Consider the following 52,615-nt stretch of genomic DNA (forward strand, 5'->3'; position numbering starts at 1 on the left):
GCCGCGGCCTCGTCGACCACGGCCTGCGCGACGCTCGCACCGGTGGCGGTGACCGCCTGCTGCAGCGCCGCGCCCTCGGGATTCGACGTGCGTGCGAGCACGAACAGGCCGCAACCGTGCTCAGTCGCCTGCTCGACGAACGGCGTCAGCGCACCCACCCCGAGGTAGGGCGAGACCGTCACGGCGTCCGAGGCGAGTGGTGAGGACGGGTCCAGCCACGCCCGGGCGTACGCCTCCGACGTGGACCCGATGTCCCCACGCTTCGCGTCCGCGACGACGAGCACGCCCGCCGCACGCAGATCGGCGATGGTCCGCTCGAGCACGGCGAGTCCACCGGACCCGAAGCGCTCGAAGAACGCCACCTGCGGCTTGACCACCCCGATGTCCGACGCGAACGCCTCGACGCAGAGCCGCGCGAAGCGGTCGAGGCCCGCCACGGTGTCGTCGAGGCCCCACGACGCGAGGATCGCGGAGTGCGGATCGATGCCGACACACAGGCGTCCCCGCGACCGGACGGCCGCGGTCAGCTTCCTGCGCCACACCCCGGCCTCCGGACTACCGGTCACCGAGGGGTGACCGGGTCGGTCGTGGCCGTCGGCCCGGTGCCCGCTCGCAGGTACGTCGTCAGCGAGCTGTGCAGATCCTGGAGCGACTGCACCCCGATGTCGCCGCGGATGCTCGCCTCGATCCCCTGCACCGCGGCCGCGGCACCCTGCACGGTGGTGATGCACGGGATGTTGCGCGCCACCGCGGCGCTGCGGATCTCGTACCCGTCGACCCGCGGGCCGGAGTTTCCGAACGGTGTGTTGAACACCATGTCGACCTCCCCTTCGCGGATCAGGTCCACGATGGTCCGCTCACCGTCCTCGAGCACGTCGGAGTGCTTGCGCACCACGTCGCTGCTGATGCCGTTGCGGCGCAGCATCTCCGCCGTTCCCTCGGTCGCGAGGATGCGGAAGCCCAGATCGGCGAGCCGCTTGACCGGGAACACCATCGACCGCTTGTCGCGGTTCGCGATGGACACGAAGATCGACCCCGTCGTCGGCAGCGAGCCGTACGCGGCGGTCTGGCTCTTCGCGAACGCGGTACCGAAGTCCGCGTCGATTCCCATGACCTCGCCGGTCGACTTCATCTCGGGGCTCAGGAGGGTGTCGACGCCACTGCCGTCCGCCTTGCGGAACCGGTTGAAGGGCAGCACGGCCTCCTTGACCGCGACCGGTGCATCGAAGGCAGCGTGCCCGCCGTCACCGGTGGGCGGCAACACGCCGTCCGCCCGCAACTCCGCGATGGTCGCGCCCAGAGCGATCCGGGCCGCGGCCTTCGCGAGCGGCACCGCCGTGGCCTTGGAGACGAAGGGCACCGTGCGGCTCGCACGAGGGTTGGCCTCGAGCACGTAGAGCACGTCGTCCTTGAGGGCGTACTGCACGTTGAGCAGCCCGCGGACCCCGATCCCGAACGCGAGCGCCTCCGTCGATCGGCGGACCGCGTCGATGTCGGTGCGGCCGAGCGTGATCGGGGGCAGCGCGCACGCGGAGTCGCCGGAGTGGATGCCCGCCTCCTCGATGTGCTCCATGACGCCGCCGAGGTAGACCTCGGTGCCGTCGCACAGGGCGTCGACGTCGATCTCGATCGCGTCCTCGAGGAACCGGTCCACCAGCACGGGGTGCTCCGGCGTGAGCTCGGTGGCGCGGGAGATGTAGTCGTCCAGCGACGCCTCGTCGTAGACGATCTCCATGCCGCGTCCGCCCAGCACGTACGACGGACGCACGAGCACGGGGTAACCGATCTCGCTCGCGATGCGCTTCGCGCCGTCGAACGTAGTGGCCGTGCCGAACTTCGGCGCGGGCAGACCGGCGGCGACGAGCACCTCACCGAACTCCTTGCGGTCCTCCGCCAGGTCGATCGCCTCGGGCGACGTGCCGACGATCGGCACACCGGCGTCCTGCAGTCGCTGCGCGAGACCGAGCGGCGTCTGCCCACCGAGCTGGCAGAGGACACCGACGACACCTGGTCCACCTTCGCCCGACTCCTTCTCCGCCAGGTACACCTCGAGCACGTCCTCGAACGTGAGCGGCTCGAAGTACAGACGATCCGCCGTGTCGTAGTCGGTGGAGACGGTCTCGGGGTTGCAGTTCACCATCACGGTCTCGTAGCCGGCGGCCGAGAGCGTCGTGGCCGCGTGCACGCACGAGTAGTCGAACTCGATGCCCTGGCCGATGCGGTTGGGACCGGAGCCCAGGATGAGCACCTTGCCGAGCGTGGTCTGCGGGGCCACCTCGGTCTCCGCGCCGGGATCGAGCTCGTACGTGGAGTAGTGGTACGGCGTCTTCGCCTCGAACTCCGCGGCGCACGTGTCGACGGTCTTGAAGACGGGCCGCACTCCCAGCCGGTGGCGCAGCGAGCGCACCCCGTCCTCGCCCGCGAGCTCGGGACGCAGTGCCGCGATCTGCCGATCGGACAGGCCCGAGTGCTTGGCCCGACGCAGCAGGTTCTCGTCGAGGACGGGAGCGTCGAGCAGCCGGGTCCGCAGTTCCACCAGACCGGCGATCTCGTCGATGAACCACGGGTCGATACCGGACGCGGCGGCGACCTCCTCGACGGTGCCGCCGAGGCGCAGTGCCAACTCGGCGTCGTAGATGCGTCCCTCGGTGGGAACCTTCAGGTCGGCCAGCACCGCCTGCAGATCGTGCGCCCGGTCCCCCGCCAGCACCTCGTCCGACGTGGTCCAGAATCCGGTGGCCTTGGTCTCGAGCGACCGCAGCACCTTGCCGAGCGCCTCGGTGAAGTTGCGGCCCAGGCTCATCGCCTCGCCGACCGACTTCATCGTCGTCGTGAGGGTGGCGTCGGCGCCCGGGAACTTCTCGAACGCGAAGCGCGGCGCCTTGACGACGACGTAGTCCAACGTCGGCTCGAAACAGGCCGGTGTCTCGCCCGTGATGTCGTTGACGATCTCGTCGAGGCTGTACCCCACCGCGAGCTTCGCCGCGATCTTGGCGATCGGGAATCCCGTCGCCTTCGAGGCGAGTGCACTCGACCGCGAGACGCGCGGGTTCATCTCGATGACGATCAGACGACCGTCCTTCGGATCGATCGCGAACTGGATGTTGCATCCGCCCGTGTCGACGCCGACCTCGCGGAGGATGGCGATGCCCAGATCGCGCATCTTCTGGTACTCGCGGTCGGTGAGCGTCATCGCCGGAGCGACCGTCATGGAGTCGCCCGTGTGCACACCCATCGGGTCGACGTTCTCGATCGAACACACGATCACCACGTTGTCGCGGTTGTCGCGCATCAGCTCGAGCTCGTACTCCTTCCATCCGTAGATGGACTCCTCGATGAGCACGTTCGCAGACGGCGACGCGGCCAGTCCGCCGCCGGCGAGACGCTCGAGATCCTCGGTCGTGTACGCCATGCCGGAGCCGAGCCCGCCCATGGTGAAGCTGGGCCGGATGACGACGGGCAGGCCGAGTTCGGCAACGGTGTCGTGCACCTCGGCCATCGTGTAACAGACACGCGACCGGGCACTCTCGCCGCCGACCTTCGCGACGATGTCCTTGAACTTCTGGCGATCCTCACCGCGCTGGATCGCCTCGAAGTCGGCTCCGATGAGCTCGACGTCGTACTTCTCGAGGATCCCCTGCTCGTGTAGCGCCACCGCGCAGTTGAGCGCCGTCTGGCCGCCGAGGGTGGCGAGCACCGCATCGATGGGATGGCCCTCGGCCTTCTCCTTCGCGATGACTTTCTCGACGAACTCCGCCGTGATGGGTTCGACGTAGGTGGAGTCCGCGAACTCGGGGTCCGTCATGATCGTCGCCGGGTTCGAGTTCACGAGGCTGACCCGCAGGCCTTCCTCGCGGAGCACACGGCAGGCCTGCGTTCCGGAGTAGTCGAACTCGCATGCCTGACCGATGACGATCGGTCCGGATCCGATGACCAGGATGTGCTGGAGGTCTGTGCGCCGTGGCATTACTGGCCGGCTTTCTTGTCGAGGAGCTGCAGGAAACGGTCGAAGAGGTACTCGGCGTCGTGCGGACCGGCAGCGGCCTCGGGGTGGTACTGCACCGAGAACGCCGAGTCGTCGAGCAGGCGGACACCTTCGACGGTGCCGTCGTTCGCGCACGTGTGGCTGACGATCGCCCGGCCGAACGGGGTGTCGAACTCCTCGCCGGCCTCGCCCTCGAGCGCGAACCCGTGGTTCTGGGCCGTGATGGAGATGCGGCCCGTGCCGTGTTCGATCACCGGGATGTTCATGCCCCGGTGACCGAAGGTCATCTTGTAGGTGGAGCGGCCGAGTGCGCGGCCGAGGATCTGGTTGCCGAAGCAGATGCCGAACAGCGGGGTGCCGTCGCCGAGCACCTGCTCGGTCAGCCGCACCACCGAGTCTGCGGTGGCCGGGTCGCCCGGTCCGTTGGACAGGAACACGCCGTCCGCGCCGAGTGCCCGCACCTGGTCGATGTCGGCGTTCGCCGGGACCACGTGGACCCGGATTCCCCGCTGCGCGAACATGCGCGGCGTGTTCGACTTGATGCCGAGGTCGACCGCGACGACCGAGTACCGGGGCTCGCCCTCGGGGTCGACCGTGTAACCCTCGGTCGTGCTCACCTCGCCCGCCAGATCCGCACCCACCATGCTCGGCTGGCTGCGCACGGTCTCGATCAGCGCGTCGACGTCGGTGAGGGCCTCCCCGGAGAAGATGCCGGCCTTCATCGACCCGCGGGTGCGCAGGTGCCGCACCAGCGCGCGGGTGTCGATCTCGGCGATGCCGACGACGTCCTGCCGCGCCATCTCCTCACCCAGGGTGCCGGTCGAGCGCCAGCTCGAGCTGCGGCGGCTGGGGTCGCGGACGGCGAACCCGGCGACCCACATACGGGAGTCGTCGGCGTCGCCGGTGCGTCCGACGGACTCGTTGTCCTCACCGTTCCAGCCGGTGTTGCCGATCTGAGGGGCCGTGGCCACCACGATCTGGCGGTGGTAGCTCGGATCGGTCAGCGTCTCCTGGTAGCCGGTCATGCCGGTGCAGAACACCGCCTCGCCCAGGGTCGAACCCCGGGCTCCGAACGCGGTGCCACGGAAGATGCGCCCGTCCTCGAGGACCAGTGCCGCGGCGTCCTGGGTGCTCACGCGGTCTCCTTCTCGTCACTGCTCGTGTCGTCCACCCACTGCGGGTAGACCGTCTTGTCGTCGGCTCGGAAGCCGGTGTCGATCTCGGTGCCGGTGGGCAGTTCCCAGCGGACGACCAACAGGCCGTCCCTGGTCATGACCTTGCCGGCGAGGCCACGCTCGGTCCGCACGGCGCGGAGCGAGTCGGCGGGCATCCAGATGTCGGACTCCCCCGTGCGCTCGAGCAGGATGCCCGTCTCGTAGCGCGTCAGCGTTCCGGTGGCGCGATGGCCCATGTCGCCCACGGCGATCCGGTTCTGCCAGCTCGGGGCCAACGTCGATCCCACGTACAGACCTGTGCAGGCCGGGGTGACGACGGCGCCGAGCTGCTCCGGCACGGCCGGGAGGGTTCCGATCGCGTCGGCCTGACGCTTCTGACGGTTCTTCCAGCCCCAGATGATCAGGCCGATCATGGCGACCCAGAACACGAGGAAGCCGACCACCAACAGCACTCTGTCCATCTAGTTCATCCCTCCCGATGGCGCGGCCGCGACTCCGTCGCGGCTGGTGATCCGTCCGCGCAGCACCGTCGCGGTGACCTTCGCGGGCAGCTCGAGCGACTCGTACGGGGTGTTGGCGGACAGCGAGGCCAGATCCCTCGGGACGACGGTCCACCGGACGTCCGGGTCGACGATCGTCAGGTTGGCGGGCTCTCCGACCGCGATGGGCCGACCCTGGTCGGTGAGCCCGACGATCTCCGCCGGTCGCTCGCTCATGACCCGTGCGACGCCGCGCCAGTCGAGCAGACCGGTCTCCACCATGGTCGTGACGATCACCGACAGGGCGGTCTCGAGACCGAGCATGCCGGGCCGGGCCTGCGAGAACTCGCAGCACTTGTCCTGCTCGGCGTGCGGCGCGTGATCGGTGGCCACGCAGTCCACGACACCCGAGGCCAACGCCGCGCGGAGTGCCTGGACGTCGGAGGCCTCCCGCAGCGGCGGGTTCACCTTGTTCACGGCGTCGTAGGTCTCGAGACGCGAGTCGTCCAGGAACAGATGGTGCGGTGTCACCTCGGCCGTGATGGCGATGCCCTGCTTCTTCGCCCAGTCGAGGAGCTCCACGGTGCCGGCGGTGGAGGCGTGGCAGATGTGGACGCGGCTGCGCGCGTCCCGCGCGAGGATCGCGTCGCGGGCGACGATGGACTCCTCCGCGGACCGCGGCCATCCGGTGAGACCCAAGCGCGCCGCGGTCGGACCCTCGTGGGCGACGGCACCTTCGGTGAGCCGCGGCTCCTCGGCGTGCTGCGCGATGAGCACTCCCAGGCCGGCCGCGTACTCGAGGGCACGGCGCATCAGCAGTGGGTCGGCGACGCAGTGACCGTCGTCCGAGAACATCCGGACCGCACCGACACCCGCGTTCATGGTGGCCATCTCCGCCAGGGCCTTGCCCTGCAGGCCCACGGTGACGGCGCCGACGGGGTGGACGTCGACCAGCCCGACCTCCTGGCCGCGACGCCACACATGGTCGGTGACCACCACGGAGTCCGCGACCGGAGAGGTGTTCGCCATCGCGAAGACGGCGGTGTATCCGCCGAGAGCTGCTGCGGCGGAACCCGTCTCGATGGTCTCGGTGTCCTCGCGGCCCGGCTCCCGGACATGGGTGTGCAGATCGACGAAGCCGGGCAACAGAACGCCACCGGCCCCGTCCACGATCTCGGCACCCTCGGGAACGGTGACGTCCGCGCCGATCGCGTCGATGACGCCGCCCGACACCACCACGTCCACGGGATCACCCTCGCCGTAGGGGCGCACCGAGCGCAGCACCACGGTCCCGCTCATCGCGCGAGTCCCGGGGTCGGCTCGGACCCGATGAGCAGGCGGAACAGCACTGCCATACGCACGTGCACTCCATTCTGGACTTGTTGCAGGACGGCGGTCTCGGGTGCGTCGGCGACCGAGAAGCCGATCTCCATGCCGCGGAGCATCGGACCGGGGTGCAGCACCACCGCGTGGTCGGGAAGCAGATCGAACCGCTTCTGCGACAACCCGTATCCGATGGAGTACTCCCGCGCCGACGGGAAGAAGCCACCGTTCATGCGTTCGGCCTGGACGCGCAGCATCATGACGGCGTCGAGCGCCGGCAGTTCGGAGTCGAGCGACGGTGCCACGGTGACGGGCCAGGTCTCGATGCCGACCGGCAGCAGAGTGCGCGGCGCGACGACCACCACCTCGGCACCGAGCGTGGCCAGCAGGAACGCGTTGGACCGGGCGACGCGGCTGTGCAGGACGTCACCGACGATGGCGATGCGGCGGCCCTCGATTCCGCCGAGACGCTGGCGCAGCGTCAGCGCGTCGAGCAGCGCCTGGGTGGGATGCTCGTGCGTGCCGTCCCCGGCGTTGATCACGGCCGGACCCGAGCCGTCGGACAGGGCCGTCCACTGGGCGATGCGGTGCGCCGCACCGGACGCGGGGTGCCGCACGATCAGGGCGTCCGCGCCGGCCGCTCGCAGCGTGAGGGCGGTGTCGCGCAGCGACTCACCCTTCGACGCGGAGGAACTGCTCGCGCTGACGTTGACGACGTCCGCGCTCATCCACTTGCCCGCGACCTCGAACGACACTCGGGTGCGCGTCGAGTTCTCGTAGAAGACGGTCATGACCGTCTTGCCGCGCAGGGTGGGGAGTTTGCGCACGTCGCGGCCGAGCAGCGCCTGCTCGAAGCGCTCCGCCTCATCCAGGATGTCGGTGGCGTCGTCGCGGCTCAGGTCCATCGTCGACAGCAGGTGCCGGGCACTCACGAGAGCTCCACCCCGTCTCGACCGTCGTGCTCGTCGAGCAGCACCGAGACGTCCTCGGTGCGCGCGGTCGGCACGTTCTTGCCCACGTAGTCCGCGCGGAGCGGGAGTTCGCGGTGGCCGCGGTCGATGAGCACCGCGAGCTGCACGGCCCGCGGACGCCCGAGATCGCGGAGAGCGTCGAGCGCGGCGCGCACCGATCGGCCGGAGAACAGCACGTCGTCGACGATCACGACGAGAGCGCCGTCCACACCGGTGTCGGGCATCGAGGTGCGCTCGAGCGCGCGATGGGGCTTGCTGCGCAGATCGTCGCGGTAGAGCGTGATGTCGAGAGAACCGACCGGCGGGCGGAGTCCGGAGTACTCCTCGATCCGGTCCGCGAGGCGCGTGGCGAGAGTGGAACCGCGAGTGGGGATACCCACGAGAACCAGCGGAGCGGCGTCGGCCGAGCCGAATGCGGTCTTCTCGATGATCTGGTGGGCCATCCGGGCGATGGTGCGGCCGACGTCCGCCGACGACAACAGCTCGCGGGACTGGCCTGCTGGACCGGGGGTACCGGGCTCGTCTGAGGACACGAGAACAGGTGACCTCCTTCTCCGCCTCACTGGACGGATCGTTAAAGGATGTCTGACGCGGTGACTATACCAACCACGCCGGGCTCGAACTCAGCTCGAGGCGGGCGGTACGGCGTCGTCGGCGGTGTTCTCCGTCACGGGCCGGCTCTGCGCCGCCGGACGCGCCGCCGCGGCGGCGCGCACCTGGGGTGCGACGAGCACGATCTGGCCCAGCACCCCGTTGACGAAGGACGGCGAGTCGTCGGTGGAGAGTTGCTTGGCCAGCTCGACCGCCTCGTCGACGGCCACCACCGGCGGGACGTCGACCGCGTTGAGCAGTTCCCAGACCGCGACGCGCAGGATCGCGCGGTCGACGGCGGGGAGACGATCGAGAGTCCACTGGTGCAGGTGATCCCCGATGACCGAGTCGACGCGGTCGAGGTTCTCGGCCACTCCGGTCACGAGAGTCGTGGTGTACGCGTTGACCGGCGCCACCGTCTCCTCGTGAGCGGACAGCTCGCCGCGCTCGGTCGCGAGCACCACGGGATCGAGATCCCGAGCCTCGGCCTCGAAGAGGAAGTCGACGGCGCGCTTACGCGCCTTGTGCCGTGCTCCGAGCTTCTTCGCCGCCGGCTTGCCCGGTGCGGCAGGGTTCTTGGAAGGCTCGCTCACTCAGGAATTCACGCGCCCGAGGTAGTTGCCGTCGCGGGAGTCCACCTTGAGCTTGTCGCCGGTGTTGATGAAGAGCGGCACGTTGATCTCGGCACCCGTCTCGAGGGTCGCCGGCTTGGTGCCACCGGTGGAGCGGTCGCCCTGCAGACCCGGATCGGTGTGCTGGACGATCAGCTCGACCGTGACCGGCAACTCGACGTACAGCGGCAGACCCTCGTGCATCGCCACCTGGACCTTCATGTTCTCGAGCAGGAAGCGCGAGACCTCGCCGATGGTCGCCTCGGCGACGGAGATCTGGTCGAAGGTGTCGCCGTCCATGAAGACGTAGTCCGAACCGTCGTGGTAGAGGTACGTCATATCGCGTCGGTCGACCGTCGCGGTCTCGACCTTGACGCCCGCGTTGAAGGTCTTGTCGACGACCTTGCCCGACGTGACGTTCTTGAGCTTGGTGCGCACGAAGGCCGGTCCCTTACCAGGCTTGACGTGCTGGAACTCGATGATGGACCACAACTGGTTCTCGATGTTGAGAACGAGTCCGTTCTTGAAATCACTGGTGGAAGCCACTTGCTTCGCGTCTCCTCGTCGACTGTCGTCTCGGTCTCTCGGTACCCGGACGCCGCGCACGGCCTCCGGGCCTGACAAGCACTGGTCGGCAGGCCCTCGCCTACAGAACGGTGAACTCTTTGCTGGTGAGCGTCAGCAGTTCCGGCTCGTTCTCTCGAACGATGAGCGTGTCCTCGATCCGTACGCCTCCGCGACCGGAGAAGTACACGCCGGGCTCGACTGTCACCGCAGCACCGCAGAGCAGTGTACCGGTGCCGGTGGCACCGATTCCCGGCGCTTCGTGGATCTCGAGTCCCACGCCGTGGCCGAGTCCGTGCAGGAACTTGTCCCCGTGCCCCGCGTCCACGATGACCGAGCGAGCCGCTCCGTCCACCGCCTGCACGTCGGCGCCGGGGAGGACGGCGGCGCGTCCGGCGGCCTGCGACTGTTCGACGAGGGCGTACAGCTCGCGCTGCCAGTCCGCGGGGGTGCCCAGCACGTAGGTACGCGTCATGTCGGAGTGGTACCCGTCCACCTCCGCGCCGAAGTCCAGCTTCACCAGGTCACCCTGCTCGAGCACCGCACCGGTGGGGCGGTGGTGCGGCACCGCCGAGTGTGCGCCCGCGGCCACGATGGTCTCGAACGAGATGGCGTGCGCTCCCAGCTCGAGCATGAGGAACTCCAGATCGATCGCGACCTGCTTCTCGGTCCGGCCCGCGCTGATGCCACCCCGCTCGATCAACGCGGCCAGCGCGGCGTCGGCGACACCGCAGGCGCGTCGCAGCGCGTCGATCTCGCTCTCGTCCTTGATCATCCGCAGCTTCTCCACCAGTCGCGGCATGCGCTGGAGCGAGAGCGAGGACGCGGCGTCGGACCATGCCTGATGCTCGTCGACGGACACGACGTGCGATTCGAATCCGACGGTCTGCCCGCCCCGCGCACCGCCGGCGTCCTGCAGCAGGCGAACAGGGCCCGCGCGGTCGATCACCGCCGCGAGGTCGGGCACCTGCTCGCCCACCTGCGTCACGTACCGACCGTCGGTGCACACCACGGTGCCGGACTCGTCGGAGGCGGAGTCGTGCGCACTCAGCAGCAGCGCGGCATTGGAACCGGTGAACCCCGTGAGGTACCGGACGTTGAGCAGATCGGTCACCAGGAGCGCGTCGGCCTCCCGGTCGCGGACGAGTTCTCGGAGGGCGTCGCGCCGTGCGGCGCGGTCGGAGGACGGCATCTCTCGAACCTACCGCCGCCGTCACCGACGGCCGGCGACACCGGTCCGCCCGACGACACCGCACCCGGATATGTGGGCAGAAGCACACGTGGCCGACCGTGGTGATTACTGTGTGCAGCATGACTGGGTGGGTGGTTCGCGGTGTGGGGATGGCGCTGGTTCATGTGGTGGCACGAGTGCTGCTCGCGCTGGCGGTCTCCGCCTGGCCCGCGCAAGGGTCCGTGTTGCGCATGATCACGCTGGCCGCCGTCGTTCTCGTGGCCGTCGTGTGGGGCGGAATCGACGGGATCAACGCGCACCGCCGCGGTGACCACGGCGAGGGCCGGACCGATTTCACGATGCTGTGGCTGAAGGCGTCGGTCGTGGCCGGTGTTCTCGCCGGGCTCGTCTGCTGGGTGTTCTCGGCGGTGGCGAACCTCGCGGTGAGCAGCAACTCCCTCTTCTTCGAGGTCACCTCCGGCGCGGCGTTCACGATTCTGCTCGTCTTCATCCCCACGGTCATCGCCGTCACGGTGGGCCGCTGGCTGGCCGGACGCGGCGACGACAAGCAGGAGGACCTGCGGCCGGGCAAGAAGGAGGACGCGACCGAGCGCGACCGCGTCACCTTCGGAGCACCCGCACGAGGCGAGTCGGACGCCGACACCGAGGTCTTCGCGCCGGTCCGGGACTCCGATCGGCGCCCGAACCTCGCGAAGGGCGACCGCTCCTCCTGACCGACCCCGTCGTCAGAGGAAGATCGACGACCCCGTCGTCGGCTCCTCACGCGCCACTGCGGAGTACGCGGCGGCCAGGAGCGCCGGATCCGGTCCCTCGAGGCGGCCCGGCTTGGCCAGTCCGTCCAGCACGACGAAGCGCAGCAGCCCGTTGCGGTTCTTCTTGTCCGTCTGCATGCCCGACAGCAGATGGGCGAACGCGTCCGCGTCGTAACTGACGGGCAGTCCCACCGCCTGCAGGATGCTGCGGTGCCGGTCGGCGACATCGTCCGACAGTCGCCCCGCGAGACGTCCGAGCTCGGCGGCGAACACCAGACCCACGGAGACCGCGGCGCCGTGGCGCCACTTGTACTTCTCGCGGCGCTCGATCGCGTGTCCCAGGGTGTGGCCGTAGTTCAGGATCTCGCGAAGATCGGACTCCCGGAGATCGGCCGCGACGACCCGAGCCTTCACCTCGATGGAGCGCCGGATCAGCTCGGGCAACACCTCGCCCGTCGGGTCCAGCGCGGCAGCGGGATCCGCCTCGATGAGGTCGAGAATCACCGGGTCGGCGATGAATCCGGTCTTGATCACCTCCGCGAGCCCGGCCACGATCTCGTTGTGCGGCACCGTCTCGAGGGTCGCCAGGTCCACCAGGACGGCCGCAGGCTCGTGGAAGGCACCGACGAGGTTCTTCCCGGCGTCGGTGTTGATGCCGGTCTTGCCTCCCACGGCCGCGTCGACCATGGCGAGCAGCGTGGTGGGCACGTGCACGATGCGGACGCCGCGCATCCAGGTGGCCGCGACGAAGCCGGCGAGATCGGTGGCCGCGCCGCCGCCCAGGCTGACCACGGCGTCGCTCCGCGTCAGACCGATGCGGCCGAGCACCTCCCAACAGAAGCCGGCGACGGCCAGTTCCTTGCCGTCCTCGGCATCGGGGATCTCGATGCGGTGTGCGTCGATCCCGTTGTCCGCCAGTGCTGCTCGGACGGCCTCGGCGGTCTCGGCGAGCGGAGGCTGATGGAAGATCGCGACGGTGCGCGTGCCCGCGAGCTGCTCCACCAGGTCGGTGAGCAGACCGCGACCGATGATCACGGGGTACGGATTCGCCGTCCGGACGTCGATACGAACAGGTTCTGTCACGAGAGCGTCTCCTGTGCTGGGGGTGGATCCTGCGGTGGTCGGGTACGGCCGGTCCGTGGTGCCGACTGCCGCGGCAACGGTCCCGGATCGGTGGGGATCGGACGTCCGCCCTTGCGCCGGATCCGGCGCCGCGGCGAGGTCCGCTGCGGTGGTGCGGCCGGCGCGGGGACGCGGTCGGCGGGGGCGACGCCGAGACGGCCGAGCACAGCGGTGACGACGCGAGCGGGGCTGCGGCCGTCCGTGCGGACACGGATGGTGGACACCTCGCGGTACAGGGGTCGCCGAGTACGCATCAGTTCGCGGTACTTCGCCCGTGGGTCCGAGCCGGCCAAGAGGGGTCGTGAAGCGTTGGCACTGGTCGCACCGGTGCGCCGGAGGCCCTCGCCGACACTGATCTCGAGGTAGACGACGGTGTGACCGCGGAGCGCCGCACGAGTGCGCGAGGACAGGATCGCCCCACCGCCCAGGGACACGATGCCCGGATACGTGCGCAGCGCATCGAGCACGATGCGCTCCTCGATGGCACGGAACTCCGCCTCACCGCTCTCGGCGAAGATCTGCGGGATGGTGCGGCCGGTGTCCTTCTCGATGGCCACGTCCGTGTCGTACACCTGCGTGCCCAGGGCCTGAGCCAGCCGTCGGCCGATGGTGGACTTCCCGGCGCCGGGTGGCCCGATCAGCACCGCGCGCGGCGGACCGGAAACCTCCCCGGCCTGCCCGGCATCCTGCGACCGGCCTCCGGCCTGCCCGGCATCCTGCGACCGGCCTCCGGCCTGCCCGGTCATCGCGGCGGACGGGCTTGCGCGTTCTCCACGTAGCGGCGCACGTTGCCGGCGGTCTCGGCGACGGAGTCGCCTCCGAACTTCTCCAGCGTGGCGCGGGCGAGCACCAGAGCCACCATGGTCTCCGCGACGACCCCCGCGGCCGGCACGGCGCAGACGTCGCTGCGCTGGTGGATGGCCACCGCACCCTCGCCGGTGGACATGTCCACCGTCGCCAGGGCACGCGGAACCGTGGAGATGGGCTTCATGGCCGCGCGCACCCGCAGCGGGGCGCCGTTGGTCATGCCGCCCTCGATGCCGCCGGCGCGGTTGGTGGTGCGGACGATCCCGTCCGGGCCGGGGAGGATCTCGTCGTGGGCGGCGCTGCCGCGGCGGCGTGCGGTCTCGAACCCGTCGCCGACCTCGACACCCTTGATGGCCTGGATGCCCATGAGTGCCGCGGCGAGCTGCGCGTCGAGCTTACTGTCGCCGGTGACGAACGAGCCGAGTCCCACGGGAAGGCCGTGGACGACCACCTCGACGATGCCGCCGAGGGTGTCCCCGTCGCGCTTGGCCGCTTCGATCTCGGTGATCATGGACTGCTCGGCCACGGCGTCGAACGCCCGCACGGGGCTGGCGTCGATCGCCTCGATGTCTCCCGCCGACGGCTCCGGGCCCTCGTACGGGTCGGACGCGCCGATCGAGATGACGTGCGACAGGACGTCGACGCCGAGGACCTGTTTCAGGAACTGTCGCGCGACGGTGCCGACCGCGACGCGGGCGGCGGTCTCCCGTGCGCTGGCGCGTTCGAGCACGGGCCGGGCGTCGTCGAAGCCGTACTTGAGCATGCCCGAGTAGTCGGCGTGGCCGGGGCGCGGACGGGTCAGGGGCGCATTGCGCGCGAGGTCGGCGAGCACGGCGGGATCGACCGGGTCGGCCGCCATGACGGTCTCCCACTTCGGCCACTCCGTGTTGCCGATCTCGATGGCGACGGGACCGCCGAGCGTCGAGCCGTGCCGGACACCGCCGATGACGGTGACCTTGTCGGCCTCGAACTTCATGCGGGCGCCGCGGCCGTAGCCCAGGCGTCGTCGGGCGAGCTGAGCTCCGATGTCCTCGGAGGTCACCTCGACTCCGGCCACCATGCCCTCGAGAATGGAAACCAGGGCAGGGCCGTGAGATTCTCCGGCAGTGATCCATCGCAACACGGATCGATCTTTTCACGTCCCGGCGTTCACCCACGCCACCAGGGTCGCCGCACACAGAGCGGGTCCGTGCGGAATCCCCGCCGCTCCCCCGGTTCGTCCCGTCATCGCCGCCAGCACCAGCGTCGTCGTCGGTGCCAGCACGGCGGCCACGGTCCACACGGACGGCCCCGAGACCGCGCCCAGTCCCCCGAGTGCGAGACACAGCTTGACGTCGCCGCCTCCGATCGATCCGGGTGACGCCACCGACCCGACGAGGTGGACACCGGCCAGAGCCAGGCCGCCGAGGAGCGCCGACTCGCCCCCACCCTGGTGGGCGGCTGCCAGGAGCACCGCACCCGCGGCGGGCAGCGTCAGATCGTCCGGCAGGCGGTGACGGACCAGGTCGACGAGCGCGACGGCACAGGACCACGCCCCGACCGCGAGGATCGCCACGTCGGTGGTGACCGCGCCGAGCGCGGCACCGACGACGGCGGCCGCGAGCAGGTCGGGCACCGTCGGCGTCACCCACCGACCGACGGTGAGAAGAGCGAGGCAACACAGCGCGGATCCGAGGAGGACGGTCATGCAGTCACGGTGGCACCGGTGACTCCCATGATCCGTGCCGCGGCGACCGCCCGGGGACGACGGCGCACCCGGGGATGGTCAGGACTCCCGGAGAGCCCGCTCCATCGCAGCACGCGGGGCAGGCATACCGGTGAACTGCTCCACCTGACCGAATGCCTGGTGCAGCAGCATCGCGAGGCCGCCGACGACGACGCCACCGGACTCCTCGACCGCGGCGGCCAGCGGCGTGGGCCACGGGTGGTAGATCGCGTCCAGCAGCACGCGCGTCCCGCGCAGTTCGTCGATCATCGCAGCGCCGCCCTCGGGCGGGACGGTGGACACCACGGCTGCCGCGTCCGCGACCGCTCGCGGCAGCGCGTCGTCGTCCGGTGCACTCCACCGGGCGGTGAGACCGGCGTCGCGCGCACAGACCAGAGCTCCCTCCGCCCGCTCCTCGTCCCGCGAGACGACGGTGACCGCACTCGCCCCGAGATCACGCAGAGCGACGAGCGCCGGGCGGGACGTTCCGCCCGCCCCGACCACGACCACCGACGCTCCCGACAGGTCACGGACACCGACCGTGCCGAGGGCGCCCGTGACACCGTCGACGTCGGTGCAGTCGGCGCGCCAGCCCGAGTCGGTGCGTACCAGGGTGTTCGCCGAGCCCACAGCGATAGCGCGCTGCGTTCGTTCGGTCGCACAGGCCAGAGCCGCGAACTTGCCCGGCATCGTCACCGACAGTCCCACCCACTCGGGTCCGAGGCCGTCCACGAACTCCGGAAGCCGTTCCGCGGTGCACTCCACCCGCTCGTAGGTCCACCCGGTGAGCCCGAGCTCCCGGTACGCCGCCGCGTGCAGGATCGGTGAACGCGAGTGCGCCACCGGCGACCCCAGAACGGCCGCGCGCCTCGTCGACGAGGCGTCGGAGACGGACGTCACCGGCCGCTGTCGAGGAACCCGCCCTCGACCTTCGTGATGTTGTCCAGGTGCACCTGGTAGTCGTCGGTGAAGAGCGTCTCACCGGCGGCGTTGATGGTGACGAAGTAGAGCCAGTTGCCGGGCTCGGGAGCCTCGGCAGCCTGCACCGCTGCCACACCGGGAGAGCAGATCGGCGTCGCCGGCAGACCCTCCTTGGCGTACGTGTTCCACGGCGTGACGTTCGCACGGTCGGCGTCGGTGGTGGCCACCTCGGTGGTGTCCAGCGAGTAGTTGACCGTCGAGTCGAATTCCAGACGCTGCCCGATGGCGAGACGGTTGAGGATGACGCGCGCCACCTTGGCGAAGTCCTGCGGCAACGCCTCGCGCTCGATGAGGGACGACGCCACGAGCACCTGGTACGGGTCGAGACCCGAGGAGGCGCCTGCCTCCAGTAGACCGGTGTCCTCGTAGATCGCAGCACTCTCGGACACGAGCTGACGCAGGATGTCCGTCGGTGCGGCGCTGGGGTCGAAGTTGAACGTGCCCGCGGCGATGAGCCCCTCGAGCTGACGATCGCGATCCGGCACCTGCCGCACCGCGTCGGTCGCCCAGTCGGCGACACCGAGTGCGGAAGCATCGTCCCCCGCACCCGCGAGGTTCAGGTCGTCGTATGTCACGCACGGAAGACCCTCTCCGACAGCACAACTGGCCTCGGAGATCAGCGTGTAGATGCCCTTGCGGACGGCGCCGGTGTTGACGTCGGTCGAGTCGTGCAGCTGACGGCCCTCGGCGATCTGGATCTGGCCCACTCGCGATGCCGGGTCCACCAGTGCGGAGACGGCGTCGGCCGCCGCCATCTGCGAGCGCATCCGATAGAAACCGGGCTGCACGGAGGTCATCGCGGTGTTCTGGACCGCGGCCTCGTAGAAGGCCGCCGAGCTGGCGGTGACGTCCTTGTCCGCCATCTCGGTCGCGATCTCCTGTGCGGTGTCGCCCGAGGCGACCTGCACCACCACGGCGTCGCCGCCGGGACCCGGGTAGTCCTCCGCGACCGCGGCCCCGCCGCCGGTGAACTTCGACACACCCCACACACCTCCGACGGCCACGAGGCCGACCAGGACCAGCACACCGAGTCCGCCGATGATGCGCGAGCGACGCTTGCGACCGGCCGCGGCGCGGTCGCGGCGGGTGTCCGCGCGGCTCGCGCGGCTCGGGCGGTCACCGGGACCCGACGCCACTCGCGCAGGACGGGCGCGGCGGTCGTCGGCGAGCGGCTGACGGCGCAGGTCGTCGACCGGGAGATGCAGCTCGTCGGTGTCCCACTCGTCGCGTCGGCCGGGCCGCTGTCCACGACCGTCGTCCGTCACGGGGTCGTCCCCGGTGTGTCCTGCTCCGGACCGTGATTCTCGGGCACCGTTGCCCCCTCCTCGTTCGCCTGGGCGACCATCTCTCGCGCCAGGACACTGCGGCGCTCGTCGAGCCACCCTTGCAGGATGGCGACCGCCGCCGCCTGGTCGATCATCGACCGTTGGTCTCTCGCGCGGACGCCGCTGTCTCGAAGACCACGCGCGGCACTCACCGTAGTCAAGCGTTCGTCGGACAGCCGCACCGGCACGCCGGGCAGCGCACGGTGCAGGACTCGGGCGAAACGGACAGCCAACGTGGCGGCGGTTCCGCGCTCGCCGCGCAGCGTGCGCGGCAGACCGACGATGATCTCGACGGCCTCGTACTCCTCGGCGAGCGCGACGATCCGCTGGACGTCGGCCGAGTCGGTGTGCGTCTTCGCTGCGCGCGGGACCGTCTCGACGGGTGTGGCGAGGGTGCCGTCGGGATCGGAGGACGCCACTCCGACGCGCACGCTCCCGACGTCGATCGCGAGCCGCCGCCCTCGCCCCGGGTCGTCGGCGCCCGGCCGGTCGGGCGCGGAGCTGCCGGCGGCCACCGTCAGGAGTTCCCGGCGATCTCGGTGACGCGACCGAGCAGAGCCTCGATCGCCGCGGGAACACCCGACGCGTCGGACCCGGCTCCCTGCGCGGTGTCGGCCTTGCCACCGCCGCGGCCGCCGATGCTCGGACCGAAGGCACCCACCAGTTCACCGGCCTTCACGCCGAGTTCCTGCGCGGCCTTGGTCGTCGACACGACGAACGGCACCTTGCCGTCGACGTCTCCGAACAGCGCCACCACCGCGGGCTGCGTGCCGAACCGGCCGCGAACGTCGCCGACGAGGGTGCGCAGATCCGCGGCACCGACGCCGGCCGGCGCGGGCTCCGCGACGACGAGCAGCGACCCGACCCGGCGCGCCGTGTCGACGTAGGACCCGGCGGACGAGAGCACGGCGGCGGCGCGAGTGGCCTCGAGCTCCTTCTCGGCGACGCGGAGCCGTTCGACGAGGTTCTCGATCCGCGCGGGCACCTCGTCGGTGGGCACCTTGAGCGACGAGGCGACACCGGCGAGCAGCGCGCGCTCCTTGGCGAGGTACTTGTACGAGTCGAGGCCGACGAAGGCCTCGACGCGTCGCACGCCCGACCCGACCGACGACTCTCCGAGGAGCGTCACCGGGCCGATCTGCGACGAGTGCTGGACGTGGGTGCCGCCGCACAGTTCCATCGAGAACGGTCCGCCGATCTCCACGACCCGGACCTCGTCGCCGTAGTTCTCACCGAACAGCGCCATCGCCCCCATGGCCTTGGCGTCGTCGAGATCGGTGACGAAGGTGTTGACCGCGAAGTCGGACGCGACGGCGTCGTTGGTGACGGACTCGATGTCCTCGCGCTGCGACTCCGACAGCGCACCCTGGTACGTGAAGTCGAACCGCAGGTAGCCGGGCTTGTTCAGCGATCCGGCCTGTACCGCGTTCGGGCCCAGGATCTGGCGGAGTGCGGCGTGCACCATGTGCGTGCCGGAGTGTCCCTGGGTGGCGCCGCGGCGCCACTGCTGGTCGACGTGCGCGGTGACGACGTCGCCCTCGGTGAGCTGCCCCTCGTCGACGGTGACCTTGTGCACCCACACGGTCTTCGCGATCTTCTGCACGTCGCCCACGGTGACACTCAGTCCCGGGCCCGTGAGGGTGCCGATGTCCGCGAGCTGTCCGCCGGACTCGGCGTACAGCGGGCTGCGGTCGAGGATGACCTCGACCTTCTCCCCCGCAGCGGCGGTGGGCACCCGCACGCCCCCGGCGATGATCGCGAGAACCGTTGCCTCGCTGTCCAGCTCGTCGAAACCGGTGAACTCGGTGGGACCACGGTCGACGAACTCCTTGTACACCGTCAGGTCGGTGTGCGCGTGCTTGCGCGACTGCGCATCGGCCTTCGCACGGTTACGCTGCTCCGCCATGAGCGTGCGGAATCCGGCCTCGTCGACCTGCAGGCCCGCCTCGGCCGCCATCTCGAGTGTGAGGTCGATGGGAAAGCCGTACGTGTCGTGCAGGACGAAGGCCTCGTCACCGCTGATGCGGGTGCCGCCGGACGCGGTCACGGCCTGAGCAGCGTTGTCGAAAAGGCGCGATCCGGACGTGAGGGTCGCGAGGAACGCCTTCTCCTCGCCGACGGCGACGGACTCGATGCGCGCGAAGTCCTCGACCAGTTCCGGGTACGACTCGGCCATCGTGTCGCGGACGACCGTGACGAACCTCGCCATCGAGGGGTCCTCGGCACCGAGCAGGCGTGCGCTGCGCACGATCCGGCGCAGCAGACGCCGCAGCACGTAGCCACGGCCGTCGTTGCCCGGCGTCACGCCGTCGGCGATGAGCATGACCGCGGTGCGGGCGTGATCGGCGATGACGCGGAACCGTACGTCCGCGTCGTGGTTCTCCCCGTACCGACGGCCGGACAGTGCCTCGGCCTCGGTGATGACGGGACGGACCAGATCGGTCTCGTAGACGTTGTCGACGTCCTGCAGCAGGAACGCCACGCGCTCGACACCCATACCGGTGTCGATGTTCTTGCGCGGCAACGGCCCCAGGATCTCGAAGTCGTCCTTCGACGTCCCCTGTCCGCGCTCGTTCTGCATGAACACGAGATTCCAGATCTCGATGTAGCGGTCCTCGTCCGCCTCCGGACCGCCCTCCTTGCCGAACTCGGGTCCGCGGTCGTAGTAGATCTCCGAGCACGGCCCGCAGGGTCCGGGAATGCCCATGGACCAGTAGTTGTCGGCCATGCCTCGACGCTGGATGCGCTCGTCGGGCAGACCGGCGACGTCCTTCCAGATCTGGATGGCCTCGTCGTCGTCGAGATACGCTGTGGCCCAGATCCTCTCGGGATCGAAGCCGTAGCCACCGTCCTCGACGGACGAGGTGAGCAGTGACCACGCGAAGCCGATGACCTCGCGCTTGAAGTAGTCGCCGAACGAGAAGTTGCCGGCCATCTGGAAGAACGTGTTGTGGCGGGTGGTCACGCCCACGTTCTCGATGTCGCCGGTGCGCACACACTTCTGGACACTCACGGCACGCGCGAACGGCGGGGTGCGCTGCCCGAGGAAGTACGGGACGAACTGCACCATGCCGGCATTGATGAACAGCAGATTCGGGTCGTCGAGGACCAGCGAGGCGCTGGGGACGGGGGTGTGTCCCAGCTTCTCGAAATGGTCGAGGAAACGACGGCGAATCTCGTGAGTCTGCACGGAAACACCCTAGCGCGCGAGAGCACGCACGATTCTGCGGAGCTTGCCGACGCGCGTCTCGAGGTCGCGCTCCGCTCCGTGGTTGGTGGGCCGGTAGTAGTCGGTGCCCACCAGCTCGTCGGGCGGGTACTGCTGGGCGAGCACACCGTCGGGGTCGTCGTGCGGAAACTTGTAGCCCACCGCGTTGCCCAGTGAGGCGGCTCCCGTGTAGTGCCCGTCGCGCAGGTGCGGCGGCACGGCGCCTGCCTTCCCCGCCGCGATGTCGGCCATCGCCGCGGACAGCGCGCTGGTGACGGCACCGGACTTCGGTGCGGTGGCGAGGTGGATGGTGGCCTGGGCGAGGGCGAGCCGCGCCTCGGGCATCCCGATCGTCTGCACCGCCTGCGACGCCGCCGTCGCGACCAGCAACGCGGTGGGGTCGGCCATGCCGATGTCCTCGCTGGCGTGCACCACGAGCCTGCGGGCGATGAAGCGTGCGTCCTCACCGGCGGTGATCATCCGGGCGAGGTAGTGCATGGCAGCGTCGACGTCGGAACCGCGGATCGACTTGATGAACGCGCTGATGACGTCGTAGTGCTGGTCACCGTCCCGGTCGTACCGCACCGCGGCTCGGTCGACACTCTTCTCCACGGTCTCGAGATCCACGGTGCCGCCCGCACCCGCAGTGTCGGCGGCCGCCTCGAGCGCTGTCAGACCCCGTCGAGCGTCACCGCCGGCCAGCCGCACGAGGTGTCCGAGCGCCTCGTCGGTCACCGTCACCGACCCGCCGAGACCGCGCTCGTCCGCCAGGGCCCGCGTGAGAACCTCGCGGATGTCGTCGTCGGTGAGCGACCGGAGCTGCAGCACCAGGGACCGTGACAGCAGCGGCGACACGACGGAGAACGACGGGTTCTCCGTCGTCGCGGCGACGAGCAGCACGATCCGGTTCTCGACGGCGGCGAGCAGGGCGTCCTGCTGGGTCTTGGAGAACCGGTGCACCTCGTCGATGAAGAGCACGGTCTGCTCGTTGTTCAGCAGCCGGCGACGCGCCAGGTCGATCACGGCCCGGACGTCCTTGACGCCCGCGGAGAGCGCGGACAGGGCCTCGAACTTGCGGCCGGTGGCACCCGAGATCAGGGACGCGAGCGTGGTCTTGCCGGTGCCGGGTGGGCCGTAGAGCATGACCGACGCTGCCCCGGACCCCTCCACCAGGCGGCGCAGCGGGGCACCCGGGGTGAGGAGGTGGCCCTGGCCCACGACCTCGTCCAACGACCGTGGACGCATCCGCACGGCCAGCGGCGCACCCGGTGTGCTCGCACGCGGGGACGGGACGAACGCGTCCCCGTCGGGAGCAGCGGTGTCGTCGTCGAAGAGGGAGTCGTCGGCGCTCATCGGACGGTCAGGACGCGGCGGCGGGCCACCGCGCCGCGAGTGCCTGCCGGACATCGCCCGCGAAGTCCGCGAGATCGTGGTGCCCGACGAAGCGCGCGTACTCCGAGAGGATGGACCACCGCGTGGTCAGCGCGGCGGCGCGGGGCACCGAGAGGTGGTGCCGACGCAGTGCGGCGTTGCGGGTGTCGTCGTCGGGGAGGAACCAGTGCGTCGTGAGCCAGGCCCACACCAACTGGGCGTCCAGCAACTTGGCGTGCAGCACGTCGTCGTCGGCGAGGTGCGGCCAGATTCCGACCACCTCGGCGCGCCACGCATCGACCATGGCCTCGGCGCGTTCCGGCGTGAGATCGAGACGGCACAGGCAGCCGGGGTAGGACAGGAGCGTGTAGGCCACGTCGAGAGTGGCGTCCCGGAAGCCTCCCCACTCGTAGTCCAGGAATCGCACGCCCTCGTCGTTGACGATGATGTTGTCCGGGCACAGGTCCGACGGACTGAAGGCGCGGTGTCCGCCGGAACCGAAGAGTTTGGCCGCGCGGGCGACGGCGGCGGCGACCGCGGGCGGCACCTCGATGCCGAGATCCGCGGCGAGCATCGCCGGGACGTCCGACTGGGCCACCGCGACCTGATCGGCCAGCCCGTCCCGAGAATCGGCGACGCCGGCGCGACCGAGGAGCGCCCCGAAATCCTCCTCGCGGCCGAACGTGGCGGCGTGCATCCGCCCGAGTGCCTGGGCCAGAGCCATGAGCGAGTTGGTGACGGACGACGGATCGGGGTTCGCGATCAGACTGGTGAACGGCGCGGCGTCCCCCAGGTCACTGAGGACGAGGAGCCGTTCCTTCAGGTCGTACGCGATGAGGGACGGACCGGGACGGGTGTGCGTCGCGAGGGCGGTGGCGAACTGGTACGAGACCGCTTCGCGCAGGAACGCCGTGTGGTCTCCGGCGCCGAGACCCGTGCGGGACACCGACTCCGTGGACGTCTCGCGGACCTGCTTGATCACGAGCGTGCGGGGCAACTGGAACGGGTTCTCGGCCACCCGGACACGGATGACCACGGTGCGCCCGCTGCCGCCGAGATCGACCGGGTCGACCAGGGTCACCGATGCTCCCGTGCGTCTGGTGAGGAGTTCTCGTGCTGCTGCCACTGCTTCGGTGACCGGATCTGCCAACATTGCCGTCATCGATTGTCCGACCCACCTCGTTCGTGAACGGGCAGGTCATTCCTCGTTTCCGTACTCGCGTCGGCCCGCGAGGGCCGCCTGTGATGCTGTGTGCGTACTGCCGGAGCAAGATCGGGTTCCCCGCTCCACAGTCGATGAAACGGGCTCGCTGTGCGGTTTCTCGACCCTATCGCACTCTCCCGACAGCTCGGGGGCGCCGCTGGGACCTCGGTGACCATGAGAGGGAACGCCCGAGGTCACACGGCTCGGACGATCGGCGCGACGTCGACCGACACGGCGATGCGACTCCCCGCCGACTCCGTGTAGATGATGCCGCGCAGCGGCGGGACGTCGTCGTAGTCACGGCCCCACGCCACCGTCACGTAGCGCTCGTCCACCCACTGGTCGTTGGTCGGGTCGAATGCCAGCCACGAGCCGTCCGGTGACCGCACCGCCGCCCAGGCGTGGGTGGCGTCCACGCCCACCATGCGTTCCTTGCCCGGCGGCGGCTGAGTCGCGAGGTAGCCGGAGACGTAGCGCGCGGCGAGGCCGTGCGAGCGCAGGCACGCGACGGCGACCCGTGCGAAGTCCTGACACACACCGGTCCGAGCGGCGAGGACGTCCGCGACGGTCGTCGAGATGGTCGTCGACCCCGACAGGTAGGCGAAGTCGGTGTGGATCCGGTGGTTGAGGTCGAACACCGCTTCCACCAACGGGCGGCCCTCGGTCAGCGAGAGCGCGGCGTACTCGTGCACCTCGTCGGTGATCTCCGGTGGCACGAGATCGAGCACGAAGTCGACGTCCAGGGCCCCGTCGACCCCGGTGGGACGAGCACTCTCCCACGCCGTCGTCGCAGCCCGGGTGGTGAGGCGAGCTGGGTCGGGAGGGTCCACGGCGACCAGGGCGCGCGCGGTCACGCACAACCGGTCGTGATCGGTGGTGACGTGGAAGTAGACGTCCTCGTTCCCGAAGAGGTCGACACCGGTGGACCGGTCGGTCGGCGTCGGCGTCACGGTGACGGAGGCGTCGAGACACCGCTGCTCCGAGGTCGAGCGCGGGAAGAGGTGGCCGCGGCCGTACGACGACGACACGGTGCCCTGATAGACGTACTCGGTGCGGTGGGTGATGGCGTACCACCGCGCACCCTCGTGATCGGTCACGACAACACCCGTCCGCCGCCGCGTCCCCACAACGGCTGCGTGCCGCCGGGCAGCGTCAGGTGCGCCGCGGTGATCGACTCGGAGAGGTCGAGCAGATCGGTGTGCACCGACCGGACGACGTCGTCGAACTCCGATCGGGTCCCGGTGGCGTCGACGTCCTCGAGATCGGACGGGTCGACTCGGCGCAGCGTCGCGACGATGCGCTCGAGCGCCCGATCGGTGCGGGAGGTCCCCGTCGACCCGGGCAGCGACGCCAGGTTCACCGCTGCTCGTTCCACCGAGTGGATGACCGAGCGCGGGTTGCCGCCGTCGAAGAGCACGAGCTCGGCCACGGCGCCCACCTCGGGAGCACCGCGATAGCGGCGCCGGTAGGTGACCGACGAGTCGGCGGCGTTCAGCACCGCCCCGAGCACGGCCTGCTCGACGGCCGGTGGGCGCGCGGTGCCCACGGTCTCGGCGAGCAGGGCGGTGATCTGCAGAGCGCGCTCGATGCGCTTGCCCGTGTCCATGAGGAACCAGCCCGGATCGTGCACCATCGACTCGGCCGACAGACCGGCGACGGCGAGCATCGACCCCACGACACGGCTCTGCGTCGACCAGAGCCCCGCCTCGTCGGACACCGGCGACGCCGCACACTCGGCGAGCGCGGTGTCGAGCCGGTTGAACACCGCCCAGGTGTCCTCGCCCAGCTGATCTCGCACCGCGCGGGCACACGTCTGCAACGCTGCCACGGCGTGCGCGAGCGAACCGGTGCGCCGCGTCCGCACCGTCAGCGACCGGAACTCCGCGAGCAGGTCCGACCGCGTGGTCGCGGCGCGAAACCCCGGCGCCGTCGCGGTCACCGCGGTCACCGCGTCGAGCACCACGGCGAGGGCGACGTCCGTGTCGGACCGCGCCTGCTCCCCGAACGGCGTCTCGCCGCGATGATCGCGGACCATCTGGTTCGCGGCCACCAGCAGGCGGGCCGTCGCCTCGGCACGCTCGCCGTAGCGACCCATCCAGTACAGGTCGTCGAGCACACGCGGCGTGCTCACCGAGTCGATGACACGGGGACGGCGTCCACCCATCGGACGCGGTGCGTCGACGGCGCTCGACACGTCCGGCTGATCCGACCGGCCGCGACGCTCGGCCAGCACCCACACGTCCTTGGCAGCGGTCGTGGCCATGGGCTCCGACGGCGGATCCGTGACCAACACCTGGGCCAGACCGCCCGTCATCGGGGTGTAGCCCCGGCGCCCGGCCACGTCGAACAGTCGGATGCCGACGGGCCTCGGCAGCACGGCGGCGTCGTGCCGGCGATGACCGACCGGCCCGACGGGCGACGTCGCCAGGTCCGGAATCGCCCGCGCCGCCCACCCCGTCGGGTCCGCCCCGATCCGCCGCACCAGCTCGTCCCGTTCGCGCATGGACAGCGCGGGACCGACGACGCTCTCGTGCGAACCGATCGCGTACACCACGAGCGAACCGATACGAGAGACGATGTGCGACAAGCCGTGTGGATCCCCCGCCCAGAAGGCGGGGACCGAGTCGAGCAGGGGCTCCTCGCCGAGCAGCGCCCGGCCCAGCTCCGGCAGCCGTCCGAACAGCGCCGCGTTCTCGAGGACGCCGCTGCCGATCGTGTTGACCACGGTGACGGCTCCGCGCCGCGCGACCTCGAGCAGTCCCACGACACCGAGGCGTGACTCGGGGCGCAGGTCGAGCGGATCCACGTAGTCGTCGTCGACACGGCGCACCACGACGTCGACGCGGCGCAGGGTGCCGAGCGAGCGCATCCACAGGGCGCCGTCGCGGACGACCAGATCAGCGGACTCGACCAAGGGGAATCCGAGCACCGAGGCGAGATGCGCCTGGTCGAACGCCGTCTCCGACCAGACACCGGGACTGAGCACCACCACGAGCGGGTTCTCGGCGGCGGCAGGCGCCACCTCGACGAGGGCCACGCGCATCGCACCGACGTAGGTGCTCGCGGGACGGGGCGCCACCCGGCCGAAGACAGCCGGTACCGCACGCGCGACGATCGACCGGTCCGCCAGGGCGTAGCCGGCGCCCGACGGTGCCTGAGTGCGGTCGGAGAGGACTCGGAACTCGCCGTCGGTGCATCGGGCGATGTCCGCCGCGTGGAAGAACAGCTGATGTGGGCCGGGGATGGTGATGCCGTGCGCGGCTCGGAGATAGCCGCGATGCCGGAAGACGATCTCCGGCGGCAGCAGACCGCGGCGAATCAGGGTGCGCTCGCCGTACAGATCGGTGAGCACCGCGTCGAGGATGCGCGAGCGTTGCAGCATGCCGGCCTCGAGCCGGTCCCAGTCCGGCGCCGACACCACCGTCGGCACCACGTCGAGCTCCCACCGCGCACCGGACTGCGTCGACGACGGCGATTCGGACGACGCGTCCGCCGTGTCGTTGTAGGTGATGCCGGAGTCGTCCACCAGACGGCCCACGCGCAACTGTGCGGCGGCGAGATCAGCCGGGGTCACGTCCTCGGCGCCGGGGAGGGCCGCCCAGCGCTCTCGTAGCCGCGGACCACCGTCGACGGCGTTCTCCACGAGGTCGTCGTGGCCGTCCGGACGGATCTCGTCGAGGTACGCCGCGAGCACGGGAGATGTGGCCTCACCCTGCTGCACGCAACTCCCCCTCCGCAGACGACCGGCACCGCGCTCGGCGCACGTCCGCGAGAAATCTACCTGTCCGCCTGTGCCCGAGCCGATCGCCGGTGCAGGGAAAGCACGAAGGTCGCCGCGACGACGATGCCGAGGAGGTTGATACCCAGCTGTCCTGCGGACAGAGCGGCGATGCGCCAGCTCCCCACCGTGGCCGCGACGACGGCGAAACCTGCTGCCGGAACGGTGGTCACGGAGATGAAGACCCCGACCAGGGCGGCCGATTTCGCCGACACCAGCGCGAGCATGCCGGCGGCGCCGGCGAGCAGAGCCACGACGAGAGAGAACGGACCCACCTGGTAGATGAAGTCGACCTGCTGCAGGTCGTCCATCGCCTCCGGTCGGATCCATCCGAGGGCCTCGGCCCCGAACGCCCCCAGCGCCGTGATGACCATCGCGGTCGGGAAACCCACGAGCAGCGCCAGCAACGATCGACGGATCAGTGATCGCTGACGACGCACCAGGCCGACCGACAGCGCTGCCAGCGGACCGAACTCGGGTCCCACCACCATCGCACCGACGATGGTGACCGGCGAGTCGGTCACGACGCCGATGGCCGCCAGCAGCAGCGCGATGGTCAGGAAGGCGACGAACGTCAGGGTGAGGGACGATTCCTCCCGCGTACGTCCGACCAGTTCGTCCCAGACGATCGAGTCGTCCGGGTCACCGGGCGCGTCCTGTTCCGCGGTGCGCGCCGCGTCCGACAGCACCGTCTCCACGGGTTGCATGGTGATGGCTCCGTCGTGGGTCAGGCGCAGCGAACGCAGACCGTCGAGAACCTGATTCGCGCACTCCCGCACGACGACGGCGTCCACGACGTCGCCCTCCGGGCGCACGGCGGCACCGCGCAGAACGACGACGTGAGCGACGCCGGGAGTCTCGTCGAGCACCCGCAGCACCTCGTCGGTCCGGTCCGCCGGACTGACCACCCTGAGGTTCTGCATGCACTCTCCGTCCGCGCGTCGTCGACGCGTGACCGGCGACGCCTCGACCCTAGGTCGTGGGGCCCTCCGACGCGGGCTTCTCGCCCGATGCGCCACCCGGCGTCTGACGAGGAACCGGCTTCGCGTCGATACCCGACTCCTTGCGCTGCGCCGGGGTGATCGGAGCCGGCGCGTCCGTCAGCGGATCGACGCCGCCGCCCGACTTCGGGAATGCGATGACCTCACGGATGGAGTCCACCCCGGCCAGCAGGGCCGTGATGCGGTCCCAACCGAAGGCGATACCACCGTGGGGCGGCGCACCGAAGGCGAAGGCGTCGAGGAGGAAGCCGAACTTCTCCTGCGCCTGCTCCGCGTCGATGCCCATGATCGCGAAGACGCGCTCCTGGATGTCCTTGCGATGGATACGGATCGAGCCGCCGCCGATCTCGTTGCCGTTGCAGACGATGTCGTACGCGTAGGCCAGGGCGTTGCCGGGGTCGGTGTCGAAGGTGTCCATCGACTCTGGCTTCGGCGAGGTGAAGGCGTGGTGCACGGCGGTCCACGAGCCGGAACCCACGGCGACGTCGCCGCCGGCGGTGGCATCGGACGTCGGCTCGAACAGCGGCGCGTCGACGATCCAGACGAAGGCCCACTCGTTCTCGTCGATGAGGCCCTGCTTGCGGGCGATCTCACCGCGGGCGGCACCGAGCAGTGCGCGCTGCGCCTTGGCGGGGCCGGCCGCGAAGAAGACGCAGTCACCGGGCTTCGCGCCGACGTGGGCGGCGAGTCCGTCGCGCTCGGCGTCCGACAGGTTCTTGGCGACGGGACCACCGAGGGTGCCGTCCTCCTGGACCAGGACGTACGCGAGGCCCTTGGCGCCGCGCTGCTTCGCCCAGTCCTGCCACGCGTCGAGCTGCCGACGCGGCTGCGACGCACCGCCGGGCATGACGACGGCGCCGACGTACGGCGCCTGGAAGACGCGGAACGGCGTCTCGGCGAAGTACTCGGTGCACTCCACGAGCTCGACTCCGAAGCGGAGATCGGGCTTGTCGGAACCGAAGCGGCGCATCGCGTCCGCGTAGGTCATGCGCGGGATGGGTGTGGTGATCTCGTGGCCGATCAGGTTCCACAGCGAGGTGAGGATCTCCTCGGCGAGGACGATGACGTCGTCCTGCGTGACGAAGCTCATCTCGACGTCGAGCTGGGTGAACTCCGGCTGCCGGTCGGCGCGGAAGTCCTCGTCCCGGTAGCAGCGGGCGATCTGGTAGTACCGCTCGATGCCGCCGACCATGAGCAACTGCTTGAACAGCTGCGGGCTCTGCGGGAGTGCGTAGAAGCTTCCCGGCTGGAGTCGCGCGGGAACCAGGAAGTCGCGGGCACCCTCGGGGGTCGAGCGTGTCAGCGTGGGCGTCTCCACCTCGACGAATTCGTGGTGGGCCAGGACGGACCGTGCCGCCGCGTTGACCTTCGAGCGCAGTCGGATCGCATGACCGGGTCCGGCGCGACGCAGGTCCAGGTAGCGATACTTGAGCCGCGCTTCCTCGCCCGGAGTCTCGTCCAGCTGGAACGGCAGCGGCGCGCTCTCGCCCAATACCTCCAGCTCGGTCACGTTCACCTCGACGGCGCCCGTCTGGATCTCGTGGTTCTGGTTGCCCTCGGGGCGGAGCTCGACGATGCCGGTGATCTTGACGCAGAACTCCGACCGCAGGCGGTGCGACTGCTCGGCCGCCGGACCGTCGCGGAACACGGCCTGGACCACTCCGGAGGCGTCACGCAGGTCGATGAAGATGACTCCGCCGTGATCGCGCCGTCGAGCGACCCAACCGGTCAGGGTGACGTGTCGGTCCGCGTGCTCGGCTCGAAGCGAACCGGCGAGGTGCGTGCGCAGCACAGGAGTCCTTCCAGAAGTAGACGAATACAGCTGGTGATCCTACGGACCATTCGAGCCCACCCCGACGCCGGGAGAAACAGCGCTGTGTCGGTGGTGGCCACGTGCGAAGCTGTGAGCCGCACACGCCGACGAAAGTGGTGACTCATGACGTTCGACCCCGACGCCAGGATCGACTCCTCCCGGGTTCGACGGTCCTCCGGTGGCCGCGGCAAGGGCATCGCCGTCGGCGGCGGTCTCGGCGGCATCGTCATCGTGGTGATCACCCTGCTGCTCGGCGGCGACCCGTCGTCGGTGATCGGGCAGCTCGGCGGCGGTGAGGCCACGTCGCAGGACTCGGGCAGCGGCGCCATCGAGAACTGCGACACCGGGGCCGACGCCAACGCGAATGTCGACTGCCGGGTCACGGCCACCGTGAACAGTCTCGATCAGGTGTGGGACGCCGAGCTGGCGGCGCAGACGGGCGTGCCGTACGAGCGCCCCGAGGTCGACATCTTCTCCGGTCAGGTCTCCACCGGGTGCGGCGCCGCGACGTCCGACGTCGGCCCGTTCTACTGCCCCGCCGACTCCACCGCGTACTTCGACACCGGATTCTTCCAGGTGCTCGTCGACCAGTTCGGTTCCAGCGGCGGCCCGCTCGCGCAGGAGTATGTTGTGGCCCACGAGTTCGGCCATCACATCCAGAACCAGCTGGGCGACATCGGCCGGGCGCAGGCCGACCCGAACGGACCCGAGTCCGGCGCCGTGCGCACCGAGCTCCAGGCCGACTGCTACGCCGGCGTGTGGGCGAACAAGGCCGACGACGTTCCCGCACCCGGCAGTTCCGAGCCGCTGCTCGATCCGCTCACCGAACAGGACGTGTCCGACGCGTTGTCGGCCGCGTCGTCCGTCGGCGACGACCGGATCCAGCAGGCCTCGACGGGCCGCGTGAACCCGGAGGGCTGGACCCACGGCTCGTCCGACCAGCGACAGGCGTGGTTCGACGCCGGCTACCGCACGGGAGCTGTCGCCGCCTGCAACACCTACGACGCGTCGGATCTGAACGACCCGTCGTCCGTCCGCTGATGTCGTCCCGCACGGAGCTGCCGGTCTGTGAGACGTGTGGCGTGCAGTTCGACCGCGTCGATCCGGACGAGTGCCCGATCTGCACCGACGAGCGCCAGTACGTCGGACGCGGCGGCCAGCGGTGGACCACCGTCGCCGAGGTGTCGGCGTCGCACCGGACCGTGGTGCGCGAGGAGTACCCGGGCCTGTGGGGCATCGGCACCGAGCCGACCTTCGCGATCGGCCAACGCGCGTTGCTGGTCCCCGGCGACGGCGGAAACCTGCTGTGGGACAGCATCACCACGATCGACGACGCCGCGATCGCCCGTGTCACCGAACTGGGCGGCGTGTCGGCCGTCGCTCTGTCCCACCCGCACTACTACAGCGCGATGGTCGAGTGGAGCGAGGCCTTCGGCGACGTGCCGATCTACGTGCACGAGTCCGACCGTGCGTGGCTGCCCCGCGCCGGCAACATCCGCACGTGGTCGGGCGACTCCCTGGAGATACTGCCGGGGCGGACGCTGATCAACACCCGGGTGCACTTCGCCGGCGGCTCGGTGCTGCACTGGCCGGGCACCGACGGCCGCGGCGCGCTGTGCACCGGGGACATCGTCCAGGTGGTGTCCGACCGCCGATGGGTCTCGTTCATGTACAGCTACCCCAACCTGATCCCCGAACATCCCGACACGATCCGCCGGACGGTCGCCCTCCTCGAGAACGTGGCCTTCGAGCGCATCGTCGGGGCGTGGTGGGACCGGGTCGTCGAGGAGGACGCTCACGGCGCGGTGGTCCGCTCGGCGCGGCGCTACCTCGAGCACATCGGCGTGACCCCCGGCTTCTGACCGACCGGCTCAGAACAGAGTCATCGCTGGTTCCGGAGCGGGTTCCGCGGGAGCTGCCCTGGCCACACGCCGCGCACCGGCCGGATCGAGCCCCGTCAGAGAGTGCTTCTCCCGCAACGGTTCCACCTTGTCGCGGAGCCACTGCTTGTATTCCGGGCTGACGTACGCCCCGCGTCCGTAGAGCACCCGGTAGCGGCGCACGAGAGCCGGATGATGCTCGGCGAGCCAGCTCATGAACCACTCCTTGGTGCTGGACCGCAGATGCATCGGCAGCGCGGTCACACCGGTCGCGCCCGCTTCTTCCAGGGCCGCCATCAGGGCGCCGAGGTGTTTGGGACTGTCGGTCAGGAACGGGATGACGGGCGCGATGAGCACGTGGCACGACAGACCCGCGTCCGTGATGGCCCGGATCATGTCGAGGCGAGCGCGCGGTGACGGCGCCCCCGGCTCGAGGGACTTCTGCAGATCCTCGTCGTGAAAGGCGAGACTGACACTCACCTGCACGTTCACCTGCTGAGCGGCGAGGGTGAGCAGCGGCAGATCCCGTCGCAGCAGCGTGCCCTTGGTCAGAATCGAGAACGAGGTGCCGGACTCGGTGAGCGCCCGGATGATGCCCGGCATGAGCTCGTAGCGACCCTCCGCGCGCTGGTACGGGTCGGTGTTGGTGCCCAGGGCGACCGGGTCACGTTTCCACGAGGCGCGGGCGAGCTCCTTGCGCAGCACCGAGACGATGTTGGTCTTGACCACGATCTGCGAGTCGAAGTCGCGGCCCGCATCGAGGTCGAGGTACTCGTGGGTCGGCCGGGCGAAGCAGTAGCGGCACGCGTGCGAGCACCCGCGCGCAGGGTTGATGGTCCAGCGGAACGGCAGCGCCGATTCCTCGGGCACCCGGTTGAGGGCGCTCTTGCAGAGCACCTCGTGGAAGGTGACGCCCTCGAACTCGGGCGTGCGGACAGTGCGGACCAGACCGGCACGCACCAGCCCGGTGCGCTCGAGGCCGGGAAGCGCCCCGTCGGGAGCGTCGAGTGTCTGACCGTCCCACCGCATGACCCCTCCTGTTCTCCGGCGACCCCGGCACACCGATGCCTCGAACACACGATCGATCGACGAATCGCAGACAGTCGAACATCCGTTCTATCGAGGTGTCAACTCTTCGGTAGTGTCGGTGGACATGGCCCTCCTCCCGACTCCCCCGTCACCTGCGGACGGCGCCCGGTCCGACGATGTCGTCGCCTGGGTCGCCGAGCACCTCGGTGACCTCACCCTCGAAGAGCCCGAGGAGATCCGGGCGGGCGGTCTGCGCGGCGGACAGTCGGCAGCCGACGCCGCTCTCGCGAGCCTGGACATCACGGGCTACGCCCGGTCCCGCAGCACGGTGGAACCGACGTCGCGGCGCGGGGCGAGTCGCATGTCGCCGTACATCCGGCACGGCCTGCTCACGCTGAGCGAGGTGTGGGACGCGGTGGCGGACGCGCCGACCCGGGACCGGTCTCGTTACCGCGACGAGTTGCTGTGGCAGGAGTACGCCCGCCACCTGTACGCACGGGTGGGCTCGCACCTGGGGGCGTCACTCACGCGCGAGCAGCCCCGTCCGGCCGTCTCGGCGCACGACACCTGGTCGGACGATCCGTGGCCGGCCCGGATGCGCTGCATGGAGTCCGTCGTCGACGAGCTGCACGAGGACGGGTGGCTGGTGAACCAGACGCGCATGTGGCTGGCGTCGCAGTGGGCCGTGCGGGCCGGCGCGACATGGCGGGACGGCGAGGACGAGATGTTCACCCATCTCCTCGACGGCTCGAGGGCGGCCAACCGACTCGGCTGGCAGTGGACCGTCGGTACCGGCAGCGGCAAGGTTTACGGCTTCAGTCGCTGGCAGGTGGAGAAACGCGCACCCAGCCTGTGCCGATCGTGCGCGCTGTCGTCAGCGTGTCCCATTCAGGACTGGCCGACGGCCGCTCTCGGCGCGTCGGTCGACGGACCGAGCCTGGCTACCGGCGACACCCCGGCCGGCCCCGCGGACACCGTGGGTGAGGACGGCGACGAGGTGTGGCTGACGGCGGAGTCGCTCGGCAGCGCGGATCCGGCCCTCGCGGCCGACGACGCCCGCCCCGCGGTGTTCGTGTTCGACGAGCCGCTGCTCCGACGGTTGCGATTGTCCGGCAAGCGACTGGTCTTCCTCGCCGAGACACTCGGCGAGCTCGCCGCCGTCCGGCCTCTGGAGGTACGACGGGGACGGGTCACCGAGGAGCTCGCCGGACGGCGCCTCGCCGCGACATACGCCCCGGTACCGGGGTGGGCACGCATCGCGGCCGCCCTCGATCCGGTGGAGGTGCACCCGTGGCCGTGGTTGGTGCGTCCGACCCGATCGTCGGTGCGGTCGTTCAGCGCGTGGCGCCGGGCGTCGGAGCGGGGAGGGCGGAGCCCGGCCGGGAAGTAGGCGGGGAGGCCGGAGGCCGGCCGGGAAGTAGGCGGGGAGGCCGGAGGCCGGCCGGGAAGTAGGCGGGGAGGGCGGAGCCCGGCCGGGAAGTCGGCAGGAGGGCACCAGGTGGATCGGATACGGTCGAGCGCGTGACCGAACCCACGGACCCGTCCGCGTCGATCGAACCGACCGCTCCCACGCTCGAGCCGCTGCTGCGCATCGTGTTGCGCACCGCGGATCCGGTGCAGCTCGGCGACACTCCCGTCGGCGCGGAGTCCGTGGCACCCGTCGTGGGTGGTGTGCTGAGTGGGCCCGGGGTCGAGGCCGTCGTCCGCGCCGTCGGTGCCGAGCACGCCCACGTCCGAGCGGACGGATCGACCACGTACTCCACCGACCTGTTGGCCGACGTCGAGTCGGACGACCCGGGCGCCGTGATGCGGTTGACGCTGAACTCCGTCCGCTTCGGATCGGCCGAGGTCGTCGAGGCCCTCGATCGCGGGGAGGACGTCGAGTCCGCGCTCTACTACTTCCGCGGCACCCTCACGGTGTCCACGTCGATCCGGACGCTCGCCTACCTGAACAGGGCCGTGATCGTCACCTCCGGCTCGCGTCAGGGCACCCAGTCCGTGGTCGACGCGTTCCTGGTCACGTAGTCGATGACCACCACCGGTGCCGGGCGTCCCAGGCTCACCACCCGTAAGCGACCGGGAGCCACGGCGCGGGAGGAGATCCTCGACGCGGCTGCGGAGCTGTTCACGACGCGGGGTGTCACCAGCACCTCCACCCGCATGATCGCCGACGCGGTCGGGGTCCGGCAGGCGTCGCTGTACCACCACTTCGCCACCAAGGACGACATGCTCGCGGCGCTGCTGGTGGGGACCGTCGACGCACCCCTGGCCTGTGCGCAGGCGCTGCGTGACGCCGCGGCCGACGCTCCGAGCGCGCTGTATGCCCTGGCGTGGTTCGACGCGGACCAGCTCATGACCTCGCGATGGAACCTCGGCGCCCTGTACCTCGTCCCCGAACTGCGCAGCGCACGGTTCGAACAGTTCCGCACTCGTCGCTCCGACCTCATGGCGCTCTACGCCTCGCTGTCGCGAGACGCTCTCGTCGACATCGGCACGCTGGTGGTCTCCGAGGAACTCACACACCTCCCGTTCCGCATCGTCGAATCGGTGATCAGCGCCCGGTCCGATGCGGAATCGACGCGGCACTCCCTCGCGACGCCCGACACGATCGCCGACGCCGCGGTGCGCGTGCTGGGGTGGACGGGCTCGACGGCGTCGTTGCGTGACACGGCCACGACACTGCTCGACGCCGCTCGGCCGATCAGTCGGTGAGAGCCGCGACCTCGGCGTCGGTGAGCACGGTCGCCGGGGCTCGCCCGGACGTGCGGACCACGTCGATCGCCCGATAGAGCGGGCGCTCCGACAGCCCGGCCTCGCGGGCCTCGGCGCGAAGCTGGGTCACCAGTACCGACGACAGCGCCAGAGCCGACGCGAGCGGGGACGAGGCCAGTCCGTCCGCCACCGCGCGCAGCGCGATCGGCTGCAGTTCGCGACCGCCGTCGGTCGTGTACATCGCCACGCCGACCGTGACGTCGCCGGACGAGTCGCCGACACGGATCAGCACCTGGCTGACGCGCGCGACCCGCACGAGGACCTCGACCTTCGTCGCGTCCGACAGGTTGACCCGTCGCACGCGGAACGACCCGCGCCGGCTCACCACACCGTGATCGATCCACACGCGTCTGCGGCCGCCCGACACGACGGCGAACCCTGCCATGGCGACGAGCGCAGCTCCCAGAGCGACACCGACGTACGGCGAGATCAACAGTCCGGCGACGACACCGAGCACGGCACCGACCACGGCGAACACCGCACCGGCGACGCGGAGCCGCGGAACGATGAGCTCCGGCGGCACCAGATCGAGCGCCACCAGCCCTCTGTCGGCCATGGTCAGCTCACTGGCGACAGCGTGGCACGCACGCGAGCGGTGGCCTCGGACAACGGGATCGACGACTGCTCGCCGGTCGCCAGGTCCTTCAGGCCGATCTCTCCGGCCTCGAGATCGCGATCACCGAGCACCAGCGCGAGGCGGGCACCGGAACGGTCGGCACCCTTCATGGCGCCCTTCATTCCGCGGTCGCCGTAGGAGAGGTCCACGCGGACGCCGGCGGCCCGAAGTTCCCGGGCGATCACCGCGAGACGCAGCTTGGCCTCCGGACCCATGGGCACGCCGTACACCTCGCACCGGGCCGTCGACGCGGGCGCGACGCCCTCGGCCGCGAGAGCGAGCACCGTGCGGTCCACGCCGAGACCGAAACCGATGCCCGACAGGGGCTGCCCGCCGAGCTGCGCCATGAGGCCGTCGTACCGTCCACCGCCGCCGATGCCGGACTGCGCACCGAGACCGTCGTGGACGAACTCGAAGGTGGTCTTCGTGTAGTAGTCGAGACCGCGCACCATGCGCGGATTGACCACGTACGGCACGCCCATCGCGTCGAGATGGGCACGCACGGTGTCGAAGTGGACGCGAGCCGACTCCGACAGGTGGTCCATCATCAACGGTGCGTCGGCCGTCATCTCACGGACGTGCGGTCGCTTGTCGTCCAGGACGCGGAGCGGATTGATCTCGGCGCGGCGACGCGTGTCCTCGTCCAGCTCGAGACCGAACAGGAAGTCTTGCAACAGCTCCCGGTACTGCGGGCGGCAGGTCTCGTCACCGAGCGAGGTGAGCTCGAGCCGGAAACCGGTGAGACCGACGCTCCGGAACCCACTGTCGGCCACGGCGATGACCTCGGCGTCGAGCGCAGGATCGTCGACCCCGATGGCCTCGACGCCGACCTGCTGCAGCTGCCGGTACCGACCGGCCTGGGGGCGCTCGTAGCGGAAGAACGGGCCGGAGTAACTGACCTTCACCGGGAGCGCTCCGCGGTCGAGGCTGTGCTCGATGACCGCGCGCATCACGCCGGCGGTGCCCTCGGGACGCAGCGTGACACTGCGGTCACCCTTGTCGGCGAAGGTGTACATCTCCTTGCTCACCACGTCGGTGGACTCACCCACGCCGCGTGCGAACAGCGCCGTGTCCTCGAAGATGGGGAGCTCGATGTGGCCGTAGCCCGCGGCCCGGGCAGCGGCGGTGAGACCGTCGCGCACGGCCACGAAGGTCGCGGAGTCGGGTGGCAGGTAGTCCGGGACGCCCTTGGGGGCGGCGAACGGCTGGATCCGCTGTGTGTCGCCGGTCATCGCACACCACCGAGTCCCACGAGGAACGGGTTGCTGCCGCGTTCCGCGCCGATGGTGGTGGACTCGCCGTGTCCGGGCAACACGGCGGTCTCGTCGTCGAGGCACAGCAGGTGCTCGGCGATCGAGGCGAGCAACTGCTCGTGATCGCCGCCGGGCAGATCGGAGCGGCCGATCGATCCCGCGAAGAGCGTGTCCCCCGAGAAGATCACCTGCTGCTCGCCCCCGTCGAGACGGAAGACGACGGAGCCACGGGTGTGACCGGGCGTGTGCGCGACGGTGACACCGAGTCCGGCCACGTCGAGAACGTCGCCGTGCGCCAGTTCCACCACCGTCGCGGGCTCCTCGAAGGTGGAGTGCGCGATCAGCGGCGCCAGGACCGGGCCGATACCGGACGCCGGATCGGTGAGCATGTGGCGGTCGTCGGGATGCACGTACAGGGGAATGTCGAAGCGCGCGCACACCGGCGTCGCGTCCCACATGTGATCGAGGTGGCCGTGCGTGAGGAGCACTGCGATGGGCGTCAGGCCCGCGTCGTCGAGGAACGAGTAGAGCGGCGCCGCGGCGTCCTGGCCGGGATCGACGACGATGCAGTCCGTCCCCTCGTCCCGACTGACGACGTAGCAGTTCGTCTGGAACATGCCGGCGGGGAATCCGGTGACACGCACAGTGAAGGACTCCTCATGCTTTGCGGTGCAGCGATCCGCGATCGGACGAATGCCACCAGCGTAGGCGGTGCGACCGGGCGCCCCGGAACGTGGGGCAGGCACCTCGGCCGTCCACCGGGTCAGGTGCCTCTCAGGGAAGCCTGGCACACTTCTGCTGCTCACCCGCTCCAGCGAGAAGAGGAACGCCAACCGTGCCGACGAACGAACAACGACGTGACGCTGCCAAGCGCAAGCTCGAACGCCAGCTCGAGAACCGTGCCGCTCGGGCGCGACGACGCAAGCAGGCGACCATCGCCGCCGCCGTCATCGGACTGGTCGTCGTCATCGGCGGCGTCGCTGTCGCCATCGGTGTGACACGCGGCGACGACGACACCGCCGTCGAGGCCTCCGACTCCCCCACCAGCGAGAACGCGACCCAGGAGGGCATGCTGCCCGCCGGCCGCTCGGAACCGCTGCCCGAGACCGTGAGCTGCTCCTACCCTGCGGGCGGCACTGCCGCGAAGCCTGCGAACGCTCCGCAGACCGAGAACGTGCCCACCACGGACGACAACGTCAGCGTCAGCATGGACACCTCGCAGGGCCCGATCGGCCTGTCGCTCGACGCCACGAAGGCGCCCTGCACCGTGAACAGCTTCGCCTCGCTGGCCGGGCAGAACTATTACGACGCCACTCCCTGCCACCGTCTGACCACGGCCGACAGCCTGAAGGTCCTGCAGTGCGGTGACCCGACCGGCGCCGGAACGGGCGGCCCGGGCTACCAGTACGCCAACGAGTTCCCCACGGACCAGTACGCCGACGATCCGGCCGCGTTGCAGTCGCCCGTCCTGTACCCCCGCGGAACCATCGCGATGGCGAACGCCGGCGCCGACACCAACGGCAGCCAGTTCTTCCTCGTGTTCGGCGATTCGCAGCTGCCCCCGAACTACACGGTGTTCGGCACGATCGACGAGACCGGCCTCGCGACGCTCGACAAGATCGCCGCAGCGGGCGTCGAGGGTGGCGCGCAGGACGGTGCGCCGGCTCTCGCGACCACCCTGAACACGGTGCGGCTCGACCTGGCCTGACGGCTCACCTCGCACCCTCCCCGCGAGTACGCCGACAGTGTCGTGATTCCGGACGGGATCACGACACTGTGGACGTACTCGCGGGAAGGGTGTCGAGTTCTAGGCAGCCGAGGTCAGGCGATACACGTCGTAGACACCCTCGACGTTGCGGACCACGTTGAGCACGTGCCCCAGGTGCTTGGGATCACCCATCTCGAAGGTGAACTTGGAGATGGCCACGCGATCACCGGACGTGGTGACCGACGCCGACAGGATGTTGACCTTCTCGTCGGCCAGCGCCTTCGTGACGTCGGAGAGCAGACGGTGGCGATCGAGTGCCTCGATCTGGATCGCGACGAGGAACACCGACGACGGCGACGGGGCCCACTCGACCTCGATCAGCCGCTCCGACTGCGTCTGCAGCGACCCGGCGTTGGTGCAATCGGTGCGGTGCACGCTCACCGAGCCACCGCGGGTGACGAAGCCCATGATGTCGTCTCCCGGCACCGGGGTGCAGCACTTCGCCAGCTTGGCGACGACGCCGTCCGCACCCGACACCATGACCCCTGCGTCGCCGACGCGGCGCGGACGGGTGGGAATGGTGGACGGGGTGGACCGCTCGGCCAGTTCCTCCTCGACATCGCCGACACCGCCGAGGTGAGCGACGAGACGCTGCACGACGTGCTGCGCCGAGACGTGGTTCTCCCCCACCGCGGTGTAGAGAGCCGAGACATCGACATACCGCAGCTCGTGCGCGATGGCCGACATGGACTCGCCGTTCATCAAGCGCTGCAACGGAAGTCCCCCGCGCCGCACCTCCTTGGCGATGGCGTCCTTGCCGGCCTCGAGCGCTTCCTCGCGACGTTCCTTGGCGAACCACTGGCGGATTTTGGTCTTCGCGCGCGGCGACGCGACGAAGGTGGCCCAGTCGCGGCTCGGTCCGGCTGTCGGGGCCTTCGAGGTGAAGACCTCGACCACCTCGCCGTTGTCGAGCTGACGCTCCAGTGCGACGAGGCGCCCGTTGACGCGGGCACCGATGCACCGATGCCCCACCTCGGTGTGCACGGCGTAGGCGAAGTCCACGGGACACGATCCGGCGGGCAGGGTCACCACGTCGCCCTTGGGGGTGAAGACGAAGATCTCCTTGACCGCGAGGTCGTACCGCAGCGACTCGAGGAACTCCCCCGGATCCGCGGCCTCCCGCTGCCAGTCGAGCAGCTGGCGCATCCACGCCATGTCGTCGAGCTCGGTCGCGTCACCGGAGTGACGGCCCTTCGTCTCCTTGTATCGCCAGTGCGCGGCGATGCCGAACTCGGCGGTGCGATGCATGTCGCGGGTGCGGATCTGCACCTCGAGAGGCTTGCCCTCGGGACCGACGACCGTGGTGTGCAGCGACTGGTAGACCCCGTAGCGCGGCTGCGCGATGTAGTCCTTGAACCGTCCGGCCATCGGCTGCCACAGCGAGTGGACCACGCCGACGGCGGCGTAGCAGTCCCGGATCTCGTCGCACAGGATGCGCACGCCGACCAGATCGTGGATGTCGTCGAAGTCGCGGCCCTTGACGATCATCTTCTGGTAGATCGACCAGTAGTGCTTGGGCCGACCCTCGACCACGGCACTGATGCGGGAGGCCGACAGGGTCGCGTTGATCTCGGCGCGCACCTTGGCGAGATAGGTGTCGCGTGACGGGGCCCGGTCGGCGACGAGGCGCACGATCTCGTCGTACTTCTTGGGGTGCAGGATCGCGAACGCGAGGTCCTCGAGCTCCCACTTGACCGTCGCCATGCCGAGGCGGTGCGCGAGCGGTGCGATGACCTCGAGGGTCTCCTTCGCCTTGCGCGCCTGCTTCTCCGGCGGCAGGAAGCGCATCGTACGCATGTTGTGCAGCCGGTCGGCCACCTTGATGACCAGCACCCGCGGATCCCGCGCCATCGCGATGATCATCTTGCGGATGGTCTCGCCTTCGGCGGCGGTGCCGAGCGCGACCTTGTCGAGCTTCGTCACGCCGTCGACGAGATGGGCGACCTCGTCGCCGAACTCGGTGCGCAGCTGGTCCAGCGAGTAGCCGGTGTCCTCGACGGTGTCGTGCAGCAGCGCCGCGACGAGCGTCGTGGTGTCCATTCCCAGCTCGGCCAGGATGTTGGCGACCGCGAGCGGGTGCGTGATGTACGGGTCACCCGACTTGCGCATCTGCGTTGCGTGCCGCTCGTCGGCCACGTCGTACGCGCGCTGCAGCAGCCCGAGGTCCGCCTTCGGGTACATCGACCGGTGGGTGCCGGCCAACGGCTCGAGCACCGGCTTGACCGCGGTGTTGCGCTGCGCGGTGATGCGGCGGGCCAGCCGCGCACGAACGCGCCGGGACGCGGACGACGGCGCAGTGGGGGTGGCGGAGGAGGGTGCCGGATCGGGCACTGGCTCCGCGGCGGGTGCGACCGGCTCCGGTGTCAGGGCATCGGTGCGCGCTGTCGGATCGGCAGGCTCCGCCCCGAAGGGCACGGGCTCCGTCGCGGCCTCGTCAGCCGCAGCGTCGGCAGGCAGGACGGCGTCGGACGGCAGCAACTCCCCCGCGGCAGGCGGCACTGCTGCGGACTCCTCGGCGGTACGACCGATGTATCGCGTCATGATCGACACCTCCTCAGCTGCTCGAGAGACCCGACTCTATCCGCCGTCACCGGAGCGCACAGCGCACGCCCTCACATCTTCTCGAGGTCGGATGCTCAGACGACGCCCAATGTCGTGAGCGGTCCATGCTTCCAACGCTCGCGGCCGCCCAGAACTTCCACCTCGAGAACGACGGCGGCACCCACCACGATCGCTCCGCACCGCGTCAACAGTTCGGCGGCGGCCTCGAGTGTGCCGCCGGTCGCGAGCACGTCGTCGACGACGAGTACGCGGCGCCCCTCGAGCGCGATGCCCTCGGCGGAGATCTCGAGCTCCGCCGTGCCGTACTCGAGTTCGTACGACTGCCGGTGCACCGGCGGGGGCAACTTCCCCGCCTTGCGGACGGCGATCACGCCGGTGTTCAACGCCAGCGCGACGCCGGCACCGAGAAGGAAGCCGCGCGCGTCGATACCGGCCACGACGTCGGCGTCACGGCCCGCCTCGGCGAGCGAGTCCACCACGGTGCGCAGCCCCTCCGCGTCGGCGAACACGGGCGTGAGGTCGGCGAAGCGCACTCCCGGCGTGGGGAAGTCGTCGGCCCAGCGCGTCATCCGGGCGACGACGTCCGATCCACCGGGTGCGCTCGTGGTGGGGCTGCTCGATCCGGGTGTACTCATCCGACGAGTATCCACTTGTCCATGTTCCAGCCCGCACCCGCGACCGTCGGGTTCGACTCCACACCACGCATTCCGGACGCCACCGCGGTGACGCGCGGCGCGTTGTAGAGCGGGAGGGTGGGCATGTCGGTCCACAGGATGTTCTCCGCCTCGACCGCCGCGGCGAGCACGGTGGCGTCGGACTGGTCGACGGCCAGGCGATCGATCAGCTCGTCGAGACGCCCGTTGGCGTAGCCGCCGACGTTGACGCCCTGTCCGCCGCGCAGGGCGAAGCGCCCGGGATCGGCGGAGGACGTGCCCGACGCTCCCGCCTGTCCGGCGGTGGAGGCCAGGACGGCGTCCACTTCCCCGTCGCGCAGAGCGAGCGGCGAGAAGGTCGGCGACGACGCGTCCACGATCTCGATGCCGAGAGGTGCGCAGGACGATGCGATGGCGGCGACGACGGCCGCGCGGCGCTCGTCGGGCCCCAGGTAGCCCACGCGGACGACGGGGTCGGTCAGTCCCGCTTCGGCGAGACCCGCGGTGACCCCGGCGACGTCCGCGGTGCGGTACCGCTCCGCCGCGGTGGCCGCCACCGAGCGGTAGGGCAGCGTCGCGGGAAGGGTGGTCCGGCTGTCGACGATGCCGGACCCGCGGCCGGTCTCCGCCTCGTATCCGGGGTGGCCGTGCTGCGCGTACAGCTCGCCGCGAGGAACGCATGCAGCGAAGGCGCGGCGTGCGGCCGGGTCGACGAAGACACCGGACGTGGCCATGGTCAACTGCTCGACGCCGAAGGACGGCTGAGCCGTCGACGTGAAGCCGTCGGGAGTCGCTGTGCCGCCGTCGGCGTCGACGACCTCGATGTCGCCCGATGCCGCCTTGGCCGCGATGTCGGCGCCCTTGGGCCACACGACGACACGATCCGTGGCGGCGGGAACACCCCACCACCGTTCGTTGGGTACGAGCGCGAGACCGTTCTCGACCGAGTACGACTCGATGCGGAAGGGCCCGGACGACACGAAGACCGCCGGGTCGACGGTTCCGACGTCCTCCCCGTCCGCCGGGGTGAGGTTCCATCCGGTGTTCCAGACGTCCGCGATGCGCCGCAGTGCGTCCTGGTCACCGCCGGCGAGGGTGCTCACGACGTCCGGCACGCCGGCGATGCGGGCCGCGACGTGTGCGGGCATCATCGTCCCGGCGCCGAAGAGGGACTGCCACTCGACGTACCCGCGTCCCGAGCGGAACGTCACGGTCGCGACCTTGTCCGCGGGAGCGCAGTCGATGAGTTCGATGTCGGTGTAACCGGCGGTGGACGCGGCGTCGAAGAGCGGCGCTCCGTCCGCGGCTGTCCGGCCGCTGCGTGCGGCCCACGCCAGCACGAGGTCGTCGCACGTCATCGGCACACCGTCGGACCACACGGCGGGCGCGGCGAGCGTGTAGGTGACCACCTGCTGCTCGCCGGGTACCTCCACGGCCGTCCCGATGTCGGTGTCGCTCACGGCACCGCCGCTCGGGGCTGTGAGCGCGAATCCGGGCAGGACTCGCGAGAAGGCCTGCGGTGCAGCCGAGACCGATCCGGCGACGGTTCCGCCGTTGTAGGTGGTGACGGTGTTGTCGACGGCGTAGCCGATGGACGGGATGCGGGTGTCCTCGTCGCCGCACGCCACGAGTGTCGTGGCCGTGATCGCGGCGAGCGCCGCGACGGCGACGCCTGTCCTGACCCCTGACGACGCACGCATGTCAGCTCCTCCGCTTGCCGCGCTTACCCGTCGGGCGTGCGCCTGCGCGGGGCGCCGCGGCCGCAGCGCGTGCGGTCTTGGCCGGAGCACCCGTTGCCGTTGCCGTGGCGGTCGCCGTGCCCGTGGCGCCGGCCGGAACCGCGCTCTCGGCGCGCGGACGCGTGGTGCCCTCGCGCTTCGCGAGCACCTTCGTCGTGTGCGCCGCGACCGGGCCCCATCGTTCCTTCAGCGTGACCACCAGCGGGGTCGCGAAGAAGATCGACGAGTAGGCGCCGATGACGATGCCGACGAGCTGGACCAGTGCGAGATCCTTCAACGTCCCCACACCCAGCAACCAGACCGCGATGACGATGAGGGCGATGACAGGGAGCACGCTGATGACGGTGGTGTTGATCGAGCGCATCAGCGTCTGGTTCACCGCGAGGTTGGCCTGCTCGGCATAGGTGCGCCTGTTGAGGTGCAGGATGCCGCGGGTGTTCTCCTCGACCTTGTCGAACACCACCACGGAGTCGTACAGCGAGAAGCCCAGAATGGTCAGCAGTCCGATGACGGTCGCCGGAGTGACCTCGAACCCGACCAGCGAGTAGACACCCGCCGTCACGAGGATGTCGAAGAACAGGGCCGCGATACCGGCGAGCGCCATGTCCCGCTCGTACCGGACGGCGATGTAGATGCTGACGATCACCAGGAACACCACGAGCGCGATCAGCGCCTTGTCGGTGATCTGGGAACCCCAGGTCTCACTGACGTCGGTGAAGGAGACCGCATCGCGCGTGGTCTCACCCTCCGCGTTGGCGGGCTGGAACGCGTCGAACAGGGCCGTCTGCAGCGCGGACGCCTGCCCCTGGTCCAGCGACTCGGAGCGGATCTGTACGGTGGCGCCGGATCCGGTGCCCACGGTCTGGACGGCGACGGCGTCCTGACCGAGGGTGTCGGTGTAGATCTCCTCGACCTGCGCGGTGTCGACGCCCTGCGGAGCCGGGAACTGCACGCGCGTGCCGCCCTCGAAATCGATGCCGAGCGTGAAGCCGCGGACCGCGATCGACAGCAACGACACCAGCACGAAGGCCGCGGTGACGCCGTACCAGAGGCGACGGCGTCCGATGATGTCGAACGCGCCGGTGCCCGTGTAGAGCCGCGACAGAAGTCCGCGACCGGCCTCGGGCGCGTCGGGAACGGTGTCCTCGGTGGTGGTGGTCGTCTCGGCCACGGGTCAGGCCTCCTTGCTCGGGCCGGCGGCCGCGGTAGCAGCATCGCGGGTGGTCTTGGCGGCGGCAGCGCGTTTGCGCGCGCGGGCGATCTCCTGGACCGCACCGAGACCGTTGATCGACGGCTTGGACCAGAACTCGGACCGCGAGGCGAGGTTGACCAGTGGCCACGTCACGAGGATCACGATGACGATGTCCAGCAGGGTCGACAGGCCGAGCGTGAACGCGAAGCCGCGCACCTGACCGACGGCGAGCACGTACAGCACCGCCGCCGCGATGAAGCTCACCGCGTTGCCGGACAGGATGGTGCGCCGCGCACGGGCCCAACCACGCGGAACCGCCGAGCGGAAGCTGCGGCCCTCGCGTATCTCGTCCTTGATGCGCTCGAAGAACACCACGAACGAGTCGGCGGTCATACCGATACCGATGATCAGACCGGCGATGCCGGCGAGATCGAGCGTGAACGAGATCCATCGACCGAGCAGGACGAGGATCCCGTAGATGGCGACCAGCGACAGCACCAGCGACAGCGCCGTGAGGATGCCGAGCATGCGGTAGTAGAGGAGGCAGTAGATGAGGACGAACACGAGGCCGATGGCGCCGGCGATCAGGCCTGCCTCGAGCGACGCGAGTCCCAGCGTCGCCGACACTGTCTCCGCCTCGGAGGCGGCGAACGACAACGGCAGCGATCCGTACTTCAGCGTGTTGGCGAGCTCGCGGGCACTGTCAGCGGTGAAATTGCCGGTGATCTGCGTGGCGCTGCCCGCGGGGGTCGCGCCCTGGATGACCGGTGCGCTGACGACCTTGGAGTCGAGGGTGAACGCGGCCTGCTTGCCGATGTTCGCCGACGTGAACTGAGCCCAGGTGTTGCCACCCTCGGTGGTGAAGCTGAGGGAGACGACGTTGCGGGACTGCTGGGTGTCGAACTGCGAGCTGGCGTCGGCGATCTGCTGTCCGTCGATGATCGACGGCTCGAGGATGTAGACCGCGGTGCCGTCCGTGGAGCAGGCGACGAGCGGCAGGGCCGGATCGTCGTTGCCCTGCAGGGGGTCGGGCGCGGAGCAGTCGATCGTGGCCATGGCCTGCTGCTGCACTGTCGGGTCGGTGCTCTGCCGCTGCGCCTTCGCCTCGGCGATCGCGTCGGCGGTCTCGTCCGCCGACGACGCGGGCGGGGCGGCACCGGGCTCGGAGGCGGAGGTGTCGGACGGCGCGGGTGTCTCGGACGGAGCGGGTGTCTCGGACGGGGCGGGGGTGTCCGTGGGGTCCTGCGCCGGGAAGGGGCGGTTCTGCGGCGCCGGTGTCGCCGGAGCCGTGGTGGCCGCAGGGTCGGCAGACGCGGGGTCGGCAGCGGGGTCGGTCGCCGCGGGAGCGGGAGTGCCCGCCGGAGTGGGGGCCTGGGACGTCAGCACGGGGCGGATGTACAGCCGGGCCGTCTGACCGAGTGTGCGGGCCTGCGAGCTGTCGTCGCCGGGAACCGTGATGACCAGGTTCTGACCGTCGACGACCACCTCGGAGCCGGAGACACCGAGACCGTTGACGCGGGTCTCGATGATCTGCTGCGCCTGACGCAGGCTCTCCTGGCTCGGGGCGCTGCCGTCGGGCGTGCGCGCGGTGAGCGTGACGCGTGTTCCACCCTGCAGGTCGATGCCCAGCTTGGGAGTCGGGGACTTGTCACCGGTGAAAAAGACCAGGACGTACACGAGGGCGATGAAGACGCCGAACACGGCGAGATACCGCACCGGATACGAGGATCCGCTGGATGGGGCCACGGTGAGTGCTTCTCCTGAGTGAGACGGACCGGCTGGAGGAGACGGACCTGCTGCTGGTCGGACGGGGGTGGAGCGCGGCGGCGGCGGGCGTCACGGACGGCCGGAGCCTGACCGACCGTACCCTCTCCACAACGACGCACCGCCCCCGAGGACGACCTCGGGGGCGGTGTATCCGCTTTGTCTCACTCCTTGGTGAGTCGTGCCTGCGATCGGCCGTCGTCCGCTCCGCCGAGGCCGTTCTCCAGGCTGTCGACGCGCGATCCGGCGTCGCTGTGGTCCTCGAAGTCGCTGGTCGGAGCGGCGTTCTCCGCAGCCGACTCATCCAGCTCGTCCTCGTCGGGCAGCACGTCGCGCACGACGGCACGCGACCAGGTGGTGATGATGCCGGGAGCGATCTCCAGGTCGACGGTGGTCTCGGTGAGTCCGTCGACGAGACCGTGCAGCCCGGACGTGGTCAGGACGCGATCACCGATGGACAGCGCTTCCTGCAGCTCGACCGTCTTGGCCACCTCACGCTTCTGGCGGCGGATGCCGAGAAACATGGGCACGAGCAGGGCGAGAACGAGAAGCGGAAACAGCAGTTCCATCAGAAACGTCAATCCTTAGATCTTGGGACTCGGAACCTTCAGTGTGCCACGTTCGGTCGGGCGATCGGGCGTGTCGACCGCCTGAAACGCCGGAATCGTCCGGATCCACCGGCTCAGGTCTCGTCGAAGAGCGTGCGTTGCGGCTCGTTCGTCCGCACCGAGATGCCGCCGACCGCGAGATCCGGCGGGGGTGTGAGACCCATCCGTTCCCACGCGGCGGCCGTGGCCACCCGACCGCGCGGCGTCCGCGCGATCATGCCCGCGCGGACGAGGTAGGGCTCGCACACCTCCTCCACGGTGGCCGGTTCCTCCCCGACCGCGACCGCGAGCGTCGAGACCCCCACGGGCCCGCCGCCGAAGCTGCGGACGAGTGCGCCGAGCACAGCCCGGTCGAGGCGATCGAGGCCGAGCTCGTCCACGTCGTAGACCTCGAGCGCCGCCCGGGCGACCTCGAGTGTCACGCGGCCGTCGGCACGCACCTCGGCGTAGTCCCGCACCCGGCGCAGCAGGCGGTTGGCGATGCGGGGTGTGCCGCGCGATCGTCCCGCGATCTCCGCGGCGGCATCCGCCTCGATGCGCACTCCGAGGATTCCCGCCGACCGCGTCAGGATGCGCTGCAGTTCGCGGGGGTCGTAGAAGTCCATGTGCGCGGTGAAGCCGAAGCGGTCGCGCAGCGGGCCGGTGAGGGCGCCGGACCGGGTGGTGGCACCGACGAGCGTGAACGGTGCGACGTCGAGCGGAATCGAGGTGGCGCCCGGCCCCTTACCGACGACCACGTCGACGCGGAAGTCTTCCATCGCCAGGTACAGCATCTCCTCGGCCGGCCGCGCGATGCGGTGGATCTCGTCGATGAAGAGCACGTCACCCTCGACGAGGTTGCTCAGCATCGCCGCGAGGTCTCCCGCTCGTTCGAGGGCCGGCCCGGACGTCAGGCGCAACGCCGAGTTCAGCTCCCCCGCGATGATCATCGCCATGCTGGTCTTGCCGAGTCCGGGCGGACCGGACAGCAGGATGTGGTCCGGTGTTCCGCCGCGTTGCGTCGCGCCCTGCAGGACGAGCTGCAGTTGCTCCCGCACGCGGGGCTGACCGATGAAGTCGTCGAGCGACTTCGGCCGCAGACTCGCATCGAGATCGCCGTCGTCCGGCACCATCTCGGCGGTGACCAGTGAGTCATCGGTGCCGTCCGGGTCCGTCACCGCGACCTGCCCAGGCTCACCAGGGCCGCGCGCAGAGCCTGCGCCGTTCCGACGGCGGGGTCGTCTGCCAGCACGGCATCGACGGCGGGCTCGGCCTGCTTGGCCGGGAACCCGAGGCCGAGCAGCGCCTCGACCACCTGATCACGCACCGGGCCCGACGAGTGGCCGGGTGCGGCGACACCGGCCGGACCGGACACCACCGCGTCCACCTTGTCGCGCAGTTCGACCACGAGACGCTCGGCGCCGCGCTTGCCGATACCCGGTACCCGCATCAGGGCCGTGACGTTGCCGTCGGTCAGCGCGGTGCGCAGCGCGTCGGGTTCGAGGACGGCGAGCACGGCCATGGCGAGCCGGGGACCGACGCCGGACACCGTCTGGAGCAGGCCGAAGAGATCGCGCGACGTGGCGTCCGCGAAGCCGTACAGCGTCATGGAGTCCTCGCGCACGATCATCGAGATGACCAGGCGCGCCTCGGTTCCGCGAGAGAGCCCGGCCAGCGTCGCCGGCGTCGCATTGACGCGGTAGCCGATGCCTGCCGCTTCCACCACCGCGTGGTCGAGGGCGATCTCGAGCACCTCGCCCCGTACCGAGCTGATCATCGCGGTTGCGCTCCCGTCCTCGCGGCGGCCCGCACGGCCGCGCGCTGCTGCTTCAGTTTCTTCTCGTACGCGGCCTTCGCCGCGGCTGCCTGGGCCTCGGCGGCGGCCATCCGCGCCATCATGGGTGCCCGCCAGCAGTGACAGATCGCCAGGGCGAGAGCATCGGCGGCGTCGGCGGGGCGGGGGGCCTGCTGCATGCCGAGAATGCGGGTCACCATGGCCGTCACCTGAGCCTTGTCCGCGGTGCCGTTCCCGGTGACCGCGGCCTTGACCTCGGACGGGGTGTGGAAGGCGACCGGGATACCGCGCCGGGCGGCCGCGAGGGCGATCACTCCCCCGGCCTGCGCGGTGCCCATCGCGGTGCGCACGTTGTTCTGGGAGAACACCCGCTCGACGGCGACCACCGTGGGCCGGTGGGTGTCCAGCCAGTACTCGGCGGATTCGGCGATCAGGAGAAGTCGCTGCGCCAGCTCCATGTCGGCCGGCGTCCGCACCACGTCGACGTCGAGCGCCGTGACCGCTCTGCCTGCGCCGGACTCGACCAGGCTCAGTCCACACCGGGTCAGCCCGGGGTCGACTCCCATGACACGCAACGCCCACTCCCTCACCGGATTCGGCCGCTCCGGACCTTCGAACACGTAGAACTGTTGTTCGATACCTTAGCGGCGAGTCGGTGACGAGTGTGGGCGGCGCGCTGGAGTCAGTCCTCGTCGAGCTGCGCGAGCACCTCGTCGGACAGATCGACGTTGGACCACACGTTCTGCACGTCGTCGCTGTCCTCGAGCGCATCGATCAGCTTGAACACCTTGCGCGCTCCGTCGACGTCGACGGGCACACTGACGGACGGCTGGAAGCTGGCCTCGGCGGAGTCGTAGTCGATGCCTGCCTCCTGCAGCGCGGTGCGCACGGCGACGAGGTCGGTCGGCTCCGAGACCACCTCGAAGGTGTCCCCGTTGTCATTGACCTCCTCGGCGCCGGCGTCCAGCACGGCCATGAGGACGTCGTCCTCGGACTGGCCGTTCTTCTCCAGCGTGACGACGCCCTTGCGGGAGAACAGGTAGGACACGGAACCCGGGTCGGCCATGTTGCCGCCGTTGCGAGTCATCGCGACACGGACCTCGCCGGCCGCGCGGTTGCGGTTGTCGGTGAGGCACTCGATGAGGACGGCGACACCGTTGGGCCCGTAGCCCTCGTACATGATGGTCTGCCAGTCGGCGCCGCCCGCTTCCTCACCGGCGCCGCGCTTGCGCGCACGCTCGATGTTGTCGTTGGGGACCGAGGTCTTCTTCGCCTTCTGGATGGCGTCGTACAACGTGGGGTTACCGACGGGGTCACCACCACCCGTGCGCGCGGCGACCTCGATGTTCTTCACCAACTTGGCGAAGGACTTCGATCGGCGGGCGTCGACGACAGCCTTCTTGTGCTTCGTGGTCGCCCATTTGGAGTGGCCGCTCATCGGCAATAGCCCCTTTCGTACCGGCAGAGAACGTGCCCATCTTACGCGGGCGTGGACGAGGTCCTTCGCTCCCGCACCATGTCGGCGAACAGGGCGTGGACCCTGCGGTCCCCCGTGACCTCGGGATGGAACGACGTCGCGAGCACGTCGCCCTGCCGCACGGCGACGACGCGGCCCGCCGCGGGACCCTCCGGGACGGTGGCCAACACCTCGACTCCGTCGCCGACCCGCTCGACCCACGGCGCCCGGATGAACACGGCACGCATCGGCTCGCCGCCCACCCGAGCGACGTCGAGGTCGGTCTCGAAGGAGTCGACCTGACGACCGAAGGCGTTGCGCCGCACCGTGATGTCGAGGCCGTCGAGATGCACGGCATCCGGGGTGGTGTCCAGGATGTCGGAGGCCAGCAGGATCATGCCGGCGCAGGACCCGTAGGCGGGCATACCGGCGGCGAGGCGCTCGCGGAGCGGATCGAGGAGATCGAAGATCCGCAGCAGCTTCCCCATCGTGGTCGACTCGCCGCCGGGCAGCACCAGACCGTCGACGGCGTCGAGTTCCTCGGGACGGCGCACCGTCACCGCGCTCGCACCGGCGGCAGTGAGCGCCTCGAGATGCTCTCGCACGTCACCCTGCAGCGCGAGCACTCCGATGGTCGGAGCTGTCACCGTGACGTCTCGAGGCCCGGCGTGTGCTGCGCCGAGCGGTCGTAGCGCATCAGACCCTCCTGCGTGACGGCCGCGACCATCCGGCCCTGACGGTCGTAGATCCGTCCCTGGGTCAACGCGCGGCCGAGGCCTGCGGAGGGCGACGTCTGGTCGTACAGCAACCACTCGTCCGCACGGAACGGGCGCAGGAACCACAACGCGTGATCGAGCGACGCGGTCTGCGTGGCGACGTCCTCGTGTGGGACCTTCGCCGAACCCAGCAGCGTCATGTCCGACATGTACGCCAGAGCGCACACGTGGAAGACCTGGTCGTCCGGCAGCGGATCGCGGTAACGGATCCACACCTGTTGCTGCGCAGCAAGACTGGAGCTCCGGGTGATGCGGTCCTGCGGGACGAGCCGCACGTCCCACCGGTTCCACTCCTTGTAGAACATCTTCTGCCGCAACGCCTCGTCCTCGGCGACGTCGGGGAGGTCCTCCGGACCCACCACCGCCGGCATCCGGTCCTGATGCTCGATGCCCTCGTCCTCCACGTGGAACGACGCCGACATCGTGAAGATCGCCTTGCCGTCCTGGATGCCCGTGACCCGACGCGTGGCGAACGACCGACCGTCGCGGATGCGGTCGACCGTGAAGACGGTGGGCTCGTTCGGGTTTCCGGGGCGCAGGAAGTATCCGTGCAGCGAGTGCACGCGGAACGCGGGATCCACTGTCTTCGCCGCGGACACCAACGACTGCCCGGCGACCTGGCCGCCGAACGTGCGCTGCAGCTGACTCGGGACGGAACTCCCGCGATAGATGTCGTTCTCGATGCGCTCGAGCTCGAGGATCTCTTCGATTCCGGCCATGATCACCCTTTCCGGTCGGGACAGACGGGACCTGCCCCGCGAGTACGGCAGAAGTGTCGCAGAATCGGGCCCCGGAACGACACTTCGGCCGTACTC

General features: G+C 70.0%; 47 protein-coding genes (1 of these 47 only partly in view). 7 read left to right on the forward strand and 40 right to left on the reverse strand.

Features of this window, described 5'->3' with window-relative positions; all coding sequences use genetic code 11:
* The 10 genes from pyrF to ASG69_RS11020 all read right to left on the reverse strand — a co-directional run.
* Window positions 1–566 carry the 5' portion of an orotidine-5'-phosphate decarboxylase gene (gene pyrF, locus ASG69_RS10975; RefSeq protein ID WP_235578923.1) on the reverse strand. Its footprint begins 277 nt before the window's first position, so the window shows 566 of its 843 coding nt (coding positions 1–566); the start codon lies at window positions 564–566; its stop codon lies beyond the left edge, outside the window.
* Window positions 563–3,967: a carbamoyl-phosphate synthase large subunit gene (gene carB / locus ASG69_RS10980; protein ID WP_051613218.1), complete on the reverse strand. Its 3,405-nt coding sequence runs from the start codon at window positions 3,965–3,967 to the stop codon at window positions 563–565. The genes pyrF and carB overlap by 4 nt, the downstream gene beginning before the upstream one ends.
* Window positions 3,967–5,121, reverse strand: coding sequence for a glutamine-hydrolyzing carbamoyl-phosphate synthase small subunit (gene carA / locus ASG69_RS10985; RefSeq protein WP_027505259.1), 1,155 nt, complete (start codon window positions 5,119–5,121; stop codon window positions 3,967–3,969). Before carA ends, carB begins: the two co-directional genes overlap by 1 nt.
* Window positions 5,118–5,621 carry a PH-like domain-containing protein gene (locus tag ASG69_RS10990; RefSeq protein WP_027505258.1) on the reverse strand — a complete coding sequence of 168 codons (504 nt, stop codon included), beginning with the start codon at window positions 5,619–5,621 and terminating at the stop codon, window positions 5,118–5,120. Before ASG69_RS10990 ends, carA begins: the two co-directional genes overlap by 4 nt.
* The gene (locus ASG69_RS10995) at window positions 5,622–6,938 is read right to left on the reverse strand and encodes a dihydroorotase (RefSeq protein ID WP_056444718.1); all 1,317 of its coding nucleotides are present in this window, start codon (window positions 6,936–6,938) and stop codon (window positions 5,622–5,624) included.
* A complete protein-coding gene (locus ASG69_RS11000; RefSeq protein ID WP_268788559.1) occupies window positions 6,935–7,894 on the reverse strand; it encodes an aspartate carbamoyltransferase catalytic subunit in 960 nt (319 codons plus the stop codon). Before ASG69_RS11000 ends, ASG69_RS10995 begins: the two co-directional genes overlap by 4 nt.
* The gene (gene pyrR, locus ASG69_RS11005; RefSeq protein WP_056444721.1) at window positions 7,891–8,466 is read right to left on the reverse strand and encodes a bifunctional pyr operon transcriptional regulator/uracil phosphoribosyltransferase PyrR; all 576 of its coding nucleotides are present in this window, start codon (window positions 8,464–8,466) and stop codon (window positions 7,891–7,893) included. Before pyrR ends, ASG69_RS11000 begins: the two co-directional genes overlap by 4 nt.
* Window positions 8,467–8,556: 90 nt before the next feature.
* Window positions 8,557–9,117 carry a transcription antitermination factor NusB gene (gene nusB, locus ASG69_RS11010; protein WP_051613217.1) on the reverse strand — a complete coding sequence of 187 codons (561 nt, stop codon included), beginning with the start codon at window positions 9,115–9,117 and terminating at the stop codon, window positions 8,557–8,559.
* A complete protein-coding gene (gene efp / locus ASG69_RS11015; protein WP_027505254.1) occupies window positions 9,118–9,681 on the reverse strand; it encodes an elongation factor P in 564 nt (187 codons plus the stop codon).
* A gap of 100 nt (window positions 9,682–9,781) precedes the next feature.
* Entirely contained in the window at window positions 9,782–10,891 is a 1,110-nt protein-coding gene (locus tag ASG69_RS11020; protein WP_056444724.1) for a M24 family metallopeptidase, read from the reverse strand.
* Between the two features lie 119 nt (window positions 10,892–11,010).
* Here ASG69_RS11020 and ASG69_RS11025 point away from each other — a divergent pair, with 119 nt between their 5' ends.
* Window positions 11,011–11,604, forward strand: a complete 594-nt coding sequence (locus tag ASG69_RS11025) for a B-4DMT family transporter (RefSeq protein WP_056444727.1) — start codon at window positions 11,011–11,013, stop codon at window positions 11,602–11,604.
* Between the two features lie 12 nt (window positions 11,605–11,616).
* On the opposite strand, the gene aroB is transcribed toward ASG69_RS11025, so the two are convergent.
* From aroB to aspS, 14 genes are all read right to left on the reverse strand, one after another.
* A complete protein-coding gene (aroB, locus tag ASG69_RS11030; protein WP_027505251.1) occupies window positions 11,617–12,726 on the reverse strand; it encodes a 3-dehydroquinate synthase in 1,110 nt (369 codons plus the stop codon).
* Window positions 12,723–13,409 carry a shikimate kinase gene (locus ASG69_RS22135; RefSeq protein WP_235578935.1) on the reverse strand — a complete coding sequence of 229 codons (687 nt, stop codon included), beginning with the start codon at window positions 13,407–13,409 and terminating at the stop codon, window positions 12,723–12,725. Before ASG69_RS22135 ends, aroB begins: the two co-directional genes overlap by 4 nt.
* Window positions 13,410–13,507: 98 nt before the next feature.
* Window positions 13,508–14,695, reverse strand: a complete 1,188-nt coding sequence (gene aroC / locus ASG69_RS11040) for a chorismate synthase (RefSeq protein WP_027505250.1) — start codon at window positions 14,693–14,695, stop codon at window positions 13,508–13,510.
* A gap of 12 nt (window positions 14,696–14,707) precedes the next feature.
* On the reverse strand, window positions 14,708–15,259 hold the full coding sequence (locus ASG69_RS11045) for a prepilin peptidase (protein ID WP_056444731.1): 552 nt from the start codon (window positions 15,257–15,259) through the stop codon (window positions 14,708–14,710).
* Between the two features lie 78 nt (window positions 15,260–15,337).
* Window positions 15,338–16,177 carry a shikimate dehydrogenase gene (locus tag ASG69_RS11050; protein ID WP_056444734.1) on the reverse strand — a complete coding sequence of 280 codons (840 nt, stop codon included), beginning with the start codon at window positions 16,175–16,177 and terminating at the stop codon, window positions 15,338–15,340.
* Entirely contained in the window at window positions 16,174–17,523 is a 1,350-nt protein-coding gene (locus tag ASG69_RS11055) for an endolytic transglycosylase MltG (RefSeq protein WP_082544474.1), read from the reverse strand. The genes ASG69_RS11050 and ASG69_RS11055 overlap by 4 nt, the downstream gene beginning before the upstream one ends.
* Entirely contained in the window at window positions 17,520–18,098 is a 579-nt protein-coding gene (gene ruvX, locus ASG69_RS11060; RefSeq protein ID WP_051613214.1) for a Holliday junction resolvase RuvX, read from the reverse strand. The genes ASG69_RS11055 and ruvX overlap by 4 nt, the downstream gene beginning before the upstream one ends.
* A gap of 2 nt (window positions 18,099–18,100) precedes the next feature.
* Window positions 18,101–20,773: an alanine--tRNA ligase gene (alaS, locus tag ASG69_RS11065; RefSeq protein WP_027505247.1), complete on the reverse strand. Its 2,673-nt coding sequence runs from the start codon at window positions 20,771–20,773 to the stop codon at window positions 18,101–18,103.
* A 9-nt stretch (window positions 20,774–20,782) separates the two neighbouring features.
* A complete protein-coding gene (locus ASG69_RS11070) occupies window positions 20,783–22,144 on the reverse strand; it encodes a replication-associated recombination protein A (protein ID WP_027505246.1) in 1,362 nt (453 codons plus the stop codon).
* A 7-nt stretch (window positions 22,145–22,151) separates the two neighbouring features.
* Window positions 22,152–23,324 carry a kinase gene (locus ASG69_RS11075; protein WP_027505245.1) on the reverse strand — a complete coding sequence of 391 codons (1,173 nt, stop codon included), beginning with the start codon at window positions 23,322–23,324 and terminating at the stop codon, window positions 22,152–22,154.
* A gap of 236 nt (window positions 23,325–23,560) precedes the next feature.
* Window positions 23,561–24,463, reverse strand: coding sequence for a transglutaminase family protein (locus ASG69_RS11080; protein ID WP_056444737.1), 903 nt, complete (start codon window positions 24,461–24,463; stop codon window positions 23,561–23,563).
* Entirely contained in the window at window positions 24,460–27,087 is a 2,628-nt protein-coding gene (locus tag ASG69_RS11085; protein ID WP_056444741.1) for a circularly permuted type 2 ATP-grasp protein, read from the reverse strand. Before ASG69_RS11085 ends, ASG69_RS11080 begins: the two co-directional genes overlap by 4 nt.
* Window positions 27,088–27,143: 56 nt before the next feature.
* Complete coding sequence (locus ASG69_RS11090) at window positions 27,144–28,067, reverse strand: DUF389 domain-containing protein (protein WP_056444744.1); 924 nt, start codon at window positions 28,065–28,067, stop codon at window positions 27,144–27,146.
* 49 nt (window positions 28,068–28,116) lie between these two features.
* A complete protein-coding gene (aspS, locus tag ASG69_RS11095; protein ID WP_056444747.1) occupies window positions 28,117–29,937 on the reverse strand; it encodes an aspartate--tRNA ligase in 1,821 nt (606 codons plus the stop codon).
* Window positions 29,938–30,081: 144 nt separating this feature from the next.
* Between aspS and ypfJ the strand changes: the two genes are divergently transcribed.
* Complete coding sequence (gene ypfJ / locus ASG69_RS11100) at window positions 30,082–30,999, forward strand: KPN_02809 family neutral zinc metallopeptidase (RefSeq protein ID WP_056444750.1); 918 nt, start codon at window positions 30,082–30,084, stop codon at window positions 30,997–30,999.
* A 41-nt stretch (window positions 31,000–31,040) separates the two neighbouring features.
* Entirely contained in the window at window positions 31,041–31,820 is a 780-nt protein-coding gene (locus ASG69_RS11105; RefSeq protein WP_222631021.1) for an MBL fold metallo-hydrolase, read from the forward strand.
* Window positions 31,821–31,829: 9 nt separating this feature from the next.
* On the opposite strand, the gene ASG69_RS11110 is transcribed toward ASG69_RS11105, so the two are convergent.
* The gene (locus ASG69_RS11110; protein WP_056444753.1) at window positions 31,830–32,867 is read right to left on the reverse strand and encodes an Rv2578c family radical SAM protein; all 1,038 of its coding nucleotides are present in this window, start codon (window positions 32,865–32,867) and stop codon (window positions 31,830–31,832) included.
* A gap of 124 nt (window positions 32,868–32,991) precedes the next feature.
* On the opposite strand from ASG69_RS11110, the gene ASG69_RS11115 reads away from it, so the two are divergent.
* From ASG69_RS11115 to ASG69_RS11125, 3 genes are all read left to right on the forward strand, one after another.
* Window positions 32,992–34,257, forward strand: coding sequence for an FAD-binding domain-containing protein (locus ASG69_RS11115; protein WP_056445230.1), 1,266 nt, complete (start codon window positions 32,992–32,994; stop codon window positions 34,255–34,257).
* A 131-nt stretch (window positions 34,258–34,388) separates the two neighbouring features.
* Complete coding sequence (locus ASG69_RS11120) at window positions 34,389–34,892, forward strand: DUF3237 domain-containing protein (protein ID WP_056444756.1); 504 nt, start codon at window positions 34,389–34,391, stop codon at window positions 34,890–34,892.
* A gap of 3 nt (window positions 34,893–34,895) precedes the next feature.
* Complete coding sequence (locus tag ASG69_RS11125; RefSeq protein WP_056444759.1) at window positions 34,896–35,579, forward strand: TetR/AcrR family transcriptional regulator; 684 nt, start codon at window positions 34,896–34,898, stop codon at window positions 35,577–35,579.
* Here the strand turns inward: ASG69_RS11125 and ASG69_RS11130 are convergent.
* Genes ASG69_RS11130 through ASG69_RS11140 form a run of 3 tightly spaced genes read right to left on the reverse strand, consistent with a single transcriptional unit; the run spans window position 35,569 to window position 38,152 of the window.
* A complete protein-coding gene (locus ASG69_RS11130; protein WP_056695767.1) occupies window positions 35,569–36,195 on the reverse strand; it encodes a hypothetical protein in 627 nt (208 codons plus the stop codon). The two genes, ASG69_RS11125 and ASG69_RS11130, sit on opposite strands and share 11 nt — an antisense overlap.
* Window positions 36,196–36,197: 2 nt before the next feature.
* The gene (hisS, locus tag ASG69_RS11135) at window positions 36,198–37,487 is read right to left on the reverse strand and encodes a histidine--tRNA ligase (RefSeq protein ID WP_056444766.1); all 1,290 of its coding nucleotides are present in this window, start codon (window positions 37,485–37,487) and stop codon (window positions 36,198–36,200) included.
* The gene (locus tag ASG69_RS11140) at window positions 37,484–38,152 is read right to left on the reverse strand and encodes an MBL fold metallo-hydrolase (RefSeq protein ID WP_027505234.1); all 669 of its coding nucleotides are present in this window, start codon (window positions 38,150–38,152) and stop codon (window positions 37,484–37,486) included. Before ASG69_RS11140 ends, hisS begins: the two co-directional genes overlap by 4 nt.
* A 191-nt stretch (window positions 38,153–38,343) precedes the next feature.
* Between ASG69_RS11140 and ASG69_RS11145 the strand changes: the two genes are divergently transcribed.
* On the forward strand, window positions 38,344–39,216 hold the full coding sequence (locus ASG69_RS11145) for a peptidylprolyl isomerase (RefSeq protein ID WP_056444768.1): 873 nt from the start codon (window positions 38,344–38,346) through the stop codon (window positions 39,214–39,216).
* A 99-nt stretch (window positions 39,217–39,315) separates the two neighbouring features.
* Here the strand turns inward: ASG69_RS11145 and ASG69_RS11150 are convergent, their stop codons facing one another.
* The 12 genes from ASG69_RS11150 to ASG69_RS11205 form a co-directional block, all read right to left on the reverse strand.
* The gene (locus ASG69_RS11150; protein WP_321163710.1) at window positions 39,316–41,817 is read right to left on the reverse strand and encodes a RelA/SpoT family protein; all 2,502 of its coding nucleotides are present in this window, start codon (window positions 41,815–41,817) and stop codon (window positions 39,316–39,318) included.
* 95 nt (window positions 41,818–41,912) lie between these two features.
* Window positions 41,913–42,473, reverse strand: a complete 561-nt coding sequence (locus tag ASG69_RS11155; RefSeq protein WP_056444771.1) for an adenine phosphoribosyltransferase — start codon at window positions 42,471–42,473, stop codon at window positions 41,913–41,915.
* Window positions 42,470–44,191 carry an ABC transporter substrate-binding protein gene (locus tag ASG69_RS11160; RefSeq protein WP_056444773.1) on the reverse strand — a complete coding sequence of 574 codons (1,722 nt, stop codon included), beginning with the start codon at window positions 44,189–44,191 and terminating at the stop codon, window positions 42,470–42,472. Before ASG69_RS11160 ends, ASG69_RS11155 begins: the two co-directional genes overlap by 4 nt.
* Window position 44,192: 1 nt before the next feature.
* Entirely contained in the window at window positions 44,193–45,401 is a 1,209-nt protein-coding gene (gene secF / locus ASG69_RS11165; RefSeq protein ID WP_056444775.1) for a protein translocase subunit SecF, read from the reverse strand.
* A gap of 3 nt (window positions 45,402–45,404) precedes the next feature.
* On the reverse strand, window positions 45,405–47,168 hold the full coding sequence (gene secD, locus ASG69_RS11170; protein WP_082544476.1) for a protein translocase subunit SecD: 1,764 nt from the start codon (window positions 47,166–47,168) through the stop codon (window positions 45,405–45,407).
* Between the two features lie 182 nt (window positions 47,169–47,350).
* Window positions 47,351–47,755 carry a preprotein translocase subunit YajC gene (gene yajC / locus ASG69_RS22145; protein WP_081821185.1) on the reverse strand — a complete coding sequence of 135 codons (405 nt, stop codon included), beginning with the start codon at window positions 47,753–47,755 and terminating at the stop codon, window positions 47,351–47,353.
* Window positions 47,756–47,868: 113 nt separating this feature from the next.
* Window positions 47,869–48,906: a Holliday junction branch migration DNA helicase RuvB gene (ruvB, locus tag ASG69_RS11180; protein WP_056445240.1), complete on the reverse strand. Its 1,038-nt coding sequence runs from the start codon at window positions 48,904–48,906 to the stop codon at window positions 47,869–47,871.
* A 41-nt stretch (window positions 48,907–48,947) separates the two neighbouring features.
* The gene (ruvA, locus tag ASG69_RS11185) at window positions 48,948–49,550 is read right to left on the reverse strand and encodes a Holliday junction branch migration protein RuvA (protein ID WP_056444777.1); all 603 of its coding nucleotides are present in this window, start codon (window positions 49,548–49,550) and stop codon (window positions 48,948–48,950) included.
* Entirely contained in the window at window positions 49,547–50,143 is a 597-nt protein-coding gene (gene ruvC, locus ASG69_RS11190; protein WP_027505226.1) for a crossover junction endodeoxyribonuclease RuvC, read from the reverse strand. The genes ruvA and ruvC overlap by 4 nt, the downstream gene beginning before the upstream one ends.
* Window positions 50,144–50,250: 107 nt before the next feature.
* The gene (locus ASG69_RS11195; protein WP_027505225.1) at window positions 50,251–51,006 is read right to left on the reverse strand and encodes a YebC/PmpR family DNA-binding transcriptional regulator; all 756 of its coding nucleotides are present in this window, start codon (window positions 51,004–51,006) and stop codon (window positions 50,251–50,253) included.
* Between the two features lie 41 nt (window positions 51,007–51,047).
* Complete coding sequence (pdxT, locus tag ASG69_RS11200; RefSeq protein ID WP_027505224.1) at window positions 51,048–51,671, reverse strand: pyridoxal 5'-phosphate synthase glutaminase subunit PdxT; 624 nt, start codon at window positions 51,669–51,671, stop codon at window positions 51,048–51,050.
* Window positions 51,668–52,519, reverse strand: a complete 852-nt coding sequence (locus ASG69_RS11205; protein WP_027505223.1) for an acyl-CoA thioesterase — start codon at window positions 52,517–52,519, stop codon at window positions 51,668–51,670. Before ASG69_RS11205 ends, pdxT begins: the two co-directional genes overlap by 4 nt.
* Window positions 52,520–52,615 lie beyond the last annotated feature (96 nt).

Source organism: Rhodococcus sp. Leaf225 (assembly GCF_001426145.1).
Classification (GTDB): Bacteria; Actinomycetota; Actinomycetes; order Mycobacteriales; family Mycobacteriaceae; genus Rhodococcoides.

What these genes read in the sequence shown, in the direction of transcription:
- ASG69_RS11195 (WP_027505225.1), bottom strand. Translation starts at nt 51,006, where the DNA reads ATGAGCGGCCACTCCAAATGGGCGACCACGAAGCACAAGAAGGCTGTC.
- ASG69_RS11150 (WP_321163710.1), bottom strand. Translation starts at nt 41,817, where the DNA reads ATGACGCGATACATCGGTCGTACCGCCGAGGAGTCCGCAGCAGTGCCG.
- ASG69_RS11070 (WP_027505246.1), bottom strand. Translation starts at nt 22,144, where the DNA reads ATGAGCGCCGACGACTCCCTCTTCGACGACGACACCGCTGCTCCCGAC.
- ypfJ (WP_056444750.1), top strand. Translation starts at nt 30,082, where the DNA reads ATGACGTTCGACCCCGACGCCAGGATCGACTCCTCCCGGGTTCGACGG.
- ASG69_RS11205 (WP_027505223.1), bottom strand. Translation starts at nt 52,519, where the DNA reads ATGGCCGGAATCGAAGAGATCCTCGAGCTCGAGCGCATCGAGAACGAC.
- ASG69_RS11045 (WP_056444731.1), bottom strand. Translation starts at nt 15,259, where the DNA reads ATGACCGTCCTCCTCGGATCCGCGCTGTGTTGCCTCGCTCTTCTCACC.
- ASG69_RS11130 (WP_056695767.1), bottom strand. Translation starts at nt 36,195, where the DNA reads ATGGCCGACAGAGGGCTGGTGGCGCTCGATCTGGTGCCGCCGGAGCTC.
- ASG69_RS11125 (WP_056444759.1), top strand. Translation starts at nt 34,896, where the DNA reads ATGACCACCACCGGTGCCGGGCGTCCCAGGCTCACCACCCGTAAGCGA.
- ASG69_RS10995 (WP_056444718.1), bottom strand. Translation starts at nt 6,938, where the DNA reads ATGAGCGGGACCGTGGTGCTGCGCTCGGTGCGCCCCTACGGCGAGGGT.
- yajC (WP_081821185.1), bottom strand. Translation starts at nt 47,755, where the DNA reads ATGGAACTGCTGTTTCCGCTTCTCGTTCTCGCCCTGCTCGTGCCCATG.
- ASG69_RS11155 (WP_056444771.1), bottom strand. Translation starts at nt 42,473, where the DNA reads ATGAGTACACCCGGATCGAGCAGCCCCACCACGAGCGCACCCGGTGGA.
- ruvA (WP_056444777.1), bottom strand. Translation starts at nt 49,550, where the DNA reads ATGATCAGCTCGGTACGGGGCGAGGTGCTCGAGATCGCCCTCGACCAC.
- ASG69_RS11075 (WP_027505245.1), bottom strand. Translation starts at nt 23,324, where the DNA reads ATGACGGCAATGTTGGCAGATCCGGTCACCGAAGCAGTGGCAGCAGCA.
- carB (WP_051613218.1), bottom strand. Translation starts at nt 3,967, where the DNA reads ATGCCACGGCGCACAGACCTCCAGCACATCCTGGTCATCGGATCCGGA.
- ASG69_RS10990 (WP_027505258.1), bottom strand. Translation starts at nt 5,621, where the DNA reads ATGGACAGAGTGCTGTTGGTGGTCGGCTTCCTCGTGTTCTGGGTCGCC.
- ASG69_RS11025 (WP_056444727.1), top strand. Translation starts at nt 11,011, where the DNA reads ATGACTGGGTGGGTGGTTCGCGGTGTGGGGATGGCGCTGGTTCATGTG.
- ASG69_RS11110 (WP_056444753.1), bottom strand. Translation starts at nt 32,867, where the DNA reads ATGCGGTGGGACGGTCAGACACTCGACGCTCCCGACGGGGCGCTTCCC.
- ASG69_RS11090 (WP_056444744.1), bottom strand. Translation starts at nt 28,067, where the DNA reads ATGCAGAACCTCAGGGTGGTCAGTCCGGCGGACCGGACCGACGAGGTG.
- ASG69_RS11160 (WP_056444773.1), bottom strand. Translation starts at nt 44,191, where the DNA reads ATGCGTGCGTCGTCAGGGGTCAGGACAGGCGTCGCCGTCGCGGCGCTC.
- hisS (WP_056444766.1), bottom strand. Translation starts at nt 37,487, where the DNA reads ATGACCGGCGACACACAGCGGATCCAGCCGTTCGCCGCCCCCAAGGGC.
- ASG69_RS11020 (WP_056444724.1), bottom strand. Translation starts at nt 10,891, where the DNA reads ATGCCGTCCTCCGACCGCGCCGCACGGCGCGACGCCCTCCGAGAACTC.
- ASG69_RS11115 (WP_056445230.1), top strand. Translation starts at nt 32,992, where the DNA reads ATGGCCCTCCTCCCGACTCCCCCGTCACCTGCGGACGGCGCCCGGTCC.
- ruvB (WP_056445240.1), bottom strand. Translation starts at nt 48,906, where the DNA reads ATGGTGCCGGACGACGGCGATCTCGATGCGAGTCTGCGGCCGAAGTCG.